Source organism: Methylobacterium sp. CB376 (genome assembly GCF_029714205.1).
In the GTDB taxonomy this organism is placed as follows: domain Bacteria; phylum Pseudomonadota; class Alphaproteobacteria; order Rhizobiales; family Beijerinckiaceae; genus Methylobacterium.
In genome coordinates, this window is record NZ_CP121648.1 from 4,943,742 (window position 1) to 4,998,388 (window position 54,647).

Annotated in this window: 56 protein-coding genes (1 of these 56 only partly in view); 24 read left to right on the top strand and 32 right to left on the bottom strand. The window is 73.9% G+C overall.

What is annotated here, in order from left to right; genetic code table 11:
• Window positions 1-359 carry the 3' end of an ABC transporter ATP-binding protein gene (locus tag QA634_RS22625; RefSeq protein WP_012334239.1) on the top strand. 445 nt of this gene lie to the left of the window's left edge, so 359 of the gene's 804 nt are visible here — the last part of the coding sequence; the start codon falls outside the window, past its left edge; the stop codon is at window positions 357-359.
• A 162-nt stretch (window positions 360-521) separates the two neighbouring features.
• Here the strand turns inward: QA634_RS22625 and uvrB are convergent, their stop codons facing one another.
• Together uvrB and QA634_RS22635 are read right to left on the bottom strand one after the other, a co-directional pair.
• Window positions 522-3,275 (bottom strand): excinuclease ABC subunit UvrB, encoded by a 2,754-nt coding sequence (gene uvrB / locus QA634_RS22630; RefSeq protein ID WP_012334240.1) that lies wholly within the window; start codon window positions 3,273-3,275, stop codon window positions 522-524.
• A gap of 235 nt (window positions 3,276-3,510) precedes the next feature.
• Entirely contained in the window at window positions 3,511-4,425 is a 915-nt protein-coding gene (locus QA634_RS22635) for a LysR family transcriptional regulator (protein WP_012334241.1), read from the bottom strand.
• Between the two features lie 151 nt (window positions 4,426-4,576).
• On the opposite strand from QA634_RS22635, the gene QA634_RS22640 reads away from it, so the two are divergent.
• The gene (locus QA634_RS22640) at window positions 4,577-4,975 is read left to right on the top strand and encodes a DoxX family protein (RefSeq protein WP_012334242.1); all 399 of its coding nucleotides are present in this window, start codon (window positions 4,577-4,579) and stop codon (window positions 4,973-4,975) included.
• 10 nt (window positions 4,976-4,985) lie between these two features.
• Window positions 4,986-5,522 (top strand): VOC family protein, encoded by a 537-nt coding sequence (locus QA634_RS22645; protein WP_012334243.1) that lies wholly within the window; start codon window positions 4,986-4,988, stop codon window positions 5,520-5,522.
• Here the strand turns inward: QA634_RS22645 and QA634_RS22650 are convergent.
• The gene (locus QA634_RS22650; protein ID WP_012334244.1) at window positions 5,476-5,748 is read right to left on the bottom strand and encodes a DUF3297 family protein; all 273 of its coding nucleotides are present in this window, start codon (window positions 5,746-5,748) and stop codon (window positions 5,476-5,478) included. The two genes, QA634_RS22645 and QA634_RS22650, sit on opposite strands and share 47 nt — an antisense overlap.
• 250 nt (window positions 5,749-5,998) lie before the next feature.
• On the opposite strand from QA634_RS22650, the gene QA634_RS22655 reads away from it, so the two are divergent.
• The 3 genes from QA634_RS22655 to QA634_RS22665 all read left to right on the top strand — a co-directional run bounded on the left by QA634_RS22655 (window position 5,999) and on the right by QA634_RS22665 (window position 7,192).
• Window positions 5,999-6,127: a hypothetical protein gene (locus QA634_RS22655; protein ID WP_012334245.1), complete on the top strand. Its 129-nt coding sequence runs from the start codon at window positions 5,999-6,001 to the stop codon at window positions 6,125-6,127.
• Window positions 6,124-6,423, top strand: a complete 300-nt coding sequence (locus tag QA634_RS22660; protein ID WP_012334246.1) for a hypothetical protein — start codon at window positions 6,124-6,126, stop codon at window positions 6,421-6,423. Before QA634_RS22655 ends, QA634_RS22660 begins: the two co-directional genes overlap by 4 nt.
• Window positions 6,424-6,484: 61 nt before the next feature.
• Window positions 6,485-7,192, top strand: a complete 708-nt coding sequence (locus tag QA634_RS22665; RefSeq protein ID WP_012334247.1) for a hypothetical protein — start codon at window positions 6,485-6,487, stop codon at window positions 7,190-7,192.
• 122 nt (window positions 7,193-7,314) lie between these two features.
• On the opposite strand, the gene QA634_RS22670 is transcribed toward QA634_RS22665, so the two are convergent.
• Both QA634_RS22670 and QA634_RS22675 read right to left on the bottom strand, forming a co-directional pair.
• A complete protein-coding gene (locus QA634_RS22670; RefSeq protein ID WP_012334248.1) occupies window positions 7,315-7,635 on the bottom strand; it encodes a hypothetical protein in 321 nt (106 codons plus the stop codon).
• A gap of 185 nt (window positions 7,636-7,820) precedes the next feature.
• The gene (locus tag QA634_RS22675) at window positions 7,821-8,696 is read right to left on the bottom strand and encodes a lytic transglycosylase domain-containing protein (protein ID WP_012334249.1); all 876 of its coding nucleotides are present in this window, start codon (window positions 8,694-8,696) and stop codon (window positions 7,821-7,823) included.
• A 140-nt stretch (window positions 8,697-8,836) separates the two neighbouring features.
• On the opposite strand from QA634_RS22675, the gene QA634_RS22680 reads away from it, so the two are divergent.
• From QA634_RS22680 to argC, 5 genes are all read left to right on the top strand, one after another.
• Window positions 8,837-10,456 (top strand): ABC transporter ATP-binding protein, encoded by a 1,620-nt coding sequence (locus tag QA634_RS22680; RefSeq protein WP_012334250.1) that lies wholly within the window; start codon window positions 8,837-8,839, stop codon window positions 10,454-10,456.
• Window positions 10,453-11,670, top strand: coding sequence for a phosphopentomutase (locus QA634_RS22685; protein ID WP_012334251.1), 1,218 nt, complete (start codon window positions 10,453-10,455; stop codon window positions 11,668-11,670). The genes QA634_RS22680 and QA634_RS22685 overlap by 4 nt, the downstream gene beginning before the upstream one ends.
• A gap of 39 nt (window positions 11,671-11,709) precedes the next feature.
• Window positions 11,710-13,077, top strand: coding sequence for a cytochrome P450 (locus QA634_RS22690; RefSeq protein ID WP_012334252.1), 1,368 nt, complete (start codon window positions 11,710-11,712; stop codon window positions 13,075-13,077).
• 90 nt (window positions 13,078-13,167) lie between these two features.
• Complete coding sequence (locus QA634_RS22695; RefSeq protein WP_012334253.1) at window positions 13,168-13,818, top strand: TetR/AcrR family transcriptional regulator; 651 nt, start codon at window positions 13,168-13,170, stop codon at window positions 13,816-13,818.
• Between the two features lie 589 nt (window positions 13,819-14,407).
• Entirely contained in the window at window positions 14,408-15,385 is a 978-nt protein-coding gene (argC, locus tag QA634_RS22700) for an N-acetyl-gamma-glutamyl-phosphate reductase (RefSeq protein WP_012334254.1), read from the top strand.
• A 62-nt stretch (window positions 15,386-15,447) separates the two neighbouring features.
• Here argC and QA634_RS22705 read toward each other — a convergent pair whose 3' ends face one another.
• The 9 genes from QA634_RS22705 to tsaD form a co-directional block, all read right to left on the bottom strand.
• Window positions 15,448-16,737 (bottom strand): acyltransferase family protein, encoded by a 1,290-nt coding sequence (locus tag QA634_RS22705; protein WP_283026800.1) that lies wholly within the window; start codon window positions 16,735-16,737, stop codon window positions 15,448-15,450.
• Window positions 16,734-17,918, bottom strand: a complete 1,185-nt coding sequence (gene rnd / locus QA634_RS22710) for a ribonuclease D (RefSeq protein WP_012334256.1) — start codon at window positions 17,916-17,918, stop codon at window positions 16,734-16,736. Before rnd ends, QA634_RS22705 begins: the two co-directional genes overlap by 4 nt.
• Before the next feature lie 103 nt (window positions 17,919-18,021).
• Window positions 18,022-18,363 carry a PilZ domain-containing protein gene (locus QA634_RS22715; protein WP_018259769.1) on the bottom strand — a complete coding sequence of 114 codons (342 nt, stop codon included), beginning with the start codon at window positions 18,361-18,363 and terminating at the stop codon, window positions 18,022-18,024.
• Between the two features lie 172 nt (window positions 18,364-18,535).
• On the bottom strand, window positions 18,536-19,270 hold the full coding sequence (gene trmD, locus QA634_RS22720) for a tRNA (guanosine(37)-N1)-methyltransferase TrmD (RefSeq protein WP_012334258.1): 735 nt from the start codon (window positions 19,268-19,270) through the stop codon (window positions 18,536-18,538).
• A gap of 101 nt (window positions 19,271-19,371) precedes the next feature.
• Entirely contained in the window at window positions 19,372-19,671 is a 300-nt protein-coding gene (locus QA634_RS22725; RefSeq protein ID WP_012334259.1) for a PilZ domain-containing protein, read from the bottom strand.
• 210 nt (window positions 19,672-19,881) lie between these two features.
• Window positions 19,882-20,304: a cupin domain-containing protein gene (locus tag QA634_RS22730; RefSeq protein ID WP_012334260.1), complete on the bottom strand. Its 423-nt coding sequence runs from the start codon at window positions 20,302-20,304 to the stop codon at window positions 19,882-19,884.
• Between the two features lie 153 nt (window positions 20,305-20,457).
• Window positions 20,458-21,459, bottom strand: coding sequence for an NAD(P)H-dependent glycerol-3-phosphate dehydrogenase (locus tag QA634_RS22735; RefSeq protein ID WP_012334261.1), 1,002 nt, complete (start codon window positions 21,457-21,459; stop codon window positions 20,458-20,460).
• Window positions 21,456-22,346, bottom strand: coding sequence for a GNAT family N-acetyltransferase (locus QA634_RS22740; RefSeq protein ID WP_012334262.1), 891 nt, complete (start codon window positions 22,344-22,346; stop codon window positions 21,456-21,458). Before QA634_RS22740 ends, QA634_RS22735 begins: the two co-directional genes overlap by 4 nt.
• Window positions 22,343-23,389 (bottom strand): tRNA (adenosine(37)-N6)-threonylcarbamoyltransferase complex transferase subunit TsaD, encoded by a 1,047-nt coding sequence (gene tsaD / locus QA634_RS22745; RefSeq protein ID WP_012334263.1) that lies wholly within the window; start codon window positions 23,387-23,389, stop codon window positions 22,343-22,345. The genes QA634_RS22740 and tsaD overlap by 4 nt, the downstream gene beginning before the upstream one ends.
• A gap of 153 nt (window positions 23,390-23,542) precedes the next feature.
• On the opposite strand from tsaD, the gene QA634_RS22750 reads away from it, so the two are divergent.
• From QA634_RS22750 to QA634_RS22760, 3 genes are all read left to right on the top strand, one after another.
• The gene (locus QA634_RS22750) at window positions 23,543-24,331 is read left to right on the top strand and encodes a uroporphyrinogen-III synthase (protein WP_012334264.1); all 789 of its coding nucleotides are present in this window, start codon (window positions 23,543-23,545) and stop codon (window positions 24,329-24,331) included.
• A gap of 118 nt (window positions 24,332-24,449) precedes the next feature.
• Complete coding sequence (locus tag QA634_RS22755; protein ID WP_012334265.1) at window positions 24,450-26,549, top strand: COG4223 family protein; 2,100 nt, start codon at window positions 24,450-24,452, stop codon at window positions 26,547-26,549.
• Between the two features lie 170 nt (window positions 26,550-26,719).
• Window positions 26,720-28,306 (top strand): heme biosynthesis protein HemY, encoded by a 1,587-nt coding sequence (locus tag QA634_RS22760; protein WP_012334266.1) that lies wholly within the window; start codon window positions 26,720-26,722, stop codon window positions 28,304-28,306.
• A 250-nt stretch (window positions 28,307-28,556) separates the two neighbouring features.
• Here QA634_RS22760 and QA634_RS22765 read toward each other — a convergent pair whose 3' ends face one another.
• The 6 genes from QA634_RS22765 to dgcN all read right to left on the bottom strand — a co-directional run bounded on the left by QA634_RS22765 (window position 28,557) and on the right by dgcN (window position 33,366).
• Window positions 28,557-28,841 (bottom strand): hypothetical protein, encoded by a 285-nt coding sequence (locus tag QA634_RS22765; protein WP_012334267.1) that lies wholly within the window; start codon window positions 28,839-28,841, stop codon window positions 28,557-28,559.
• A 10-nt stretch (window positions 28,842-28,851) separates the two neighbouring features.
• On the bottom strand, window positions 28,852-29,169 hold the full coding sequence (locus tag QA634_RS22770; RefSeq protein ID WP_012334268.1) for an EthD family reductase: 318 nt from the start codon (window positions 29,167-29,169) through the stop codon (window positions 28,852-28,854).
• Between the two features lie 109 nt (window positions 29,170-29,278).
• Window positions 29,279-30,601, bottom strand: a complete 1,323-nt coding sequence (locus QA634_RS22775; RefSeq protein WP_012334269.1) for an NAD(P)/FAD-dependent oxidoreductase — start codon at window positions 30,599-30,601, stop codon at window positions 29,279-29,281.
• Window positions 30,602-30,735: 134 nt separating this feature from the next.
• The gene (locus QA634_RS22780) at window positions 30,736-31,362 is read right to left on the bottom strand and encodes a DUF938 domain-containing protein (RefSeq protein WP_012334270.1); all 627 of its coding nucleotides are present in this window, start codon (window positions 31,360-31,362) and stop codon (window positions 30,736-30,738) included.
• Between the two features lie 4 nt (window positions 31,363-31,366).
• Window positions 31,367-32,347: an N-acetyl-D-Glu racemase DgcA gene (gene dgcA / locus QA634_RS22785; RefSeq protein ID WP_283026801.1), complete on the bottom strand. Its 981-nt coding sequence runs from the start codon at window positions 32,345-32,347 to the stop codon at window positions 31,367-31,369.
• Entirely contained in the window at window positions 32,344-33,366 is a 1,023-nt protein-coding gene (gene dgcN, locus QA634_RS22790; protein WP_012334272.1) for an N-acetyltransferase DgcN, read from the bottom strand. The genes dgcA and dgcN overlap by 4 nt, the downstream gene beginning before the upstream one ends.
• A 203-nt stretch (window positions 33,367-33,569) precedes the next feature.
• Here dgcN and QA634_RS22795 point away from each other — a divergent pair, with 203 nt between their 5' ends.
• From QA634_RS22795 to QA634_RS22820, 6 genes are all read left to right on the top strand, one after another.
• Window positions 33,570-34,475 (top strand): transporter substrate-binding domain-containing protein, encoded by a 906-nt coding sequence (locus QA634_RS22795; protein ID WP_012334273.1) that lies wholly within the window; start codon window positions 33,570-33,572, stop codon window positions 34,473-34,475.
• A gap of 190 nt (window positions 34,476-34,665) precedes the next feature.
• Window positions 34,666-35,388 (top strand): amino acid ABC transporter permease, encoded by a 723-nt coding sequence (locus tag QA634_RS22800; RefSeq protein ID WP_012334274.1) that lies wholly within the window; start codon window positions 34,666-34,668, stop codon window positions 35,386-35,388.
• Between the two features lie 35 nt (window positions 35,389-35,423).
• Window positions 35,424-36,116, top strand: a complete 693-nt coding sequence (locus tag QA634_RS22805) for an amino acid ABC transporter permease (RefSeq protein ID WP_012334275.1) — start codon at window positions 35,424-35,426, stop codon at window positions 36,114-36,116.
• A gap of 71 nt (window positions 36,117-36,187) precedes the next feature.
• Window positions 36,188-36,916 (top strand): amino acid ABC transporter ATP-binding protein, encoded by a 729-nt coding sequence (locus tag QA634_RS22810; RefSeq protein WP_026190465.1) that lies wholly within the window; start codon window positions 36,188-36,190, stop codon window positions 36,914-36,916.
• Window positions 36,917-37,393: 477 nt separating this feature from the next.
• Window positions 37,394-38,647, top strand: a complete 1,254-nt coding sequence (locus QA634_RS22815; RefSeq protein ID WP_012334277.1) for a porin — start codon at window positions 37,394-37,396, stop codon at window positions 38,645-38,647.
• A 407-nt stretch (window positions 38,648-39,054) separates the two neighbouring features.
• Window positions 39,055-39,942, top strand: a complete 888-nt coding sequence (locus QA634_RS22820; RefSeq protein WP_012334278.1) for a LysR substrate-binding domain-containing protein — start codon at window positions 39,055-39,057, stop codon at window positions 39,940-39,942.
• A gap of 120 nt (window positions 39,943-40,062) precedes the next feature.
• Here the strand turns inward: QA634_RS22820 and QA634_RS22825 are convergent, their stop codons facing one another.
• The 5 genes from QA634_RS22825 to ggt form a co-directional block, all read right to left on the bottom strand.
• The gene (locus QA634_RS22825) at window positions 40,063-41,184 is read right to left on the bottom strand and encodes a YeiH family protein (protein WP_012334279.1); all 1,122 of its coding nucleotides are present in this window, start codon (window positions 41,182-41,184) and stop codon (window positions 40,063-40,065) included.
• Between the two features lie 213 nt (window positions 41,185-41,397).
• Window positions 41,398-42,108, bottom strand: a complete 711-nt coding sequence (locus tag QA634_RS22830; RefSeq protein WP_012334280.1) for a Bax inhibitor-1/YccA family protein — start codon at window positions 42,106-42,108, stop codon at window positions 41,398-41,400.
• Window positions 42,109-42,169: 61 nt separating this feature from the next.
• Entirely contained in the window at window positions 42,170-42,946 is a 777-nt protein-coding gene (locus tag QA634_RS22835) for an anti-sigma factor family protein (protein ID WP_018259755.1), read from the bottom strand.
• On the bottom strand, window positions 42,943-43,524 hold the full coding sequence (locus tag QA634_RS22840) for a sigma-70 family RNA polymerase sigma factor (RefSeq protein WP_012334282.1): 582 nt from the start codon (window positions 43,522-43,524) through the stop codon (window positions 42,943-42,945). The genes QA634_RS22835 and QA634_RS22840 overlap by 4 nt, the downstream gene beginning before the upstream one ends.
• A 65-nt stretch (window positions 43,525-43,589) precedes the next feature.
• Window positions 43,590-45,350, bottom strand: coding sequence for a gamma-glutamyltransferase (gene ggt, locus QA634_RS22845; RefSeq protein WP_012334283.1), 1,761 nt, complete (start codon window positions 45,348-45,350; stop codon window positions 43,590-43,592).
• Window positions 45,351-45,476: 126 nt separating this feature from the next.
• Here ggt and QA634_RS22850 point away from each other — a divergent pair, with 126 nt between their 5' ends.
• A complete protein-coding gene (locus tag QA634_RS22850; protein ID WP_012334284.1) occupies window positions 45,477-46,112 on the top strand; it encodes a LysE family translocator in 636 nt (211 codons plus the stop codon).
• Here QA634_RS22850 and QA634_RS22855 read toward each other — a convergent pair whose 3' ends face one another.
• The 3 genes from QA634_RS22855 to QA634_RS22865 all read right to left on the bottom strand — a co-directional run bounded on the left by QA634_RS22855 (window position 46,113) and on the right by QA634_RS22865 (window position 48,614).
• The gene (locus tag QA634_RS22855; RefSeq protein ID WP_012334285.1) at window positions 46,113-46,610 is read right to left on the bottom strand and encodes a hypothetical protein; all 498 of its coding nucleotides are present in this window, start codon (window positions 46,608-46,610) and stop codon (window positions 46,113-46,115) included.
• An 11-nt stretch (window positions 46,611-46,621) separates the two neighbouring features.
• Window positions 46,622-47,917, bottom strand: a complete 1,296-nt coding sequence (gene rlmN / locus QA634_RS22860) for a 23S rRNA (adenine(2503)-C(2))-methyltransferase RlmN (RefSeq protein ID WP_012334286.1) — start codon at window positions 47,915-47,917, stop codon at window positions 46,622-46,624.
• 76 nt (window positions 47,918-47,993) lie between these two features.
• The gene (locus tag QA634_RS22865) at window positions 47,994-48,614 is read right to left on the bottom strand and encodes a hypothetical protein (protein WP_012334287.1); all 621 of its coding nucleotides are present in this window, start codon (window positions 48,612-48,614) and stop codon (window positions 47,994-47,996) included.
• Between the two features lie 184 nt (window positions 48,615-48,798).
• Here QA634_RS22865 and QA634_RS22870 point away from each other — a divergent pair, with 184 nt between their 5' ends.
• Window positions 48,799-49,833 carry a phosphotransferase gene (locus tag QA634_RS22870; protein ID WP_012334288.1) on the top strand — a complete coding sequence of 345 codons (1,035 nt, stop codon included), beginning with the start codon at window positions 48,799-48,801 and terminating at the stop codon, window positions 49,831-49,833.
• 67 nt (window positions 49,834-49,900) lie between these two features.
• Here QA634_RS22870 and QA634_RS22875 read toward each other — a convergent pair whose 3' ends face one another.
• A complete protein-coding gene (locus QA634_RS22875) occupies window positions 49,901-50,098 on the bottom strand; it encodes a hypothetical protein (RefSeq protein WP_012334289.1) in 198 nt (65 codons plus the stop codon).
• Window positions 50,099-50,215: 117 nt separating this feature from the next.
• Window positions 50,216-50,803: a MarR family winged helix-turn-helix transcriptional regulator gene (locus QA634_RS22880; RefSeq protein ID WP_012334290.1), complete on the bottom strand. Its 588-nt coding sequence runs from the start codon at window positions 50,801-50,803 to the stop codon at window positions 50,216-50,218.
• 271 nt (window positions 50,804-51,074) lie between these two features.
• Between QA634_RS22880 and QA634_RS22885 the strand changes: the two genes are divergently transcribed.
• Window positions 51,075-51,878, top strand: coding sequence for a creatininase family protein (locus tag QA634_RS22885; RefSeq protein WP_012334291.1), 804 nt, complete (start codon window positions 51,075-51,077; stop codon window positions 51,876-51,878).
• 64 nt (window positions 51,879-51,942) lie between these two features.
• Window positions 51,943-52,905 carry a CobW family GTP-binding protein gene (locus tag QA634_RS22890; RefSeq protein ID WP_012334292.1) on the top strand — a complete coding sequence of 321 codons (963 nt, stop codon included), beginning with the start codon at window positions 51,943-51,945 and terminating at the stop codon, window positions 52,903-52,905.
• A 43-nt stretch (window positions 52,906-52,948) separates the two neighbouring features.
• On the opposite strand, the gene QA634_RS35580 is transcribed toward QA634_RS22890, so the two are convergent.
• Together QA634_RS35580 and QA634_RS22900 are read right to left on the bottom strand one after the other, a co-directional pair.
• Window positions 52,949-53,371: a helix-hairpin-helix domain-containing protein gene (locus tag QA634_RS35580; RefSeq protein ID WP_341850699.1), complete on the bottom strand. Its 423-nt coding sequence runs from the start codon at window positions 53,369-53,371 to the stop codon at window positions 52,949-52,951.
• Between the two features lie 300 nt (window positions 53,372-53,671).
• Window positions 53,672-54,445, bottom strand: a complete 774-nt coding sequence (locus QA634_RS22900) for a Crp/Fnr family transcriptional regulator (RefSeq protein ID WP_012334294.1) — start codon at window positions 54,443-54,445, stop codon at window positions 53,672-53,674.
• Between the last annotated feature and the right edge of the window lie 202 nt (window positions 54,446-54,647).

Sequence of the window (54,647 nt, forward strand, 5' to 3'; positions counted from 1 at the left end):
TCGCGCGGATCCTCGCCCTCGACCCGCCCGTGATGCTGATGGACGAGCCCTTCGGCGCCCTCGACGCGCTGACCCGCCGCACCCTGCAGGACGAGTTGCTGCGGATCTGGGCCGAGTACCGCAAGACGATCGTGTTCGTGACCCACTCGATCGAGGAGGCGATCTACCTCGCCGATCGGATCCTGGTGCTGACCTACCGGCCGGGGCGCCTGAAGCGCGACATCGCGGTGCCGCTGGCGCGCCCGCGCGACACCGCCTCGGCGGAGTTCAACGCCCTCAAGCGCGACCTCGCCGGGCTGGTCATGGAGGAGCAGCAGCGCTTCACCCAGGCCGAGCTGAGCGGGGCGGCGGTGGACTGAGCGCCTCATCCGCTGTCCGGAGGATCACGTCCGGACAGCGGACGATCAGGGATCCGGTTGATCCAAGCAGATCCCGGATCGCGAGCCCGCGCGGCGCCTGAGCGACGCCGACCTCCGCATGGCCGAAATGGGAGAGGGCGAAGCAATCCGTCGGATGTCGGATCAGCCCCGCCCCTTGCGGCCCTTGTATTTCGGCCGCTGCCCCGGGAAGCCCTGCGTCGAGCGCGCCGCCGGCCGCTCGGTGAAGATCGGGATCTCCCGGTCGGTCCCCGGCCCCATCTCGTCGAGGGTCGGCCTGCGGATGCGGGTGCCCTCGTCCGACACGCCCTTGCCCAGCGGCCCGGACCCGAGCGGCTCCTCCGCCCCGCCAGTGCCCGGCGGCAGGTCGGCGTTGCGGCCGTAGCGGCGCCGCCCGCCCTTCTCGCCGTAGCGCCCGGCCTGGTCCTCCACCGCCCCCTGGCGGGCCAGCGGGTCCTCCGCGATGGCGAGTTCCGTCGCCTGGAGCCGCTTGAGCTCGTCGCGCAGCCGCGCCGCCTCCTCGAAGTCGAGGTCGGCGGCGGCCGCGCGCATGCGCTTCTCCAGATCCGCCATCACGGCCTTGAGGTTGTGGCCGACCGTGACGCCGCCCTTGGCCAGTCCCGTGTCCACCTGGACGTGGTCGCGCTCGAAGACGCTCTCCAGGATGTCGGCGATGTTGCGCTTCACGCTCTGGGGCGTGATGCCGTGCTCGGCATTGTAGGCGAGCTGCTTGGCCCGGCGCCGCTCGGTCTCGGCGATGGCCCGGTCCATCGAGCCGGTGCGCTGGTCCGCGTAGAGGATCACCCGCCCCTCTGCGTTGCGGGCCGCGCGGCCGATCGTCTGGATCAGCGAGGTCTCGGAGCGCAGGAACCCCTCCTTGTCCGCGTCCAGGATCGCGACCAGCGCGCATTCCGGGATGTCGAGCCCCTCGCGCAGCAGGTTGATGCCGATCAGCACGTCGAAGGCGCCGAGCCGCAGGTCGCGGATGATCTCGATCCGCTCCAGCGTGTCGATGTCCGAGTGCATGTAGCGCACCCGCACCCCGTTCTCGTGCAGGTACTCGGTCAGGTCCTCGGCCATGCGCTTGGTGAGCGTGGTGACCAGGGTCCGGTAGCCCGCGGCGGCGACCTCCTTCACCTCCCCGAGCAGGTCGTCCACCTGGGAGCGGGCCGGGCGGATGATCACCTCCGGGTCGACGAGGCCGGTCGGGCGGATGACCTGCTCGACGAAGACGCCGCCGGTCTGCTCCATCTCCCACTTGGCCGGCGTCGCCGAGACGTGGATCGATTGCGGCCGCATCGCGTCCCATTCCTCGAAGCGCAGCGGCCGGTTGTCGAGGCAGGAGGGCAGGCGGAAGCCGTACTCGGCGAGGGTCGCCTTGCGGCGGAAGTCGCCCCGGTACATGCCGCCGATCTGCGAGATCGTGACGTGGCTCTCGTCCGTGAAGACGAGGGCGTTGTCGGGCAGGTACTCGAACAGGGTCGGGGGCGGCTCGCCCGGCTTGCGGCCCGTCAGGTAGCGCGAGTAGTTCTCGATGCCGTTGCAGGCGCCCGTCGCCTCGATCATCTCCAGGTCGAAGGTGCAGCGCTGCTCCAGCCGCTGCGCCTCGATCAGCCGGCCCATCCGGGTCAGCTCCTCGACCCGCCGCTTCAGCTCGTCCTTGATGCCCTTGACCGCCTGCTGGAGGGTCGGGCGCGGCGTCACGTAGTGGCTGTTGGCGTAGATCTTGACGAATTTCAGCGGGTTGATGGTCTTGCCGGTGAGCGGGTCGAATTCCGTGATCGCCTCGACCTCGTCGCCGAACAGGCCGATGCGCCAGCCGCGATCCTCCAGGTGGGCCGGCCAGAGCTCGATCACGTCGCCGCGCACCCGAAAGGTGCCGCGGGCGAAGTCGGACTGGATCCGCTTGTACTGCAGGGCCACGAGGTCGGCGATGAGCTGGCGCTGCTCGATGCGCTCGCCCAGCGTCACCGTGAACGACATCGCCGTGTAGGTCTCCACCGAGCCGATGCCGTAGATGCAGGAGACCGAGGCGACGATGATGACGTCGTCGCGCTCCAGCAGCGCCCGCGTGGCCGAGTGGCGCATCCGGTCGATCTGCTCGTTGATCGACGATTCTTTCTCGATGAAGGTGTCGGAGCGCGGCACGTAGGCTTCGGGCTGATAATAATCGTAGTACGAGACGAAGTACTCGACCGCGTTGTCGGGGAAGAAGGCCTTGAACTCGCCGTAGAGCTGGGCGGCGAGCGTCTTGTTCGGGGCCAGGATGAGGGCGGGGCGCTGGGTCTCCTCGATGACCTTGGCCATCGTGAAGGTCTTGCCGGAGCCGGTGACGCCGAGCAGCACCTGGTCGCGCTCGCTGCGCCGCACGCCCTCGACGAGGTCGGCGATGGCCTTGGGCTGGTCGCCGGCCGGGCTGAAATCGGATTTCAGCCGGAAGGCAACGCCGCCCTCGGATTTCTGCGGCCGCTCCGGCCGGTGCGGCACCCAGGGCTTGCCGTCCTTGAACAGCGGGTTGCCCTCGGTGAGGAGCTTGGTGAGCGCGTCGACCGTGGCCGAGACCCCGGCCGCGGCGAGCGAGGCGCCCGGCTCCTCGGCGAGGTCCGGCCCGTCGTCGGGGGTGCGCAGGCCGAGGGACTTGGCGAGGGCCGGATCGACATCCGTCACGGCGCCGTGCGCGAAGGCGGCCTGCGGCGCCTCGCCGAATCCGGGCTCGGCCTTCCGGGGCCGCCCGCGCCGGCGCGGCCCGGGCTCCGGCGCCGCCTGCGGCTCCGGCGCGGGCAGCCGCTCGCGGTTGAGGGCCGGGTTCAGCAATTCGGCGAGGAAGGGGTCCAGCGGCTTCAGTTCGGGCTTCGACGCCTTGGCCGAGGACGGGCGCGGTTTCTTCGGGGCGGGCATGGGCGGAATATGGAGCCGATCGGCCCGGGGAGAAAGGCGGCTCGCCGCGGCATCGCGCGCCGGGCGGAGACGGCGCGGGGAGGCGGGCCGCCTCGGCATCATTCGCCGAAGTGGTCACCGGTTCGGCGGAAACAATGATGCAAGACCAAGCATCATTCGCCGAAGTGGCCACCCGTCCGGCGGCGAGAATGATGCAAGATCGAGAGCCGGGCAGAGTGGCGCGGGGCCACTCTGCTCAGGGCGCCACGGGTTCCGGCAGCCCCCTGTCCCAGACGGGCTCGCCCGTGAACCGGTCCGCCAGGAACGCCACGCAGGCCCGCACCTTCGCGGGCTGGCGCCGGCCCGGCGGCATCAGGGCATGGATCGGCAGGACGGAGGGCGGGGCCCCGAGGTCGAGGGCGACGAGGCGCCCCGCGCGCAGGGCGTCCCCCACGATGAAGCTCGGCTGGTAGATCAGGCCCTGGCCCGCCACGGCGGCGGCCACCAGCGCGTCGCCGTTCGAGGCACGCAGGTTGCCCGTCACCGCGTAGGCGCGGCCGCCGAAGCGCCAGCCGCCGCTGCTCGCCAGCGTGTAGCCGAGGCAATTGTGCCGGCCGAGATCCTCCGGCCGGCGCGGCCGGCCCCGCGCCGCGAGGTAATCCGGCGCGGCGCAGAGGAGCAGCCGGCACGGCGCCAGGAAGCGGGAGACCAGGGCCGAATCGCGCAGGTGCCCGATCCGCACCGCCATGTCCCAGCCCTCCTCGATCAGGTCCACGGCGCGGTCGCTGAGGCCGAGATCGACCTGCAGGGCCGGGTGCGCCGCCGTGAACGCCGCCAGGGCGGGCGCGATCTCCCGTACCCCGAAGGAGAGCGGCACGTTGAGGCGCAGCGTGCCGGTCGGCTCCAGCGCCTCGGCCCGCGCCGCGGCCTCGGCCTCGGTGATCTCCGCCAGGATGCGCTCGCAGGCCTCCAGGTAGCCGCGCCCGGCCTCGGTCAGGGTCAGGCGCCGGGTGCTGCGGTGGAGGAGGCGGGTGCCGAGCCGCTCCTCCAGGGCCGTCACGTGCTTGGTGACCCCGGTCTGCGACAGGCCGAGCGACCGGCCGGCCGCCGCGAAGCTGCCGAGGCCCGCGACCCGCACGAAGACCTGCATGCCGGTGACGCGATCGAGCACGGTCCCGCCTCACTCTGCCAGGATGAGCTGAATGGCCGGAATAGCGGATTATCCCCGGATCGGAAGAGGGGTAGTGATCCTGGCACCGCGTACGGGCTGCCTCCCGTCGGACCTCACCCCAACCGGACTTCCCCCAACCGGACCTGCCCGCATGACCGCGACCCGAACCAGCCCCTACGCCGCACTGCTCCTGCGCGTCTCCCTCGGCGGCCTCTTCCTCGCCCATGCCGGCGTGAAGCTCCTGGTCTTCACACCGGCCGGCACGGCGGCCTTCTTCGGCAAGCTCGGCCTTCCGGCGGCCCTCGCCTACGCGGTGATCGCCGCCGAGGTGCTCGGCGGCCTCGCGCTCATCCTCGGCCTCTACGCCCGCTGGGTCGCCCTGGCCCTGCTGCCGATCCTCCTCGGCGCCATCGTCACGGTGCATGCCGCCAACGGCTTCCTCGCCCAGAACCCGGGCGGCGGCTGGGAATTCGTCGCCTTCTGGGCCGTCGCCCTGGTGGTCCAGGCGCTGCTGGGCAACGGCCGCTACGCGGTCACCCGCGAGGCGTGAGGCCGACCCGATGGGCGAGACCCTCACTCCCGCGCCGATCGATCCCGGCACCCGCATCGGGCACGTGCACCTCAAGGTCGCCGACCTCGACCGGGCGCTGGCCTTCTACTGCGGCGTGCTCGGCTTCGGGCTCATGCAGCGCTACGGCCACCAGGCCGCCTTCGTGTCGGCGGGCGGCTACCACCACCATATCGGGCTCAACACCTGGGAGAGCCGGGGCGGCCCCCGGCCGGCTCCGGGCACGACCGGCCTCTACCACGCCGCGATCCTGTACCCGAGCCGGGTCGCGCTGGCGGACGCGCTCGCCCGGCTCGAGGCGGCGGGCATCCCGCTCACCGGGGCCAGCGACCACGGCGTGAGCCAGGCGCTCTACCTCGACGATCCGGACCGGAACGGGCTCGAACTCTACTGGGACCGGCCCGAGGCCGAGTGGCCCCGGGACTCCGCCGGGATGCTGCGGATGACCACGGCGCGGCTCGACCTTGCGTCCCTGCGCGCGCTCAGCCCTCGGCCGGGGGCGAGCCCTCCTGGCGCCGCGGCCCCCTGAAATAGGGCTCGACCGGCCCCTTCAGCTTGATCGTCATCGGGTTGCCGAACCGGTCGCGGGCATTGCCGGCGGCGAGGCGCACCCAGCCCTCGCTCACGCAATATTCCTCGACGTTGGTCTTCTCCACGCCCTTGAAGCGCACGCCCACCCCACGCTCGAGGGCGTCGGCGTCGTGGAAGGGGCTGCGCGGATCGGTGCAGAGGCGGTCCGGAGGGGTGTCGGTCATCGGTGAGGGCCTTCTCGGCTGTCGGCGGGCGCTCCCTACCGGCTCCGGCCCGCCCTGCCAACCTCCCGCCGCCGCCCGCGCCGGCCGGTTCCTTCAGTATAGAAAAACTCAAATATTGAAACAATCCAATCTTCGTATCGGCACTTGCTTCGGCCTGTAAATCATCGCATTCCTCCGCTGCCGGCCCTGACGTCCGCGTGGCGCGGACGCGCCGGTCTTCTTGATTGTCGGCGCCGCGAGGGAGCCCGCGATGGTGCGTGCCTTGAGCCTGATCCAGGGATGTCTCGGGTTGCTGCGGGAGGGCTGGCCGGTGCCGCGCCTGCGCCTCGACCACGTCGTCGACCGCCTCGGCGACGGGCCGGGGAGGGCGGGGCGGTGAGCGGGCGGGACCTCCCGGCGCGGGAGCTGGTGGCGCGGGCCCTCGCCCGGGCCTTCTGGCAGACCCTGGAGCGCAACCCGATGCCGCCGATGGCGGCCCTGGAGGCGGCGGCCGGCGCGGTCGGCGACCTCTACCGGCAGGTGGCCGCGCTGCACGGCGACCGGCCCGTCTGCGGCTGCGGCTGGCGGCCGGACGCGGAGGAGGACTTGGTCCGGCTCGAAGCCGCCCTGGCCGGCGCCCCCGCCGAGGGGGCGCTGCCGGACCTGGCGGCGCTGCCGGCGGCCGGGACAGCCTGAGATCGGGCTCGCCCCGGGCCGCGAACCGTGTCAGCTTCGGGACGTCCGCACCGGAGGTCTCATGCGCGGCGCGTTCGACCACATCCTTCGCTGGCGGCTGCTGCCGGGCTCGCACGCCTTCCCGGGGCCGGACGGCGGTACCTGCATCAACGAGGCCGCCATGGTGGCGGCCGGGCTGCCCTACCGGGCCATCCGCTCCTCGGCCGATTGCCCGCCCTGCTTCTCCCGCCCGCTCGCTTCCTACGCGCTCGGCCTCAACGATGCGATGCCGGATGCCGAGCGACCGCGGCTGATGGCCTTCGTGCTGCGCCTCGCCGGCTCGGCCGACACCGTCGCGGTCGAGGCGGCCCGCACGCATCACCTGACCGTGCAGACGGTGCGCCGCCTGCTGCCGCCGGTGCTGGAGCAGGTCGGGCTCGACCGTCACGCCGCGGCCTGCCGGGCGGCGGCGGACCTCGCCGGCGCCGTGCCCGCCGCGCGGGCGGGGGCCTGGGCGGCGGGCGCGGTCGCGGATGCGGCGGCGCGCGGCGGGATCTGGGTCCGCGGCGCGCGGGCGGCGGCGGCCTGCCGGGCCGCCACCTTCGCGGCCGAGATCGACGCCCGCTCGGCCGCGGACGCCGCGGAGGCCGCCGCCCTGTTCTCCCCCGATTCCTGGGCGGAGGCGGTGGCGATCCTGGACGAGGCGCTCGGGATCGGCCGGCAGGCGCCGGCGCTGCCGGTCGAGGTCGCGCGCGACCGGATGGCGGCGGCGCGGGCCGGGGCGGTCTGAGCCGGCTCCGCGGGAGCCGGCCGGTTCCGCGCCGAATTCCCGCGGCAGGTCGGGCCCCCGACGGGCGAAGCGCTGGCTCGCCATCGCGGGCCCGTTCAAGTGGCCGGCGCGGGCCCGCGGGATCAGGTCAGGGCGCGCAGCCTCGGCGTGGCAGGCGGGCCGGTCGCGGTGCGCTCCCGGCCCGGGCCCTCGCCGTGCCGCCCGGGCTCCGGAGCGTCGGGCCGGAGCGCGAGGTCGGCGGGGACGCGCCGGCCCGCGAGACCTGCGGCCCGCCCGCGCGCCGCGACGATGTCGAGCTGCATCCCCACCACCTGCGCGGTGAAGTGCCGCGTGAGTTCGAAGCAGTCCCGGCGCAGGCGCTCGGCCTCCGCGTGGAGCCGCCTGCTGTGGCCGATCGCCCTGGCGGCGCGATCCAGCAGGTCCTCAAGGAGATCCTTGGCCAAGGCGGCCTCCCGCGACACAGGCGGGAGCGCGCGGTCTCTCAGCCACCGGCGCCCAGGCTGTCGGCCGATGATCGCTCTCAACGCAACGGAGCGGGCTTCGTTCACCGCGGCGCGTGCGCCCCGCGGCAGGGGGACGCTCTCCGGCGGCCTCCCGGCGGTGGAGCACGCCGGGATCCGGGCGAGGGTCAGGTCTTGAGCACCAGGCAGGCGCCGCCGATCCCGCGGATCCGGTTGCACAGCCCCTCCGCCGCCTGGCGGGTCTCCGCCGGCACCCGGATCCGGTAGAAGGCGCGCGTGCCGCGGCTGCGGAAGCGCGTCCCGATCACCATCGGGCGGACCTCGCCCAGGACCGAGGCGTAGAGGGCGCGGGCACGGCCGAAGGCCGCGAGGGCGGCGGCCTTGGAGAAGTTGCCGGCGAGCTGGATGCCCCAGGGCGCGAGCGACGGCGTGCTGTCGGCGAAGTAGGTCTCGGTGCGGCCGCGGATCCGCAGGGCGGCCGTCACCTGGAGGCAGCGCGTGCCGGGCGGCTCGGTGAGGTCTCCCTTGGCGTCCGCTTTGGCCTCCGCCGCCCAATCCTCGGCGGTGCGGCCGGTGATGGCCGAGACGTAGGAGCGGGTCTCGCCCGGCAGGCCCCCGCTGCCGGCGAGCCAGGACGAGACCCGGCCGGGCCCGCCATTGTAGGCCGCCGCCGCCAGGCCGAGATTGCCGAAGCGGCGGCGCAGGTCCGAGAGCAGGCGCGCCGCGTGCGGGATCGCCTGCTCGGGGTCGAAGGGGTCGGCGAGGCCGCGCTCGGCGGCGGTGCCGGGCATGAACTGCGCCACGCCCTGCGCGCCGGCCGGGCTGACCACGCCCGGCCGGAAGCTGCTCTCCCGCCAGATCAGCCGCGTCAGGAAGGCGACCGGCAGGGATTGCGCCTGGGCGGCGCCCTCGATCAGGCGGCACAGCGCCTGCTCGACGGATTCGGTGGCGGCCCCGGCCGGCTGCGCCGCGGCCGGGCGCGGGGCGAGGGCCGGGAGGAGCAGCCAGGGGAGGATCAGGCAGAGGAGGAGGGCGCGGGTCACGGCGCCGTTGTAGCGCGGCGCGGCGGATCCGCGAGTCGGGAATCGCCGGGACGACTGGCCTCGGGCAGCAGAGTGTCGCAGGTTACGGGGCCCGCCCCGTGCCCCACAAGGGCCTCCCCACCCTCCGCACCCGAGAGGCGATGTCAGCTCCGCTCCTCTCCGTCCAGGACCTGTCCGTCGCCTTCCGCCAGGGCGGGCGGGAGACCCGCCCGGTCGACCGGGTCTCGTTCGAGATCCAGCCCGGCGAGACACTCGCGCTGGTGGGCGAATCCGGCTCCGGCAAGTCGGTGACGGCGCTCAGCGTGCTGCGGCTCCTCGACGGCGCGACGCCCGAGGGGCGCATCCTGTTCAAGGGCCGCGACCTCCTCGCCCTGCGCGAGGCCGAGATGCGGGCGGTCCGCGGCGCCGACATCACCATGGTGTTCCAGGAGCCGATGACCTCCCTCAACCCGCTCCACCGCATCCTCGACCAGATCGGCGAGGTGCTGCGGCTGCACCGCAAGGTGCCGGAGGCGGGCGTGCGGGCGCGGGTGCTCGAACTCCTCGACCTCGTCGGGATCCGCGACGCGGAATCCCGCCTCACCGCCTACCCGCACGAATTGTCCGGCGGCCAGCGCCAGCGGGTGATGATCGCCATGGCGCTCGCCTGCGAGCCCGACCTGCTGATCGCGGACGAGCCGACGACGGCGCTCGACGTCACCGTCCAGGCCCAGATCCTGGCGCTGCTGGCCGACCTCAAGGCCCGGCTCGGCATGGCGATGCTGTTCATCACCCACGATCTCGGGGTGGTGCGCCGGGTCGCGGACCGGGTCTGCGTGATGTTCCAGGGCCGGATCGTCGAGCGGGGCGAGGTGGCGCGGGTCTTCGCCGATCCGCAGCACGACTACACCCGCCGCCTGCTCGCCGCCGAGCCGAGGGGGCGGGGCAACCCGGTGGCGGCGTCCGCCGAGACGCTGGTCGAGGCAGGCCCGATCCGGGTCTGGTTCCCGATCCGCCAGGGGCTGCTGCGCCGCACGGTCGGCCACGTGAAGGCGGTGGACGGGGTCTCGGTCCGGGTGCGGGCGGGCGAGACGGTCGGGGTCGTGGGCGAATCGGGCTCGGGCAAGACCACGCTCGGCCTCGCGCTCCTGCGGCTCATCGGCTCCGACGGGCCGATCGTCTATCTGGGCCGCCGCCTCGACGGGCTCGCGCAGGGGGCGATGCGGCCCCTGCGCCGCGAGATGCAGGTGGTGTTCCAGGATCCCTACGGCTCGCTCTCGCCGCGCATGTCGGTGGCCGAGATCGTCGAGGAGGGGCTGCTGGTGCAGAAGGCGGGCCGCGGCGCCGCCGAGCGGCGGCGCATCGTGGCCCGGGCCCTGGAGGATGTCGGGCTCGACCCGGCCGCCATGGACCGCTACCCGCACGAATTCTCCGGCGGCCAGCGCCAGCGCATCGCCATCGCCCGGGCCATGGCGCTCGATCCGCGCTTCGTTGTCCTCGACGAGCCGACCTCCGCCCTCGACATGTCGGTGCAGGCGCAGATCGTGACGCTGCTGCGGGAGCTTCAGCGCCGGCGCGGTCTCGGCTACCTGTTCATCAGCCACGACCTCAAGGTCGTGCGGGCGCTCGCGAACCGGGTGGTGGTGATGCAGAACGGGCAGGTGGTGGAGGAGGGCGAGGCCGAGGCGATCTTCACCGCCCCGCGGACCGCCTATACCCGCGCCCTGTTCGCCGCCGCCTTCGACCTCGCGGCCGCTCCCGCCGGCGCGGTGCGCGAGTGACCCGCGCCCTCGTCATCGTGCTCGATTCCGTCGGGATCGGCGGCGCTCCGGACGGCGCCGCCTACGGGGACGGGGGCGCCGACACGCTCGGCCACATCGCCGAGGCCTGCGCCGAGGGACGGGGCGACCGGCCCGGCCTGCGCGCGGGACCGCTCCGGCTGCCCCACCTCGCGGGGCTCGGCCTCGGGCTCGCGGCGCGGGAGGCGAGCGGCCGGATGCCGCCCGGCCTCGCGCCCGACGGGCCGGTGGCGGGCGCCTGGGGGCACGCCGTGGAGACTGCCCGCGGCAAGGATACGGTGTCGGGCCACTGGGAGATCGCGGGGGCGCCCGTCGATTTCGACTGGGGCCGCTTCCCGGCGACGCGGCCGAGCTTCCCGCCCGACCTCACCCGCGCCCTCATCGAGGAGGGGAACCTGCCCGGCATCCTGGGCGATTGCCACGCCTCCGGCACCGCCGTCATCGAGGCATACGGGGCCGAGCACCTGCGGAGCGGCAAGCCGATCTGCTACACCTCCGTGGACAGCGTCTTCCAGATCGCCGCGCACGAGGAGGCGTTCGGACTCGAGCGCCTCTACGCCCTGTGCGGCATCGCCCGCCGCCTCTGCGACCCCTACCGGATCGGCCGCGTGATCGCGCGCCCCTTCGCCGGCAGCGCGGGGACGGGCTTCGTGCGGACGGCGAACCGGCGCGACTTCGCCACGCCGCCCCCCGGCGACACGCTCCTCGACCGGCTCGCCGCCGCGGGCCGGCCCCTGGTGAGCGTCGGCAAGATCGGCGACATCTTCGCCCACCGGCACACCGGGACCGAGGTCAAGCCGGCCGGCAACGACGCCTGCCTCGACGCCGCCCTGGCGGCCTTCGCGGATCTCGGCCCGGGCGGCCTCGTCTTCGCGAACCTCGTCGATTTCGACACCGAGTACGGGCACCGGCGCGACGTGCCGGGCTACGCGGCGGCGCTGGAGCGCTTCGACGCCCGCCTGCCGGAGATCCGCGCCGCCCTGCGGCCGGGCGACCTCTGCCTCGTCACCGCCGACCACGGCAACGACCCGACCTGGACCGGGACCGATCACACCCGCGAGCAGGTGCCGGTCCTGGCCTTCGGGCCGGGGCAGCGCCCGGGCCCGATCGGGCGGCGCGAGGGGCTGGCGGATATCGGCGCGACGGTCGCGGCGCATCTCGGCCTGGCGCTCCCCGCCGGCCGCTCCTGGCTGTGACGTTTGGCTGTGACGGCCCCGCGGACGAGGATGGACGGGATGACGTCGGGCGCGGTTCTGGAACGGGCGGACCTCTACGCGCCGCCGATGCCGCCGCTCGCCGAGCGGGTCGACTGGCTGCGGCTGCTCTCCGCCTTCCGCCGCAACACCCTGGACGCCTTCCCGGGCGCCTGCCTCACCGAGCCGACCGTGACCCTGCGCCTGCCCGGGGGCGGGCGGGTGGTGCTGCTCTGCGTGCCGGAGGCGGTGCGCCACGTCCTGGTCGCGCAGGGATCGGACTTCGCCCGGCTCCCGGCCGGGATCCGGGTGCTCGGCCCGGTGGCGGGGCGCGGCCTCGTCACGGCCGAGGGCGAGGCGTGGCGCCGCCAGCGCCGGGTCCTGGCCCCGGCCTTCACGCCGCGCACGGTGCCGCTGATGGCGCGGCACATCGCCCGCGCCACCGCCGCCTGCCTGCGCCGGCTCGACGCCGCCCGGGGCGGCCCGGTCGATCTCCACGCCGAGATGCAGCGGCTCAGCCTCGACATCGCGGCCTCCTCGATGTTCTCCCTGGAGGCCGGCCCCTACGAGGCGCGGATCCGCGCCATGGTCTCGGCCTATCTCGGCGGGCTCGGCCGGCCCCGGGTGAGCGACTTCCTGGTGCCGCCCGGCTGGCCGACCCCGGCCGCGCCGCGGCGCTGGCTTTTTCGGCGCCGCTGGCGCGCGCTGATCGCCGAGCTGATCGCGGTCCGCCGGGCCCAGGTGGCGGGACAGGGGCCACGCGACCTGTTCGACCTCCTGGCCGAGGCCCACGGCGAGGAGCCGGACGGGCTGCTCGCCGACGAGGTCGGCACCATGATCGTGGCCGGGCACGAGACCACGGCCTCGACCCTGTTCTGGGCCGCGACCCTGCTCGCCCGCGCCCCTGCCGTGCAGGAGGCGCTGGCCGCGGAGGCGCGCGGCCTCGACCTCGGCGAGGCGGGGGCCGCCGCCGCCCTGCCGAGGCTCGCCCTGGCCCGGGCGGTGGTGCAGGAGGCGCTGCGCCTCTACCCGCCCGCCTACATGATCGCCCGGCGCGCGGTCCGGGACGGGGCGGTCTGCGGCGCCGCGATCCCGGCCGGCACCACCGTGATGATCCCGACCTGGGTCATGCACCGCAACCCGCGCTGGTGGCCGCGGGCCGACGCCTTCGACCCCGAGCGGTTCCTCCGGCCGGGCGAGGAGCCGGACCGCTTCGTCTACCTGCCCTTCGGGGCGGGGCCGCAGGTCTGCATCGGGGCGCAGCTCGCCCTGGCCGAGGCGACGCTCGCGCTCGCCGGCCTCGCCCGCCGCTTCGCGCTCTCCCTCGACGGCGCGCGCCCGATCCTGCCGGTGGCGACCGTGACGGTGCGGCCCGACCACGCGCCGCCCTTCCGGCTCGCGCGCCGCTGAGCCTGCCGCGCAGCCGAAACTTTACCGGTGCGGCGGGAGATGAGCTAAGGATCCGGCTGCGTCCCGGCGGCGGCGTGGAGTTCAGTTTCGGTGCGACCCTGGAGCAGTGGCCCGTCCGACCGGCGCGGCTACCATCACGGCAACCTCAAGGAGGCGCTGATCGAGGCGGCGCGCCGCTTCATCGCCGAGCGGGGCATCGGCGGCTTCACGCTGGTCGACGCCGCCCGCCTGGTCGGGGTCTCGCCGGCCGCCCTCTACCGGCACTTCCGCGGGCGCGAGGCCCTGCTGGAGGAGGTGGCCGAGCGGGGCTTCCGCGAACTCGCCGCGCGGCTCGGCCGGGCCCTGCGCGGCCCCGGCACGCCGCTCGAGCGCTTCACCCGGATGGGAGAGGCCTACCTCGCCTTCGCCGAGGAGGAGCCCGGCTACTACGCGGCCATCTTCGAGGCGCGGCCGCTCGCCGCGCAGGAGAGCGGCCCGCCGCGGCCGCTGCGCGAGACGGACGCCTTCGGGCTCCTGGTCGAGGCCCTGCGCACCACCTTCCCTGACGGGTTCTCCGGCGTCGATCCCCGCTTCATCGCGCTCGAAGTCTGGGCGCTGTCCCACGGCATCGCGATGCTGGCCGCGGCCGGGCGGCTGCCCTCCGGGCCGGGCCTGCCGAGCAAGTACGATCTCCTGCGCGCGGGCGTGCTCGCCCTCGTGCACGGGGCCGCCGGCGGGCGGGCGGGCGCCGGGCCGCGCTAGGAGAGACACACCAGCGTCGGCAATTGGTTGTGGAAGTTTCCCGACGTCGTTCGAGACCCGATCGGTCCGGCTTCGCAGGCGCCGCGATGGCGGGAGGCGGACGCCCTCGGGATGCGCGCGGGCGCCGCTTCGCCTCGCGTTGCCGCGTGCCAGCCACCGAGGGCTTCCCGATGCCCCTGTGCGGGGCATCTGGGTGAACCGGCTGGCGCAGCGCGGCAGCCCGGACTGGCCGCCCTGCGCGGACATCTCGGACTCGGAGGAAGCCGCAGCCTTGCTCCTGCCGGCGTGCGACTGATTAGGCGCGGCGCGGAAGCCGCGACGGGTGGGACGCGGACATTCCGCTTGACGATGACGGTGGCCAACGACAGGGTCGCAGGACATGCCCAGGAACCAGACCCTCTGTGACCGACGCCGACGCCGCTGCCCCCAAGCGGTGGCTCTTCGGGCTGCGCGTCGATCAGCGTCCTTCCGCGTGGTGACTGCCTCACCGTAGGTCCCACCCGCCGGAGCGGCCGGTCCCCGTTCCCGAACCCCCGCAGCCCTCGGCTCCGGGGGTTTTCTTTTGCCCGAACCCCAGAAGGACTCCACCATGAGCATTCGCGTCGGCATCGTCGGGATCAGCGGTTTTGGCGGCGGCGAGGCGATGCGCCTGGTCGCGAGCCACCCCTCTTTCGAGCTCATCTACGCCGCAGGCGAGGGCAGTGCCGGCAGCCGTCTGGTGGACCGCTTCCCCGGTGTGCCGGCCAAGCTGGCCGACCTGGTGATCGAGAAGTGGGACCCCGTGACCCTGCCGAAGCTCGACCTGCTGTTCGCGTCACTGCCCACGGGCGCCTCGGCCGAGGCGCTGGCGCGCGTCCCCGAGGACGTGAGGATCGTCGACATCGGCGGCGACCACCGCTACGTCGAGGGTTGGGCGTACGGCCTGGCCGATGTCTGGCCAGCCGAGATCGAGGGTCGGATCCGCGTTGCCAATCCCGGCTGCTTCCCCGCGGCGACGCTGAGCGCGCTGGCGCCGCTGCTGGCCGAGAGGCTGATCGAGCCTGACAACATCGTGATCGACGCCAAGACCGGCATCTCCGGCGCGGGCCGGGGCGGCGCCGACAGCAAGTTCGGCTACGCGGAAACCAACGAGACCGTGGTGCCCTACGGGCTGCTCAAGCACGTCCACATGCCCGAGATCGCCAAGACGATCGAGCGGCTGAGCGGCGGCAGCGCGGCAGGGCTGGTGTTCACGCCACACTTGGTGCCGATGACCCGCGGCGTCCTCGCCACCATGTATTGCCGCGGCCGCGCCAGCACGGGCGAGTGCTTGGACGCGGCCCGGCGCTTCTACGCCGGGCGGGCGTTCGTCCGCGTCACCGACAAGCCGCCGCAGACCAAATGGGCCACCGGCTCGAACCTCGCGTTCGTCAGCTATGCGGCCGACCCGGAGCGCAACTTGGTGATCGCGATGGGCGTGGTCGACAATCTCGGCAAGGGAGCGGCCGGCCAGGCGGTGCAGAATGCAAACCTGATCTGCGGCCTGCCGGAAACCGCGGGGCTGGACGGCCTACCTGTTTGGCCATGACGAAGGCGGGCCTGCGGGCAGCTTGTCGATCCGCTACGGGGCGCAAGCCGAGCTCATGATGATCAAGCTGGTTGCGTATTGCCCCTGACGCACGGCCGGCACCTGCGACAGATCCCTGCGCCAAGCACAAACGAACTCGGAGTTTCCATCAGATCCGCGCACGATACGGGCCACGAGCGCGACGGCGCAGAGGGAGACAGCCGTGTCGGTGCCTGGATCCGAGCGGGTCTTCGACCGAGCGACCGCCGCTCACCGCGGCGGGAGCGAGTCCCCGCCGCACCCCGCCCGGCACCGGCGAGCCGGCCCGCACTCGCGGCGATCCGGGCGAAGAGGCGGGCGAGCACGTCCCGGCGCGCCAGGGCGGGGCGCTCGACGAGGTGCCAGCTGAGCCACGCCAGCAGCCCCGCCCCCGTCAGGGCGGCGACCGTCACCAGCCAGGGCGCGACGCCGCGATCCTGCGCCACGATCAGGTTCTGGAGCGGCCAGGCATAGAGGTAGACCCCGTAGGAGAGGTCCGTCCGCTGCGTGAAGCGCCCGATCCGCAGCGGCGGCACCGCGAAGGCGAACCAGAGCAGCAGGAAGCCGCCCAGGACCACGAAGGCGGGCTCGGCGAGGCCCGGCCGGCCCAGCAATCCCGCGAGCAGCAGCGCGGCGAGGGCGGCCCGCCCCGCCGAGAAGCGGATGCGCTCGCCGAACAGGAAGAAGGCGCTGCCGCAGGCGAAGATCAGGGCGAAGCGCAGCCCGTGCTTCAGCTTGAACAGGAGCGGGCTGCCGGAGGCCAGGGCCGGGTGCCAGACGAGCAGGCAGAGCCCGGCGAGGAGCGCCATCCCGGCGAGGAAGCGGCGGTCCGGCCGGAGCAGCCCGCAGCAGCCGAGGCCGGCGACCAAAAGGTAGCAGGCGAACTCGTAGACGATCGTCCAGGCCGCGCCATTGAGGTAGGGGTAGGGCAGGCCCTCGAAGGCCCGCGGCACCGCCGGCGCGCCGAGGAGCAGCAGGCGCCCGAGCGCGTCCGGGATCCGCAGCGCCGCGAGGTCGCCGCCCGCCAGCGGCGCGACGATCCCGATGCAGGCGAGCGAGGCGACGAGGTAGCCCGGATAGATCCGCAGCACCCGCTTGGCGAGGTACGACGCGCCCGAGGCGGAGGCGAGCCAGCTGCGCGTGATCAGGTAGCCGCTCAGCACGAAGAAGCCGTCCACCGCGACCTCCCCGAAGGACAGGGTGCCGGTGAGCCGGGTCAGGATCTCGCGCGAGCGGTCGCCGTCGATCAGCTCGGGCGAGTGGGACACCACCACCAGCCCCGCGAGCAGGAGGCGCAGCAGCCCGAGATTGTTGGCCCGCCGGCCGTCCGTCACTCGACCGGTTCCCGCTCGGCCCGCGCCCCGCCGAGGGCGCGCACCACCACGCGGCCGCCCTCGGCCGAGAGCGCGAGCCGCCCGGCCTTGAGGGCGAGCGCCTTCTCGCCGAAGAGCTGGCGCCGCCAGCCGCTGAGGACCGGGACCGGGGCCGCGTCGTCGTCCGCGAGCGCTTCGAGCTCGTCGACCGTGGCGATGATCTTGGGCGCCACCCTCTCCTCCTCGCAGACCGCCTTGAGCAGCACCTTGAGGAGCTCGACCAGGGCCCCGTTGCCGCCGCCGCGCGGCCGCCCGCGCTCGGGCATCGGGACGGTGGCGAGGTCGCGGGCGAGGCCGCGCTCGACCGCCGCCAGGATCTCGGTGCCGGTGCGGGAGCGCTCGAACCCCGTCGGGATGGTGCGCAGCCGCCCGAGCGCCTCGATGCTGCGGGGGGCGGCGGTCGCGACGTCGAGCACGGCCTCGTCCTTGAGGATGCGCCCGCGCGGCACGTTGCGGCCCTGCGCCTCGCGCTCGCGCCAGGCCGCCACCTCCATCAGCACCGCGATCTCGCGGGGCTTGCGCATGCGCCCGGCCAGCCGGCGCCACGCCTGGGCGGGGTCGGCCTCGTAGGTCTCGGGCGAGGTGAGCACCGCCATCTCCTCGTCGAGCCACGCCCCGCGGTCGCTGGCGAGGAGCTGGCGCGCCAGCGCCTCGTAGACCTTGATCAGGTGCGTGACGTCCGAGAGGGCGTAGGTCAGCTGCGCCTCCGAGAGGGGGCGGCGCGACCAGTCGGTGAAGCGCGAGGACTTGTCGACCTTCGCCTTGGCGACGTCGTTGACGAGCTGCTCGTAGGAGACCGAATCGCCGTAGCCGCAGACCATGGCGGCGACCTGCGTGTCGAAGAAGGGCTGGGGCAGGAGCCCGCCCTGGAGCCAGATGATCTCCAGGTCCTGCCGGGCCGAGTGGAAGACCTTGAGCACCCCCTCGTCGCCCATCAGGGCGAAGAAGGGCGCGAGGTCGATGCCGGGCGCCAGCGGGTCGACGAGGGCCGTCGTCCCGTCCGGCGCCGCGATCTGGATCAGGCAGAGCTTCGGGTAGTAGGTCGTCTCGCGCATGAACTCCGTGTCGACGGTCACGAAGGGTTGCGTCGAGAGATGCGCGCAGGCGGACGTGAGATCGTCCGTCGAGGTGATCAGCTTCATGAAGTGCCGCTATAATGGAGGCCGCGCGGAAGGGCGAGACGCCCCGCCGCGGTCCGGTGGATGGGGGCGCCCGGGCGGTGCGGGCCGGGCTCGCGCGGCCTCCTCACGGCTCCTCGCGCGGGGGCGATGCCGTGCGGCGATCCGCCTCGCTCGGGCCGGCCGCCTGCGTCGCCCCGCGGGACAGGAACGGGGTGGGCGCGTCGTCCACGAAGGCGACGCCGACCCGGCCGTCCTTGCGCCAGACGATCCGGACGCGGCGCTCCAGCCCGATCTGCTCGACCCAGAGGTCGACCTGCTCCGGCAGCACGGCCGCGTTCGAGACGTCGAGGAGCGCGCCGCCCGCCGAGATGTTGCGCACCACGCAGGTCACGCCGGTTCCGCCGGGCAGGCGGATCCGCCCGCCCATGAAGGTCGGGATGCGGGGATTCGCGCGCCGCTGCCTCATCGCCGTCCGCTCCACTCCCCGTTCGAGGGTGGTCCTCGTCGCCAGCGAAGACCAGCTCTCAGGAAAAGGTTCCGACATGAAACGAGAAGGCGCGCGAATGCGCAAGTTCTCCGTTAAGCATCCCGGCTGATGTCCCCCGCTGACGTAGTGGGACGAGGCGCGGTTGGACCGGTCAGCCCTTCGGGCGTCCCTCGGTCAGCAGGTCGGGGCGGCGGGCCCGGGTGAGCCGGAGTGCCTCCTCGGCGCGCCAGCGGGCGATCGCCGCGTGATTGCCGCCGGTCAGCACCTCGGGAATCGTGCGGCCCTCCCAGGCGCGCGGGCGCGTGTAGTGGGGATATTCGAGCAGCCCGCCCTCGAAACTCTCCTCCGTACCGGAGGCGGCCTTGCCCATGACCCCGGGCAGCAGCCGCACGCAGGCGTCGATCAGCACGAGGGCCGCGAGTTCGCCTCCCGAGAGCACGTAATCGCCGATCGAGACCTCCTCCAGCCCGCGGGCCGCGATCACGCGCTCGTCGACGCCCTCGAAGCGCCCGCACACGGCGACCAGGCCGGGCCCCTCGCTCAGCACCCGCACCCGGGCCTGGGTGAGGGGCACTCCGCGCGGGCTCATCAGGAGGCGGGGGCGGGCGTCGCCCGGAGGGGCGGCGGCATCGATCGCGGCGGCGAGGACGTCGCAGCGCAGGACCATGCCGGCCCCGCCCCCGGCCGGCGTGTCGTCGACCGCCCGATGCCGGCCGAGGCCGTGGTCGCGGATGTTGCGCGCCTCGATCGCCCAGGCGCCCCGGGCGAGCGCGTCGCCCGAGAGCGACAGGCCGAGAGGGCCCGGGAACATCTCCGGGAAGAGCGTCAGGACCGTCGCGCGCCAGGGGATCGGGGTCGAGATGGGGGCCGACATCAGGGTCGTCATGGGGCCTGATCGCCCGCGCGGCGCGGTCGGTCAACCGAGCGCCGCGGTCGGTCAACCGAGCGCCGCGGTCGGTCGACCGAGCGCCGCGGCGGCCGACACGCTCAGCCGGGCCGCCGCCTCCCCGGGAACGGGATCACGACCCCGCCCGGCTCGGGCGCCAGGGCGAGGCCGACCCGCTCCTCGTGCCGCCACACGACCCGGGCGCGCCGGCGCAGGTCGAGCCGGTCGACCGCCAGCTCCACCTCGTCCGGGAGCGGCACCGCGCTCGACACGTGGACCAGCGCACCCTGCAATGACAGGTTGCGCACCACGCAGGTCAGGCTCCAGTCGCCGCGGTTGTAGCCGATGCGGCCGCGCAGGTAGGTCGGCGTGCGGGGGGATCTGCGGCGCTCGTCGATCAAGACACTCCTCCATCGTGGCGAATGACCGATCGCCTGCAAGTGTCCGGCCGCGCCGGGAGTGCCGCGGCGGAACCGGGAGGGGCGGGCATGTACAACCGATGCGTGCGGATCGTCGCGCGCTCGGCCGGCGCCGCGAGGGAGCGGGCACAGGTCTGTTCCGTTGCGGCACAGGGGACGGCCGGCGATCACCGGCCGTCCCGCCGCGGCCGGTCACACCGGCGTGGCGATCGGCTTGCCCTTCTCCAGCACGTAGGTGACGCTGAGCCGCACGGCCTTGTCGCTGGCCTTGCCGCCGGCATGGGGCGTGTGCGGCGGCACCTGGAAGGAATCCCCGGCCCGCACGAGCCGGGTCGGCTGGCCCTCGACCGGCAGCTCCAGCTCGCCCTCGATCACGTAGGTGGATTCGACGCCCGGATGCGTGTGGCGGCCCACCACCGTGCCCGCGTCGATCTCCACATCCATCAGCAGCGTGACGTAGCCCGGCGCCGGGCCCTCCGTCTGCGCCAGGAGCTTGCGCCGGATGCCCGCACCGACGCCGGGCTGCGTCTGCGCGGCCACCTCCGTGGCCAGGAACCCGGCGCTCGCGCAGAGCGCGCAGGATGCGAGCCGGCCGAAGCCGCGACGTGTCATCATCAGACGTCCTCCCAGGTCGCCCGGTCTCGCGCGCCGGGGCAGACCCGAAGGTCCCGTGATGATCAGTCAACGTCAAGTCTTGGCCGGACTATTGGCCCGACTTCGCCTCCCGCTCGACCGTGATCGTGGGCCGAGATTCCGGTCTGGATCGAGTCAGACCGGCTCCTCCTCGGCCCGGAGCGGGCGGCTGAGCAGTCCGGTGATGGCCTCGTCGAGGCTGAGGGTGCCGGCGACGACGCCCGCCACCGCCTCGGCGACCGGCATCTCGACGCCGCGGCGGCGGGCGAGTCCGACGAGGGCCGGGGCCGTGAGGGCGCCCTCCGCGAGCTTGCCGCCCGCGGCCTGGTCCGGCGAGGCGCCGCGTCCCAGCCGCTCCCCGAAGGCGAAGTTGCGCGATTGCGGCGAGGCCGCCGTCAGGACGAGGTCCCCGAGCCCGGAGAGGCCCATCAGCGTCTCCGGCCGGGCCCCGAAGGCGCGGGCGAAGCGGCGCAGTTCGGCGAAGCTGCGGGCCACCAGGGCCGCCCGGGCGCTCTCGCCGAGGCCGCGCCCGATCACCGCCCCGCAGGCGATGGCCAGCACGTTCTTGGCCGCGCCGCCGATCTCGACCCCGCGCATGTCGGTGCCGTGATAGACCCGGAAGCTCGGCCCCGACAGGGCGGCGGCGAGCTGCGCCCCGCGCGCCGCCTCCGGCGTCGCCAGCGTCACGGCGGTGGGCAATCCGCGCGCCACGTCCGCCGCGAAGCTCGGGCCCGAGAGCACGGCGAGCGTCGCGCCCGGCAGGATCGCGGCGGCGACCTCGGTCAGGAAGGCGTCCGTGCCCCGCTCGATGCCCTTGGCGCAGAGGATGAGCGGCGCCGCGGGGGCGAGCCAGGGCGCGAGATCGCTCAGCACCCCGCGCAGGGTCTGGGCCGGGGTGACGACGAGCACGGAGCCGGCCGCGCGCAGGGACGCGGCCTCGGCGGTCGGACGCACGCCCGGGTGCAGCGGCACGCCCGGCAGGTAGCGGGCGTTCTCGCGCCGCTCCGCCATGGCGCGGGCCGCCTGCGCGTCGCGCAGCCACAGCACGACCTCGCGCGGGGCGGCGCTCGCGGCCGCGTTGGCGAGCGCGGTGCCCCAGGCGCCCCCGCCCACCACCGCCACCGGGCCGGCGCTCACGCGGCGCCTCCGGCCGCGAAGGCGGCGGCGCTCAGGCGGTAGAGCACGTGCGGGCGCAGCGGGTCGCCGTCCGCCAGGGCCGGGTGGGCGAAATCCTCGACCCGCTCCATGCCGAGCCGCTCCATGACCCGCTGCGAGGGCCGGTTGAGGAGCGCCGTGTAGGCGACGATCTCGGTGAGCCCGCAGCGCCCGAACGCGTCCGCCAGGGCGAGCCGGGCGGCCGCGGTCGCGAGTCCCTGCCCCCAGGCGTCGCGGGCCAGCCGCCAGCCGATCTCGACGAGACTTCCCGGCACCGCCGCGAACGGCAGGGGCCGCACCGGCCGCCAGCAGCCGACGAACCCCACGAAAGTGCCGCGCGCCTCCAGCGCCCAGGGCCCGAACCCGTCCTGCTCGAAGCGCCGGTCGAGGGCGCGGGCCTCGGCCTCGCTCTCGCGCCGGCTCTTCGGGGCGGGGAAGAAGCGCATCACCTCCGGATCGGCGTTGAGCGCCGCGAAGGGGGCGTCGTCCGCCCGCCGCCAGCGCCTCAGGCAGAAGCCCTCCGCCGCCAGCGCGCCGGGCGGGGCGGCGCTCCGCCTCCGGCCCCGCCACGCGAGGGAGCGGCGGTTGAGGTCGGCGAGGTCGGCTTCCCCGGCCAGCACCGCCTCGCCGAGCGCGACCGCCGCCGCGAGCCGGGTCGGGGGCATGTTCGCCCAGGCCGGGGGCGCGACGCTCTCGCGCCAGGGCCCGCCGCAGGCATTGTCCAGGAGGATGCGGGCGAAGCAGTGGTTGAGGCGCACCGGCCAATCCGCGCGCGCGGCGGCGGCCTCGGGCAGCCGCTCGTCCACCAGCGCCCGCCAGCGCCGCTGCAGGCCGGCGGCGCCCGGCTCGGGCCGCGACACGGCGCTCACCCGGCCGTCGCGAGGGGTTCGGCGAAGGGCCAGCGCGGGCGGGCCGGCGCCGTGATGTCGTCGACGAGGCCGAGCCGCAGGCGCTCCAGGCCCGCCCAGGCGATCATCGCGCCGTTGTCGCCGCAGAGCGGCAGGGGCGGGGCGACCAGGGGCAGCCCGGCCTCGCCCGCGAGCTGGCTGAGCGCCCGCCGCAGGGCCGCGTTGGCGGCGACGCCGCCCGCCGCCACCAGGGCGGTCGGGTGGCCCGCAACGTCCCCGAAGGCGCGCAGGGCCACCCGGACGCGGTCGACGACCACGTCCACCACCGCCGCCTGGAAGCTGGCGCAGAGATCGGCGACATCCTGGCCGGACAGGGGGGCGATGCGCTCCGCCTCGATCCGCAGGGCGGTCTTGAGGCCCGAGAGGGAGAAGTTCGGCTCGCGCCGGCCGAGCATCGGGCGGGGCAGGGCGAAGCGCTCCGGATCGCCGCCCTCGGCGGCCCGCTCGACCTCGGGCCCGCCCGGATAGGCGAGGCCGAGGAGCTTGGCCGCCTTGTCGAAGGCCTCGCCGATCGCGTCGTCGATCGTGGTGCCGAGGCGGACATACTCGCCCACGCCCTTGACGGCCACGAGCTGGGTGTGACCGCCCGAGGCGAGCAGCAGGAGGTACGGAAAGGCGATCCCGTCCGTCATCCGGGCGGTCAGGGCATGCGCCTCCAGGTGGTTGACCGCCAGGAGCGGCTTGCGCGTGACGAGCGAGAGGGTCTTGGCGGTGACGAGGCCGACGAGCACGCCGCCGATCAGCCCCGGGCCGGCCGCGACCGCGATGCCGTCGAGGTCGTCGAAGCCCAGGCCCGCCTCCTGGAGCGCCCGGGCGATCAGCCGGTCGACCACCTCCACGTGGGCGCGGGCGGCGATCTCGGGCACCACGCCGCCATAGGCCGCGTGCTCGGCGATCTGGCTCAGCACCTCGTTGGCGCGGATCACCGCGCGCCCGTCCTCCGCCGCGGTGACGATCGCGGCGGCGGTCTCGTCGCAGGTGGTCTCGATGCCGAGGACGTTCATGGGGGTCGCGCTCGCGAGGGGCCGAGAAACGGGGAACGGGGATGGCGCGCGGCGCCTTCGCCGGTATGCTGGCACTGCCCCGGCCGGTATCCTGGCGGTACCCGGGCCGGTATGCTGGCCGTCAGATAACCCGGAGTGCCCGGGACCGCAAAGATGGGAGGCGACGTGAGCGGCAGCGCGCCGAGGCTGGATCGGGCGCCCCTGCGCGTCTGGGTCGCGCGGCCGCTCCCGGCCGGTGCGCGCACGGCCGCGCGGGTGGCCGCGCTCGGCCACGCGCCGCTCCTCGCTCCGGTCCTCGACCTCGCGCCGAGCCACGTCCCGCCGCCGGACGGGCGCTTCGACGCCCTGATCCTCACCAGCGCCAACGCGGCGCCGGCCCTCGGCCCGGCCGGGCTGACCGGCCTTCCGGCCTTCTGCGTCGGCGCCCGCACGGCCGAGGCCGCCCGGGCGGCGGGCCTGCGCGAGATCCGCGAGGCCGGGGGCGACGCGGCCTCCCTGGTGGGCCTGATCACCGGATCCCTGCCGCCCGGCGCCGCCCTGCTCCACGCGGCCGGCCGGGAGCGCAAGCCCGAGCCCGCCGCGAGCCTCGCGGCGGCCGGCTTCCCGGTCACGACCTGGATCGCCTACGCGGCCCGGCCGCTGCCGCAGCTGCCCGATCCGGTCGCCGCGGCCCTCGCCGAGGCGCGCCTCGACGCGGCCCTGCACTATTCCCGCCGCAGCGCCGCCGCGGCTCTGGGCCTCGCCCGCGCGGCGGGGTGCGAGGCCGGCTTCGCCCGGCTGGCGCATCTGTGCCTCTCGGAGGATTGCGCCGCGCCCCTGGTCGCCGCCGGGATCCTGTCCCATCTGGTCGCGGCAATGCCGACGGAGGACGCACTCCTCTCCGGCCTAACCCCTTTTCCGTCCGCGCAAGCAGGCTCGCGCCTGGGCCGTGACCGATGCTAAGGACGGCGCAACAGAGCGGCCGCGTTCCGCGCGGGCCCGGTCCGGTCCCGTCTCGGCGGGCCGGACCCAGCCGACGGGCGTCCCTGCGCGCCCCGCTCAGAGGTGAGGATCTTCGGCCGTGACCCCATCCGACAAGGACCCCCAGGATTCCCGCAACCGGCCGGGCGGACGCGGCCCCAACCCGGCGGACGGCCCGATCATCGACCTGAAGGCCACCCGCGTGAGCGAGACGCCCGCCAAGGGAGCGACCGGCCCGGCGGGGGCCAAGCCCGCCGATCCGCCGAAGCCCGCCGATCCGCCGAGGCCCGGCGAGCCGCCGAAACCCGCTGCCGGCGCGGCGCCGAAGCCCGGCCCGACGCCGAGCGCCGCGGCCCCCGGCAAGCCGGCAGCGCCGCCCGAACCGCCCAGACCCGCCGAGCCGCCGAAGCCCGGCCCGGCCGCGACCTCCGTTCCGGCCTCGAACCCGGGCGGTCCGAGGCCGCCGGGCGCCGCCGGCGCGACCGGCCCGGGCGCGTCGCCCGCGTCGCCCACGCCCGCATCGCCGACGGGCGCGTCGCCCACAGGGGCGGCTCTCGCCGGCGCCAAGCCCGCCGTGCCGCCGGGCAGCACCGGACCCGCGGCGGCCGCCGCGAAGCCGGGGCCGACCGGCCCCGCGGGCGCTGCCGGCTCCACCGTGCCCAAGACTGGACCGGGCCCATCGACTGGACCGGGCTCATCGACTGGACCGGGCACGTCGCCCCTCGGCGTCAAGCCCGAGGCCGCCGCTGCGGCCAAGCCCGATCCCGTCAAGGCGGAGCCGCCGCGCGGCGCGACCGGCCCGATCGGCGCCACGGGCGCGGCCGCCTCCGGCCCGGCCGGGCCGCGCGCGGGCGCGACCCCGGCGGTGAGCCCGGCGCCGGCGCGCTCGGGCGGCGCCGGGTTCGGCTCCGTGCTGGCCGCCTCGCTCCTCGGCGGCGTGATCGGCGCGGGCCTCCTCTACGGCGTCCAGACCTACGGCCCGGCCTACGGCCTGCTGCCGAAATCCGCCGAGACCGCGCCCAATCTCGATCAGCGCCTCGCCGACCTCGCACCCCGCGACAGCGTTCAGGCCCTCGACCGGCGGCTCGCCGCGGCGGAGGCGGCCCTGCGCCCGCTGCCGGACGCGGTGCGCGGCGCCGAGGCGGCCGCCAAATCCGCCGCGGACCGGGCCGCGGAGGCCCTGAAGGAGGCCCAGTCGGGCCGTCCGGCGGCGGCCGAGACCTCCCCGTCGTCCGCCGCGGGGGCGCCGGCTCCCGCCGCGGCGCCGGACGCGTCCGGCGAGCCGCTGCAGGCGCGCCTCGACGCCCTCGACAAGCGTCTCGGCGACCTCCAGGGGCGGGTCGGCGATCCCGAGCTGCGCCAGAAGGTCGACGGCCTCGCCCAGGCGGTCCAGACCCTGCAGGGCCAGGCCGATACGGGCGAGCTGCGCACCCGGCTCGACGGGCTCGATTCGGGGCTGAAGGGCCTGCAGGCGGAGCTCGGCCAGCGGGTCGCGGCCGATCAGGAGGCCGACAAGGCCCTGGGCGGGCGGCTCGACGCGCTCCAGCAGGCCTTCGAGTCCCGCGGCAAGGCGCAGGAGCAGCGCCTCGCGGACCTCGCCCGCGACCTCGCCGGGCGGGCGGATGCGGGGGCGCTGCAGGCGGGCCTGCGCGCGGTCGCGGCCGACCGGATCGCGGCGGCGCTCGCCAACGGCACGCCCTACGCGGATGCCCTGGCGGCGCTCAAGCAGCTCGGCCCGGAGGACGGCCCGCCGCTCGGCCCGCTCGAGCCCTTCGCGGCCAAGGGCGCCCCCACGGCCGCCGCCCTGGCCCAGGAATTCCGGCCGATCGGCGGCCGCATCGTGGCGGCGGTGAAGGCCGCCCGGCAGCGCGAGGTGGCGGAGCGCGGCAGCTTCACCGACCGGCTCGCCAGCATGGCGGGCTCGATCGTCACGGTGCGCAAGTCGGACGGGGCCGCGCAGGGCGGCGCGCCGGCCCAGCCGGCCGGCGATGCCACGGAGGGCGCGGTCGCGAAGGTGCAGGACGCCCTCGACCGCGGCGCCATTCCGGAGGCGGCCGCGGCCTTCGACGCGATGCCCGAGGCCGCGCGCAAGGAGGCCGCCTCCTTCGGCGCGACGCTGAAGGCGCGGGCGGCGGCGGGCGAGGCCTCCCGCGCCCGGCTCGCGGCCGCGTTCGGTGCCCTGTCGGGTGCCGCGCGCTGAGCGCGGCGCCCGCCCGGGGCTCCCCGCTCCGTCCAACGACCGGCTTGCCGTCTCGGCGCGCATCGGTGCGGATCCCACAGCCGGAGCCCGCCGCGCGCGCCCACCACCCAGATCCAGGGGCGCCCGCCCCCGCCGCGTGACCGTCGCGGACCTGAGGAGTTGAAGAACCGATGTGGCGCGCACTCGCCTTCCTGGCCCTTCTGGCCCTCGCCGCCTACGGGGCGGTCTGGCTCGCCGACCATCCCGGCGTCGTGTCCGTGTCGTGGGGCGGCGTCGACGTGGCGACGAGCCTGAACGCGGCCCTCGTCGGCGTGCTGGTCCTGGCGGTGGTGCTCGGCTTCCTGTGGAGCCTCGCCCGCGGGGTCCTGCGCCTGCCGCGGCGGATGCGCGCGAGCAGCCACGAGCGGCGCCGCACCCGCGGCTTCGAGGCGCTGTCGCGCGGCATGGTGGCGGTGGGCTCCGGCGATCCGGCCGCGGCGCGGCGGCACGCGGGCGAGGCGGAGCGGCTCCTCGGCAGCGAGCCCCTGGCCCTGCTCCTCACCGCTCAGGCGGCGCAGATCTCGGGCGACCGGGCCGGGGCCGAGCGGGCCTTCCGGCGCATGACCGAGGCCTCCGAGACGCGGGTGCTCGGGCTGCGCGGCCTCTTCGTCGAGGCGCGCCGGCAGGGCGACGAGGCCACCGCGCGAGCCTACGCGGCCGAGGCGTCGCGCCTCGCCCCGGGCGTGTCCTGGGCCAACGAGGCGGTGATGGAGGCGCAATGCGCCGACCGGGACTGGGCGGGCGCCCTGGAGACGGTGTCGCGCCGCGCCGCCCTCGGCCTCGCCGACAAGGCGGCGTCGCGCCGCCAGCGGGCGGTGCTGCTGACGGCGAGCGCCCAGGAGCTGGAGGCGGGCGATCCGGAGCGGGCCCTGGCGCAGGCGCGCGAGGCGGTGCGTCTCGCGCCCGACCTCGTGCCGGCCGCGGTGGTGGCCGGGCGCCTGCTGTCGCGCCGGGCCGAGCTCAAGAAGGCGGCCCGGGTGATCGAGGCCGCCTGGAAGGCCGGCCCGCACCCGGACCTCGCCCGGGTCTATCTCGACCTGCGGCCCGGCGATTCGAGCCGCGACCGCCTCGCCCGCGCCGAGACCCTGGCCCGGCTCTCCTCCTGGCACCCCGAGGCGCGCTTCGCCATCGCGCGGGCGGCCCTGGAGGCGCGGGAATTCGGGCGCGCCCGCGACGTGCTGCAGCCCCTGCTCGCCGAGTCGCCGACGCAGCGCGCCTACCTGCTGATGGCGGAGATCGAGGAGACCGAGCACGGCCGCGGCAGCGGCCGGGCCCGCGAGTGGCTGTCCCGGGCGGCGCACGCGCCGCGCGACCCGGCCTGGTGCGCGGACGGGATCGTCTCGGACCGCTGGGCGCCGATCTCGCCGGTCAGCGGGCGGCTCGACGCCTTCGTGTGGCAGACCCCGCCGGAGCTTCTCGCCGGCCGGAGCCAGGACCTTCCGCTCCCGGACGAGGAGCCGGCCCCCGCTGCCGGCCCGCTGCCGGCGCCCGCCCCCGAGGCGACGGCGCCGAGGCCGGTGCGTGAGGAGGCGCCCCGTCCGGCCCCGGCCGCGGCGGCCCCGCCCGTGGCGGCACAGGCCGCGCCGACACCGGCCGGGAACGGGCTCGACACCTCGGCCCCGCCCTTCGCGGCCACCGCGACCCCGGTGGTGTTCCCGCCGCCCAAGCCCAAGGAGGACGACGCCCCGTTCCTCGAGCGGCCGCGGCGGGTCGTGTGATCCGGGATCCGGTTGATCCAGGCGGATCGCGGATCACGCGCCCGCGCGGCGCCTGAGCGAAGCCCAAATCCGCCATCCCGAAGGGATCAAGCGGATTTGGTACCTGGCGTGCCGGGGAGGGGCGGGGATCGGAGCGCCGTCCGGACCGGTGCCGGCCGACCCTCCCCTGTGTCCCCGCATCGCGTTCGGCGCAGGCTCCCTCGTCCGGGAGAAGGGGGGCGCGGCGCTGCCCCGCCCCCTCGACCCCGGCTCAATGCGTCCAGCGGGTCGCGAACCGGGCGAGGTCCGCCGCGTCCGCGAAGGAGACCACCTCCAGGTCGCGCGTCTCCTCCGGCCAGCCCGGGAACAGCGCGTAGGTCACGCTGCGCCGCCACAGCCGGGCGCTCGGCGCCTCGGTGGACGCCCAGACCTGCACCTCCTCGGCCAGCGCGTCGGGCGTGTCCGGCGCGATCAGCCCCGAATAGGGGCGCAGCACCACGAAGTACTCCCCGAGGTCCGGGTGCTGCTCCTTCACGATCTTGACGATGTCGATCATGCGGCGCCGCTCACCAGGCCTGCGGCTCGTTGATCTGCACCTGCGCCTGGGCCTGCGTGAAGTTCGGGATGTCGGCGAAGATCTCCTTGCCGTGGGCCGCCACCGCCTTCTGGAAATCCTCCAGGGAGCGGAAGCTGAGGAGCGCCATGATCTGGAAGGGCGGCGGGCTGCCGTCCGGCGTGGCGGCGCCCTTCACCACCTCGGCCTTCTCCAGACCCATCCCGGACCAGCGCTCGCGCACCAGCGGCATGTGGCGCGACAGGTAGTAGTCGAGGTCGAAGGAGGCGGGCGAAGCCCCGCCCGGATACATCACGCTCACCAGGATCATCGCTGCGCTCTCCTCCCGGCCTCGGGCGAGCCCCCGGGTCGCGCGCGCCCCGTCGGGGCGACCGGGCCCGTGCCACCGAAGCACCGATGCCCGGCCGGCGCAACCGGCCTCAATGCAGCTTGACCCGCGGCACCGTGTGCCGGGTCAGCGCGCGGGCCGCCGTGTCGAGGGAGACCTTCCAGGTCCCGTGCAGCGCCTTCTGATGCATCTTGTAGAGCGACTGGTACATCAGCCGCGCGAACAGGCCGGCGATGAAGACGTTGCGGCCGCGGATGAAGCCCATCAGGTTGCCGACCGTGGTGTACTCGCCGAGCGAGACGAGGGAGCCGAAATCGCGGTAGCGGAACGGGGCGAGGGGCCGTCCCGCCAGCCGGTTCGGCATCTGGCGCAGCAGGTGGCTCGCCTGCTGGTGGGCGGCCTGGGCGCGGGGCGGGATCGGCCGCTGGGTGGCCGGATCGATCAGGTAGGCGCAGTCGCCGAGGGCGAAGACGTTCTCGTCCCGGGTGGTCTGCAGGCTCGGCAGCACGACGAGCTGGTTGTTGCGGGTGGTCTCGAGCCCGCCGAGGTCGCGCAGCACCTCGGGCGCCCGCACGCCGGCGGCCCAGACCACGAGTTCCGACGCGATGAAGCTGCCGTCGGCGAGCTGCACGCCGTCCGCCCGCACCTCGGTGACCCGGGCGCCGGTGCGCACCTCGACGCCGATCCCGGCGAGCAGGGCCATCACGTCCCGCGACAGCCGCTCGGGCACGGCCGGGAGGATCCGGTCGGCCGCCTCGATCAGGGTGAGCTTCAGGTCCTTGTCCGGGTCGATGCGGTCGAGGCCGGTCGCGGCCACCTGGCGGGTGGTGCGGTGGAGTTCCGCCACGAGTTCGGTGCCGGTCGCGCCGGCCCCGATCACCGCCACGTGGAGCTGGCCCGCGCGCACCGGCGCGTCCTGGGCGTGGGCGCGGATCATCGCGTTGATGAGGCGGCGGTGGAAGCGCTGCGCCTGATCCGGCGTGTCGAGGGCGATGGCGTGCTCCTTCACCCCGGGCGTGCCGAAATCGTTGCTCGCGCTGCCGACCGCGATCACCAGCGTGTCGTAGGGGATGTCCCGCTCGGGCGTGACCTCGCGGCCCTCGGCGTCGTGGCTCGCCGCGAGCCGCACGACCCGGCGCTCGCGGTCGAGCCCGACCATCTCGCCGATCCGGTAGCGGAAATGGTGGGCATGGGCGTGGTGCAGGTAATCGACGGCGTGGTGGCCCACATCCATGCTGCCGGCCGCGACCTCGTGCAGGAGCGGCTTCCAGATATGGGTGCGCGAGCGGTCGACCAGCGTCACCTCCGCCTGCTTGCGCCGGCCGTACCTGTCGCCGAGCTTGGTCGCGAGCTGCAGCCCCGCCGCGCCGCCGCCCACGATGACGATCCTGTGCCGTTCCGCCTCGCCGCTCACCCTGGCCCTCCCCTCGGCGCCGCGCCCCGGGGAGGATCCCACGCCGGGGCGCCTTTCGCCATACCGGGGCCACCACCCCGCGCGGCGTCCGAAGGTGGGGAAGGGCGGCCGGGACGGGAAGGCGTACGAATGTCCTACGCGGCCGCGCCGGCCCGGAAGACGAGGCAGAGATTGTTCGCCGGCATGGCGACGCGCTCGGCGAGGGCGAGGCCCTGCCCCCGGGCGGCCCGCGCCACGGCGCCGAGGTCGCGCAGGCCCCAGGCGGGATTGCGCGCCCGCAGATCCGCGTCGAAGGCGAGGTTGCTCGGGGCGGTGGGCGTGTCCTCGACCATGAAGGGCCCGTAGAGCACGAGCGGCGCGCCCGGCGGCAGCAGGCGGCCGGCCCCCCGCATCAGCCCCTCGGTCGCGGGCCAGGGCGCGATGTGGATCATGTTGATGGCCAGGACCGCGTCGGCCCGCGCCAGCGGCCAGGTCTCCGCCGCGGCGTCGAGGGCGAGGGGCGGGCGCAGGTTGGGCAGCGCGGCCGCCCGGGCGTGGGCCGCGATGCTGCGCAGGGCCGCCGGCTCCCGGTCCGAGGGTTGGAAGGCGAGCCCCGGCAGCGCCCGCGCGAAGTGCGCGGCGTGCTCGCCCGAGCCGCTCGCGACTTCGAGGACGAGGCCCGTCTCCGGCAGGAGCCGCCGCAGCACCGCCAGGATCGGCTCCCGGTTGCGGGCGACGGCGGGGGCGATCAGGGCGTCCCCGGCGGAATCCCAGCCCAGCATCGCCTCACCCCCACAGGGCCGGATCGGGCGGGTGGACGAGGCTGCCCTCGAAGCGCAGCCCCGGCTCGCGGTCCCGGGCGAGGAGCAGGGGGCCGTCGAGGTCGACGAAGGTCGCGAAGCCCGCGAGCAGCATGGCGGGCGCCATGGCGAGCGAGGTGCCGACCATGCAGCCGACCATGATCGCGAGGCCCTGCTCCCGCGCGGCCCGGGCGAGGGCGAGGGCCGGCGTGAGCCCGCCCGCCTTGTCGAGCTTGATGTTGATCGCGTCGTAGCGGCCGGCGAGCCCGTCGAGCCCGGCGCCCGGGTGCAGGCTCTCGTCGGCGCAGAGCGGGATCGTGCGCGCGAGCCCGGCGAGCGCCTCGTCCTCGCCGGCGGGGAGCGGCTGCTCGATCAGCTCCACCCCCGCCGCCGCGCAGGCCGCCATGTTCTCGGCGAGGTTGCGCGGCCGCCATGCCTCGTTGGCATCGACGACGAGGCGGGAGGCGGGCGCCCCGCGGCGCACGGCGGCGATGCGGGCCGGGTCGCCCTCGCCGCCGAGCTTGACCTTGAGGAGGGGCCGCGCCGCGGCGGCGCGGGCCGCCGCCTCCATCTCCTCGGGTGCGCCGAGGCTGAGCGTGTAGGCGGTGGTGACCGGGCGCGGCGGCGCGCGCCCCGCGAGGGCGTGGGCCGGCCGCCCCGCCGCCTTGGCCTCGTAGTCCCAGAGGGCGCAGTCGAGGGCGTTGCGGGCCGCGCCCGCCGGCATCCGGGCGAGCAGGTCGGCCCGGGTCGCGCCCGCCGCCACCGCCTCGCCCTGCGCGGCGATCAGGTCGCGCACGCCCTCGACGCTCTCGCCGTAGCGGGGATAGGGCACCCCCTCGCCGCGGCCCGTACGGGTGCCGTCCGTTACGCTGGCCACCACCACCACGGCCTCGGTGCGGCTGCCGCGCGAGATGGTGAAGCGCCCGGCGATGGGCCAGGTCTCGACCGCGACCGCGAGGCGCCTCATGCGGGCAGACCCGCCGGGTAGAGCGCCGCGATCCGCGCCACGATCTCCTCGACGCCGAAGCGCACCGGGTCGCTCGCCGGGAGGTCGTGGGCGCGGGCGAGCGCGTCGAGCAGGGTGCGGGCCTCGGCCTCGCCGAGATCCTGCGTGTTGACCGCGATCCCGACCGGGCGGATCTCCGGATTGGTCAGGCGCCCGCAGCGCGAGGTGAGGTCGATCACCTCCTCGATCGAGGGCAGGGGATGCTGCACCCCGCGCATGCGCGTGCGGGTCGGCTCGTGGCAGATCACGAAGGCGTCGGGCTGCGCGCCGTGGAGGAGGCCGAGGCTCACCCCCGCGAAGGAGGGGTGGAACAGCGAGCCCTGGCCCTCGATCAGGTCCCAGTGCTCCGGCGCCGCCGCGGGCGAGATCCACTCGACCGCGCCCGAGATGAAATCGGCCACCACCGCGTCGATGGCGACCCCGCGGCCCGAGATGAAGACGCCGGTCTGGCCGGTGGCGCGGAAATCCGCGTCGAAGCCGCGGGCGCGCATGCCCCGCTCCAGCGCGAGGGCGGTGTATTTCTTGCCGACCGAGCAATCGGTGCCGACGGTGAGCAGCCGGCGGCCCGGGCGCTTCACCCCCTTGCCGGTGTCGAAGCGCTGGTCGGAATGGCGCACGTCGTGGAGCTGGCGCCCGCCCCGCGCCGCCGCCTCGGCGATGGCCGGGACCGAGCCGAGCCGGGTGTGCAGGCCGCTCGCCACGTCGAGCCCCGCATCCAGGGCCGCGACGATCGACGCGATCCAGTGCTCGGGCAGCACCCCGCCGGCGTTGACGACGCCGACGATCAGGGTGCGCGCGCCCCGCGCGACCGCCTCCTCGATGCCGAGATCCGGGATGCCGAGATCGGCCGCGCAGCCCGGCAGCCGCAGCTGCCCGGTGCACCATTCGGGGCGCCAATCCACGATGCCGTAGGCGGTCTTGGCGGCGAGGCGGTCGGGGACGTCGCCGAGGAACATCAGGTAGGGGGTCGCGATCTGCATGCGGTCTGGTCCGGCGCGGGGTCGGTCAGGGCGGACAAGGGGCGTGCCGCGGGGCGGCGCGCCCGTTCTCGCCCGCGGCTGCGCATTCCGCAACCGGCCCCCGGCCCGGCGCGCGGCCGTCATCCCGTCCTTCGCGCGGGCGCGGCCCTTGACGCCGCGGCCCGCGATGACGGACGTAGGGCTCGCCCAAAAGGAGAATCTGGATGGCCCCCAAACGCCTGCTGATCCTGCTCGTGGCCGGCTTCGCCGCGCTGCCGGCCTCCGCCGAGGAGCTCTCCGGAACCCTGAAGAAGATCAAGGAGACCGGCGCGATCACCTTGGGCTACCGCGACTCCTCGGTGCCGTTCTCCTATCTCGACGGCAACCAGAAGCCGGTCGGCTACGCCATGGACATCTGCTACAAGGTGGTGGACGCGGTCAAGGCCAAGCTCGGCCTGCCGAATCTGGAGGTCAAGCTCAATCCGGTGACCTCGGCGACCCGCATTCCCCTGATCGCTAACGGCACGGTCGACCTGGAATGCGGCTCGACCACCAACAACGTCGATCGCCAGAAGCAGGTCTCCTTCACCAACACGCATTTCCTGACCGCCAGCCGCTTCGTCGCCAAGAAGAGCAGCAACGTCAGCAAGTTCGATGACCTGAAGGGCAAGACCGTCGTGTCGACCTCCGGCACGACCAACATCCGGCAGATCAACGAGTACAACGCCGCCAACAAGCTCGGGATCACGATCCTGCCGGCCAAGGACCACGCCGAGGCGTTCCTGATGGTCGAGACGGGGCGCGCGGTGGCCTTCGTGATGGACGACGTGCTCCTGGCCTCGCTGGCGGCGAGTTCGAAGGAGCCGGACGCCTACCTGATCTCCACCGACGCGATCTCCAAGCCCGAGCCCTACGGCATCATGCTGCGCAAGGACGACGCGCCGTTCAAGAAGGTGGTGGATGACGCGACGGCGGCCTTCTATCAGAGCCCGGAGGGCCCGGCGACCTACGACAAGTGGTTCACCAAGCCGATCCCGCCGCGCAACATCAACCTGAACCTGCCGATGGATGCGGCCCTGAAGAAGGCCTTCGCCAAGCCGAGCGACAGCCCCGACCCGGCGATGTACTGACCGGCCGCCCTTCGCAGCGGCCCGTGATCGCCCCTTCCCGCAGGGGGTGTCGCGAGCCCGGGGCGCGGCCGCCGCCGCGCCCCGGCATTCCGGTGGATGGTGCGAGAATCGGTCACGCATGGCCGCGCCATGACGTATCATTGCGCCCGCGCACGGCGCCCGTGACGACAGCCGCGTCGGTGGACTGGGCATGAACTACAATTGGAACTGGAGCATCTTCTTCGAGCCCTCGCCCGAGGGCACGGGGACCTACGCCGACATGCTCCTGTCGGGCCTCCTGTGGACCATCGTGACGGCCCTCTGCGCCTGGGTCATCGCCTTCGCGGTCGGGTCCGTGATCGGCGTCATGCGCACGCTGCCGAACCGGTTCGCCCAGGCCTTCGGGAACGGCTACGTCGAGCTCTTCCGCAACATCCCGCTGCTGGTGCAGATGTTCCTCTGGTTCTTCGTGCTGCCGGAGATGCTGCCGCAGAGCTGGGGCACGTGGCTGAAGCAGCTGCCCGACGCGCCCTTCTACACGGCGGTGGTGTGCCTGGGCTTCTTCACGGCCTCGCGCGTCGCCGAGCAGGTGAGGGCGGGCATCCAGGCCCTGCCGCGGGGCCAGCGCATGGCCGGCACGGCGCTGGGGCTCACCACCTCCCAGACCTACCGGTACGTGCTGCTGCCCAACGCCTACCGCATCATCCTGCCCCCGCTCACCTCCGAGTTCCTCAACAACCTCAAGAACACGTCGGTCGCGCTGACCATAGGGCTCCTCGAACTCACCGCCCGCGCCCGCTCGATGCAGGAATTCTCGTTCCAGGTCTTCGAGGCCTTCACGGCCGCCACCATCCTGTACATCATCATCAATCTCCTGGTGGTGACGGCGGCCGGGTACCTGGAGCGCAAGGTCGCGATACCCGGCGCCCGCTGAGGCCGCCGCTCCCTCTCCGCCGCGGGTGAGAGTCCATGCTGTCGAACTTCGATTTCAGCGTCATCGTCAGCGCGCTGCCCTACCTCTTCCTCACCGGGATGACCTTCACGCTGACGCTGACCGCGCTGGCGGCGGTGAGCGGCACCATCCTCGGCACGCTCATCGCCATGATGCGGCTCTCGGGCCTGCCGGTGCTGCCGCTGGTGGCCAAGGGCTACGTCAACTTCATGCGCTCGCTGCCGCTGGTGCTGGTGATCTTCTGGTTCTACTTCCTGGTGCCGTATCTCGGGCAGTGGCTGATCGGGGCCGAGCGGCCGATCCAGGTCGGCGCCTTCACCTCCTCGCTCGTCACCTTCACGCTGTTCGAGGCGGCCTACTTCTCCGAGATCATGCGGGCGGGCATCCAGTCGATCCCCAAGGGTCAGGCCGCCGCCGCCTCGGCGCTCGGTCTGACCTACTGGCAGAGCATGGGGTCGGTCATCCTGCCCCAGGCCTTCCGCAACATGCTGCCGGTCCTGCTGACCCAGACCATCGTGCTGTTCCAGGACACCTCGCTCGTCTACGTGCTGTCGATCACCGACTTCCTCGGCGCCGCCTCGAAGGTGGCGCAGCGCGACGGGCGCCTCGTCGAGATGTACCTCTTCGCCGCTTTGGTCTACTTCGCGATCTGCTTCCTCGCCTCGATCCTGGTGCGCCGCCTGCAGCGCCGCATCGCCATCATCCGCTGACTTCCAGAGAGGCTCCCATGTCCTCCGCGCCCCTCGTCGAGACGCCGCCCGCCGCCGCCGGTTCCGGCCCGATGATCGTGATCGATCAGGTCAGCAAGTGGTACGGCGACTTCCAGGTGCTGACGAATTGCACCACCTCGATCCGGAAGGGCGAGGTGGTGGTGGTCTGCGGCCCCTCGGGCTCCGGCAAGTCCACCCTGATCAAGTGCGTGAACGCCCTCGAACCGTTCCAGAAGGGGCAGATCACGGTCGACGGGACGCGGATCGCCGACAAGAAGACCAACCTGCCGAAGCTGCGCTCGCGCGTCGGCATGGTGTTCCAGCATTTCGAGCTGTTCCCGCACCTCTCGATCACCGACAACCTGACGCTCGCCCAGCGCAAGGTGCTGGGCCGCAGCCGCGCCGAGGCGGAGGCGAAGGGCCTCGCGCTGCTGGAGCGGGTCGGGCTGAAGGCGCACGCGCACAAGTTCCCGGGCCAGCTCTCGGGCGGGCAGCAGCAGCGCGTGGCGATCGCCCGGGCGCTCGCCATGAACCCGATCGTGATGCTGTTCGACGAGCCCACCTCCGCCCTCGACCCCGAGATGGTCGGCGAGGTGCTGGACGTGATGGTGGAGCTCGCCCGCGAGGGCATGACCATGATGGTCGTCACCCACGAGATGGGCTTCGCCCGCAAGGTGGCGAACCGGGTGATCTTCATGGACCGCGGCGAGATCGTCGAGGACGCGCAGAAGGAGGAGTTCTTCGGATCGCCCCGCAGCGAGCGCGCCCAGACCTTCCTGTCCAAGATCCTGTCCCACTGAAGATCCCTTCGACGGGCCCGGCGGCGGCAACGGGCGCCGCCGCGCCGCGGGCTTCGCCCGCCCCTCCGTCCCGCTCCTAGGGGAGCGATCCGGATCGCCCGCGGACGCGGTCCCGCTCAGGCGTGTTGTCCCTGAGGAAGGCGGCCGCAGGGACCGCTCCGAGCGGGTATCCGCGACATGTCCGGGAAGCATCGGTCCCGCGAATCCCTCGGCGCTGGACGCGTCGCGCGATCAGGCGGGCGCGTTGCTTGGCGGCCGCCCGCGAACCACCTCCCCTGGCGCGCGACGCCGCGCGGGCCCTCACGACGTCTTACCTTACTTTAGGTCGTTATCGCGGTGTTGCGTACAGGACACGGTTGGGCCCGGCCACGCGGAAACTGCCTAAATGGTATGCAGGTGCCCAGAAATTGCCTTTGCGCCAACCGGCCCGCGCTGCCAGCTTAGCCGTAGTCAGACCGACATTTGGACTTGAGAATCGTGGCGATCCGCTTCACCTCCCTCAGCATGGCCGCCTTAGCCGTCTTGTCCGGCTACGCTCAGGCGGCGGACCTGCCCCCCAAGGTCGCGCCGGCCCCGGCGGCGCCCGCGGCCTGCAAGGCCACGCTCTCGTTCCCGGTCTATAACGGACCGATCAAGCAGAACCCGGACCCGACCTGCTTCACGATCGGCGGCTTCGGCGACATCTATGTCGGCGGCGCGCTCACGGGCTACGCCTACACGCAGACGAACCAGTTCGCGCCGGGCCTGGCCCTGCCGCTCGGCATCTTCCCGGACCGGGACCGGGCCGCGCGGGTGGACTTCTCCAACCTGATGGGCTTCGTCCAGAAGGCGGATGGCCCGTTCCAGTTCTACATCGCGGCCGGCGCCTACGCGGTGCCCACCCTCGGGGCGCAGAATTACAGCGCCATCAACCAGACCGACCTGCTGTTCGGGCCGCTGCCGGTCGCCTTCGGCAAGTGGCAGATCAACGACGCGTGGTCGATCCAGGGCGGCCGCATGCCGACGCTGATCGGCAGCGAGGCGCCCTTCACCTTCCAGAACCTGAACATCTCGCGCGGCCTGCTGTTCTTCCAGGAGAACATCATCAACCACGGTGTCCAGGTGAACTGGTCGGAGGGCCCGTGGTCGGTGTCGGTGGCGGGCACGGACGGGTTCTACTCGGGTGAGATCAGCTGGTTCACCGGCTCGGTGGCCTACAAGCTGAACGACGCCAACACGATCGGCGTGAACGGCGGCTTCAACGTCGACCGGACCAATGCCGGGATCAAGAGCTTCCGCTACCAGTTCGCGACGCCCTTGTTCCAGCAGAACAGCGGCATCTTCAACATCAACTACACCTATTCGGACGGGCCGTGGATCATCACGCCCTACTTCCAGTTCACGAATGTCGAGCGTGATCCGCGCATCGGGATCGTGGAGAGCGCCTCGACCTATGGCGGCGCGATCCTGGCGAGCTACGCCTTCAACGACAATTTCGCCCTGGCCGGCCGCGTCGAGTACGAGACGCAGACGGGCAACCGCTTCACGGGGCTTACCAGCCTGCTCTACGGGCCGGGCAGCTCCGCCCTCTCGGTCACGGTCACCCCGACCTTCACCTTCGGCCGCTACTTCCTGCGCGGCGAGTATGCGCACGTTCAGCTCTACGACATCACGGCGGGCCTCGGCTTCGGCAAGGCCGGCAACAAGACCTCGCAGGACCGCTACCTGATCGAGACCGGCTTCACCTTCTGATCCGGGATCCGGTCGATCCGAGCGGGTCCCGATCATACGCTGTCCGGACGATCACGTTCGGACAGCGTATCACGAGCCCGCGCGGCGCTTGAGCGACGCCCAGATCCGCCATCCCGAAGGGATCTCGCGGATGGGGATGAGCCCGGGAGTCGCCGGCCCGCCCGGCATCGCACCCGTCACCCCGTCCGGGATCGCGCCCGGGCGGGGTTTCGCGTTCGGCGGCGGCGGATCTGCGCGGGACCACGCCCTTTCCGGCGCGCGGCCGCGCCGAGGGCGGAGAGGGTGCGGGAGGCGCGATCCCCGTCCTCCCGCCCGCGGCGCGCCGGCGCCGCGCGGTTCCGCGGGCTCGGGGGCGGGAGGCGCTGCGGACCCGAGACGCCGGGCGCTCCGGCTGCTAAGCCCCAGGCGTGACCCTAGAGCAGCTTCGCATCTTCGTCGCGGTGGCCGAGCGCCAGCACGTGACCCGCGCCGCCGAGGCGCTGAACCTCTCGCAATCGGCGGTCAGCGCGGCGGTGGCCGCGCTGGAGGAGCGGCACGCCACCAAGCTCTTCCACCGCGTCGGGCGCGGCGTCGCGTTGACCGAGGCCGGCCGCCTCTTCCTGGGCGAGGCGCGGGCCGTGCTGGCGCGCGCGGCCACGGCCGAGGCCGTGCTCGCGGACCTCTCGGGCCTGCGGCGCGGCACCCTGCGCGTGCAGGCCAGCCAGACCATCGCGAGCCACTGGCTCCCCCGCCACCTCGTCGCCTTCCGCCGGCTCTTCCCCGAGATCGTCGTCACCCTCGCGATCGGCAACACGGCCGAGGTCGCGGCCGCGGTGCAGGCCGGGACCGCCGAACTCGGCTTCGTGGAAGGGAGGATCGACGATCCGATGCTCGCGAGCGAGGACGTCGCCGACGACAGGCTCGTCCTGATCACCGCGCCGGACCATCGCCTCGCCGCCCGCGCGACGGTGCGCCCGCAGGATCTGGCCGAGGCCGCGTGGGTGATGCGCGAGGCGGGTTCCGGCACGCGCTCGGTCCTGGAAGCCGCCCTGACCGGCGCCGGGATCGCGCCCTCCGGGCTGCGGGTCGTGCTGGAACTGCCCTCGAACGAGGCCGTGCGGGCGGCGGTCGAGGCGGGGGCGGGGGCGAGCGTGCTCTCCCACAGCGTCGTCGCGCCGGCCCTGCGGGCGGGCAGCCTGGCGGCGCCGCCCTTCCCCCTGCCGAGCCGGGCCTTCCGTGTCCTGCGGCACCGGGAGCGCTATCGCAGCCGCGCCGCCGACGCGCTCCTCGCCCTGATCGCCGGGCCGCCGGGCTAGAGCATTTTCCGATGAAGTGGATGCCGGTTCGTCGCAGAAAACGCGGCAAGATCAAAGATCGAGAGCGGCACCCGATTGCAACGTGATCGAGTGCCGCTCTCGGCGTCGGGGCGGGGCCGCTCAGGCGATGCCGAGCAGGCGGATCAGGCCGAGGCCGACGAGGCCCAGCCCCAGGAGCGAGAGCGTGACGGCCAGGGTGACGCGCGGACCGGCCTTGGCCACGACCCGCACGTCCACGCCGAGGCCGAGCGCGGCCATGGAGACGACCGTCAGGATCGTCGCGCCGTCGGCGATCGGCCCCAGCGCCGCCCGCGGCACGAGGCCCAGCGAGCGCAGGGCCGCCATGGCAAGGAAGGCGAGGATGAACCAGGGCACGAGGTGGTGGAGCGCCACCCGCGCCCGCGCCGGTCGATCGCCCGCCGCACCGCGCGGCGCGGCCTCGTCGGTCTCCTCGGGCAGGCGGCGCGCGGCGAGGGACAGTCCGAGCACCACCGGGCCGAGCATGAGCACGCGCACGAGCTTGACGAGCGTCCCGACCTGCGCGCTGAGCGCGGCCACCGGCGCGGTGGCGGCGAGCACCTGCGGCACCGCGTAGACCGTGAGCCCCGCCAGCACTCCGTACTGCGTGGCGGACAGGTGCAGGAGCGGCACCAGGAGGGGCAGGCCGAGCACCACCAGCACGCCGAGCACGGCGGTGAAGGCGATCGAGGCCGCCACCTCCTCCCCGTCCGCCCCGATCACCGGGGCGACGGCGGCGATGGCGGAGTTGCCGCAGATCGCGTTGCCGCAGGCCACCAGCACCGCCATACGCCGGGGCAGGCCGAGCGCGCGGCCGAGGCCGTAGCCGAGCGCGATGGCGGCGGCCACGACGGCCGCGATGCCGACGAGCAGGCCGGGACCGGCCGCCAGGATCGCGTCGGCGCTGAGCGAGGCGCCGAGCAGCACCACCGCGATCTCGAGCAGCGTCTTGGCCGAGAAGGCGATGCCGGGCCGCCAGCGCGCGGGCGGCGCCCAGGCCGTGCGCAGGGCGGTGCCGATCAGGATGGCCAGCACCAGGGCTTCGAGCCACGCGCGTCCGAACAGGCGCGCCTCGACCCGCTCCAGCCCGACGGAGGCGGCGGCGACGGCGAGGCACAGGGCGAGGCCGGGCATCACCCGGCGCAGCGCGCCGAGGCCACGGCCGGTGCGGGTCAGGGCTGCGCCGCGGGTCGCGGCGTCGGTGGCGATCTCGATGCTGGGCATGGGCGGATCTCGCGTGGCCCGCGCATGATCCCCACCGCCGATAAATCGGTCCAACGCATTGATCAGGTCGTTTCAATCGATCGGATCGATCGTTGTCCGGCCCGGGCGCGGGCCGCCCCCGTCCGGGAGGCCCGCCCGAAACGGCGAAGCCCCCCGTCCGAGGGACGGGGGGCTCCCCAGCACCGTCGAGGAGAGGAAGGGAAGGGGGGACCCCTACTCCCGCTCGCCGGTGAAGTTCAGAAGCAGCTGGAACAGGTTGATGAAGTTCAGGTAGAGCGACAGCGCCCCGAACACCGCGAGCTTGCCGCTGGTCTCCTGGTCCCAGTGCTCCGCGTACTGCTCCTTGATCGACTGGGTGTCGTAGGCCGTCAGGCCGACGAAGATCACGACGCCGATCAGCGAGATGGCGAAGTGCAGCGCGCTCGACGCCAGGAAGATGTTGACGAGGCTCGCGATGACGACGCCGATCAGGCCCATCATCAGGAAGGAGCCCATCCGCGAGAGGTCGCGCTTCGTGGTGTAGCCGTACAGGCTCGTCGCGCCGAACATCGCCGCCGTGATGAAGAAGGTGCGCGCGATGCTCGTCCCGGTGAAGACCAGGAAGACCGAGGCCAGCGACAGCCCCATCACCGCGCAGAAGCTCCAGAACAGGGTCTGGGCGGTGGCGGCCGAGATCTGCTCGATGCGGAACGACAGGAACAGGATGAAGGCGAGCGGCGCCAGCATCACCACGTATTTCAGCGGCGTGCCGAACAGGGGCTGGGCGATGGACGGCGTCGCCGACACCGCGAAGGCGACGAGGCCGGTCAGGGCGAGGCCGAGCCCCATCCGGTTGTAGACCCGCAGCATGTGCTGCCGCAGGCCCTCGTCGAAGAGGGCGGCGGAGGGCGCCGCCGTGCTCTGCCAAGCGTAAGGCGTGTTCATCGGTCGGTGATCCTCGTGGAGACGCCGCCGGTCGGCGGGGGAGACCGGCGGAAGGGGGGTGTCAGGGCCGCGGCGCGCCGAGCGTCTCGGCGGCGCGGCCGAGCGCCGGCTCGTCGCCGCCGCTCAGCGCGTAGGCGGTGTGGCCGGCCTTCCAATAGACCGTCACCGCGTCGCTGCCGCGCGTCACCTCGGGGGCGAGCGCCGCCTCGTCCGCGGTCTGGGTCGCGAAGAGCGCCACGGGACCGAGCGAAGCCGCGTCGATCGCCACCTCCACGCCCGCGCCGGAGCGGGTCGGGACGATCTGCAGGTCGCGCACCCGCCAGTCGCGCGGCAGGTCCGGCAGGCGGATCCCGGTGGCGGCCTCGACGCCGGCCCGGTCGTAGGCCGGGCTCGGCCGCAGGGAGGCGACGCGGGCGCGCAGCTGCGAGGCCTGCCGGGCCTGGATCGCGTCCTCCACGAAGGGCGGCGAGTGGGTCGAGGCGATGGTGCCCGGCACCCCGAACCCGCCCGTCTCGGCATGCATCAGCCACCCGGCGCCGACCAGGAAGGCGACGACCGCGGCGCGCTGGAAGCGCTGGCCGATCCGCCGCCAGGTCAGCGCCCGGTCGAGGCGGCGGGCCGCCACGGCGATGCGCTCGGGCATCGGACCGGGATGCAGGCGGGGATGGGACGGCGCGAAGGCGGCGCAGAGCGCGTCGCGGGTGCGCAGGTCCGCCATCACCCGGGCGGCGATCTCCGGATGGGCCGCGAGGTGGCCCTCGACCTCGATCCGCCGCGGGAGATCGAGCTGGCCGTCGATATAGGCGTTCAGGTCGCTCTCGGTGATCGGGTCCATCATCGGTCGTACTCCACGGACGGGCGGCCGCCCTGAACCACGCGCAGGCGCGGGCTGACCTCCGGCGGCGGGGGCGCGGCGGGGGGCGCCAGCCGGTTCTCCCCGCTCTCGAAACTGCGCAGGGCCGCGCGGCCGCGCCCGAGCCGCGACATCAGCGTACCGATCGGGATGCCGAGCACGTCGGCGGCCTCCTGGTAGGCCATGCCCTCGATCGTCACCAGGTGGAGCGCCGCCCGCTGCTCCTCGGGCAGCCGCGCGAAGGCCTCGCGGATCTGGGCGAGGCGCACGTGGCTGTCCTGACCGGCGGGCACCGCCGCGTCGGCGATGTGCTCGAGGGTCTCGGCGTAGCGCGCCTCCACTTGGCGGCGGCGCTGCCCGTCGATGAAGGCGTTGTGCAGCACCGTCATCAGCCAGGTGCGCAGGTTGGTCCCGCTCTTGAGCGAGCTCTGATGTTCCAGGGCGCGCACGAGGGCGTCGTGCACGAGATCGTCCGCCTGGGCCGGGTCGCGGGTGAGCGCGCGGGCGTAGCGCCGCAGCGGCACGATCAGGTCGACGACGTCGAGGCGCTTGCGTGAGGTCATGGTCCGGATCTGAGGGGGCCTACATGAGATGAACGCGCCGGGGCCGGCCCGTAATCCCGGTCTCCTCAGTGACCCTCCGCGAGCGTGCCGCGCTGGCGCGGATCCGCCGCCCCGGCCCAGCCGCCGGGCACTGCCATCACCGAACTCGCCGAGCCGGAGGTCGAGCCGACCACGACCCGGTGGCCCTTCGCCCGCAAAAGCGCCAGCGTGTCGGGAGACAGCCCGGTCTCGACCAGAAGCGCGTCCGGCCGCCACTGGTGATGCACGCGCGGCGCCGCGACCGCCTCGGCGAGGTTGAGCCCGAAATCCACCACGCCGGTGACCACCTGCAGCACCGTGGAGATGATGCGGCTGCCGCCGGGGCTGCCGGTCACCAGGAGGAGCCGGCCGTCGCGCAGGACGAAGGCCGGCGTCATGCTGGAGAGCGGCCGCGCGCCGGGCGCGACCGCGTTGGCCTCTCCGCCGACGAGGCCGTAGGCGTTCTGCGCCCCGGGCTTGGCGGAGAAATCGTCCATCTCGTTGTTGAGGAGCACCCCCGTCCCTGCCGCGACGAGGCCGAGCCCGTAGGAGAAGTTGAGCGTAAAGGTGTTCGCGACCGCGTTGCCCTCGGAATCGACTACGGAGAAGTGGGTGGTCTGGTCGGGCTCCTCGGGCAGGGGATTGCCGGCCCGCACCTCCCCGGCCGGCCGGGCCCGGTCCGGGTCGATCAGCGCCCGCAGCCGCGCCGCGTAGGATTTGGCGGTCAGGCCGGCCACCGGCACGCGGACGCGGTCGGGATCGCCCAGATAGGCGGCGCGGTCCGCGTAGGCCTGCTTCATCGCCTCGGCGAGGAGGTGGATCGCCTCGGCGCTGCCCGCCCCCTTCGCGGCGAGGTCGTAGCCTTCGAGGATGTTGAGGATCTCCACGAGGTGCACGCCGCCGGAGCTCGGGGGCGGCATCGCCACCACCTCGTGGCCCCGATAGGCGCCGCGCACCGGGGCGCGCAGGGCCACCCGGTAGGAGGCGAGATCCTCCGGCGTCATCGCGCCGCCCGCCCCCCGCACGGCGGCCACGATCCTCTCCGCGACCTCGCCGCGGTAGAAGGCGTCCGGGCCTCCCTCGGCGATCCGGCGCAGGGTCGCGGCGAGGTCCGGCTGGACCAGCCGCTCGCCCCAGCCGTAGGGCCGATCCCCGCGGAAGAACACCGCCCGGCTCGACTCGTATCGCCCGAGGATGCCGGCCGCCCGCGGCAGCGAGGCGGCGAGATCGTCCTCGACCGTGATTCCCTCGCGGGCGAGCGCCTCGGCCGGGGCGATCAGCTCGGCGAGGGTGAAGCGCCCGGAGCCGTAGCGGGCCAGCGCCTCGGCGAGGCCGCGCACCGTGCCCGGCACGCCCACCGCCTTGCCGGAGGCGGTCGACAGGGCGGGGTCCGGCTCGCCGTCCGGACCCAGGAAGAGGTCCCGTGTCGCGGCGGCCGGCGCCGTCTCCCGGTAATCGATCGCGACGGTCTCGCTTCTCTTGGCGAGGTGCACCAGCATGAAGCCGCCGCCGCCGAGATTCCCCGCCCGGGGCAGGGTCACGGCCAGGGCGAAGCCCACCGCCACGGCCGCGTCGACCGCGTTGCCGCCCGCCCGCAGGATCGCGACGCCGACCCGCGTCGCCCGCGCCTCCTGCGAGGCCACCATGCCGTGCGGGGCGAAGGCCGGGAGCAGCCGCGCCTCGTCCGACTGGATGGCGCCCGCCCCCGGCATGCCGGGCGGCGCGCCCTGCGCCGATGCGGGCGCCGCGAGCGCCAGGCAGGCAAAGACCGCGAGGGCGGGGATCGCGAGGGTGCGGCGGTTCGGCATGCTGGTCTCCCGTCCGGAAGGTAGCCCGGCGCGCGGCCGCCTCAAGCGCCCTCGCCCGCGCCGCCGCCCTTGCCTGCGCGTCGCTCCCGGTTCAATCGGGCGAGGCCTGCCGCCCGGAGCGAGCCGATGACCTTCCTGCCCGACGCGCCGACCTTCGCCGCCTACCTGCTCGCCTGCCTCGTCCTCTTCGTGACGCCGGGGCCGGACATGAGCCTGATGCTCGCCCGCACGATCGGGGCCGGGCGGCGGGCCGGCCTCGCCACGGTGCTGGGCACCAGCACCGGCACGCTCGGGCACACCCTGGCGGCGGCTCTCGGCCTCTCGGCCCTGCTCGCGGCCTCGGCGACGGCCTTCCTGGTGCTCAAGCTCGTGGGCGCCCTCTACCTAGCCTGGTTCGCCCTCGATGCCCTGCGCCGCGGCTCGGCCCTGACGGTGCGGGCCGAGCGGGTCGGGGGCGGCTTCCGGCGCGCCTTCTGGACCGGGGTCGGGGTGAACCTCACGAACCCGAAGGTCGTCCTGTTCTTCATCACCTTCCTGCCGCAATTCGTGCGCGCCGACGCGGTCAACCTGGCCGGCCAGCTCGCCTTCCTGGGCGCCGCCTTCGTGGCCGTCACGCTGCCGCTCGGGATCCTCCTCGTCCTCGGGGCGGAACGGATCACCGGCGCGCTCCAGGCCCGGCCGCGGATGCTGCGCGCCATCGACTGGCTCTTCGCCGGGCTGTTCGGGGCCTTCGCGGCGCGGATCCTGGCGACGGCGCGCTGATCAGCGCCGCGGCGCGGCCGCGCCGCCTGCCCGGCGGCCGGCGAGGAGCCAGTAGACGAGCCCGGCGCCCGCCCCGGCCAGGAACAGCAGGGCGGTGACGCGCCCCTCGGCGAGGCCCGCCGGACCGCCCGCGCCGCCGCGCACGCCCCGCATCAGCCAGGGCAGGAGGGCGGTGAGGAAGCCGGTCGCGCCCGCGTACCAAGTCAGCGCGCGCCAGCCCAGCACCTCGCCCATCACGGCGTTGAGGATGGGCGGCACCGCCACCAGGAGCAGGACGGCCCGGCCCGCATCCAGCACCGCCTCGACCATGCCGGGATCCGGCGGGTAGCCGGCGGCGAGTTCGGCCAGCACCGATTCGATCGCGGCGAGGCCGAGCTGCCCCACGACGTCGCGCAGAACCGGATCGACCAGCGCGCCGAGGCCGAGGAGCAAAGCCCCGACCGGCAGCGCCAGCAGCAGCGCGAAGCCCACGGCGACGAGGCGGCCGATCAGCTGCATCGGTCGGCCGCTCAGTCGTCGTCCACGGCCCCGTAGACGCCCTCCGCCCCGATGCCGTCCTCCAGCATCAGCCGGGCGCGGGCGCGCAGCTTCTCGGTCTCGCTCTTGAGCTGGCCGCAGGCCGCCAGGATGTCCCGGCCCCGCGGCGTGCGCACCGGGGAGGCGTAGCCGGCGTTGAAGACGATCTCGGAGAAGCGCTCGATCCGCTCCCAGTCCGAGCACTCGTACCTGGAGCCGGGCCAGGGATTGAACGGGATCAGGTTGATCTTGGCCGGGATGCCCTTGAGCAGCCGCACCAATTCGCGCGCCTCGGAATCCGAATCGTTCACGCCCTTCAGCATCACGTACTCGAAGGTGATGCGGCGGGCATTCGACACGCCCGGATAGTTCCGGCAGGCCTCGAGCAGGGTCCGGATCGGGTACTTGCGGTTGAGCGGGACCAGCTCGTCGCGCAGGTCGTCGCGCACCGCGTGGAGCGAGATCGCCAGCATCGCGTTCGCGTCGATGCCGAGCCGCTCGAATTGCGGAACCACGCCCGAGGTCGAGACCGTGATGCGGCGGCGCGACAGGCCGAGGCCCTCGTTGTCGCTCATCACCCCGACCGCGTCGACCACGTTGTCGACGTTGTAGAGCGGCTCGCCCATGCCCATGAACACGATGTTCGACACGAAGCGCGAGCCGTCCACCGGCACGAAGGTGCCCTTGGGCGGCACCTGGCCGGGCCAGTCGCCGAGCCGGTCGCGGGCGACGACGAGCTGGGCGGTGATCTCCTGGGCCGAGAGATTGCGCACGAGGCGCTGCGTGCCGGTGTGACAGAAAGAGCAGGTGAGCGTGCAGCCGACCTGGCTCGACACGCAGAGCGTGCCGCGGTCGTTGGCCGGGATGTAGACGCACTCGATCTCGGCGCCGCGATTGTGGTCGTGGCGGCCGGTCGGCGGCATGCGCAGCAGCCACTTGCGGGTGCCGTCGCGGGAGACCTGCTCGCTCACCACCTCGGGCCGGTCGAGGGTGTAGGCCTCCTCCAGCTGCGCCTTCAGCCCCTTGCCGACATTGGTCATGGCCTCGAAGGAGGCCGCCCCGCGCACGTTGATCCAGTGCCAGAGCTGGCCGGTGCGCATGCGCTGCTCGCGCTCGGGCACGCCGATGGCGGCGAGGCGCTCGCGCAGGGCGCCGCGGGTGAGGCCGACCAGGGAGGGCCGGCCGGTCGCGACCATCGCCTCGGGGCGCACCTCGGGCGTCTTCTCGATGAAGGGATCGGAACCGGCGCGGCGCTCGGGCCGCGCGGTGTCGAGGGACGCCGTCGCCATCAGGAACCTTCGGGAGTATGGTGACCCCCGATATAGGCGGTTGCGGGCCGAAACGCGAATACGCGCCGGGCAGGCCCTACTTGCACTCCTCGCGGGTGCGCTTGATGGCGTCGCCGAAGCCTTCGAGGTTGTACTCGTCGGTCGAGGCGTTGCCGCGCTGCGACACCGCCTTCACGACGACCTTCTTGCCGCGCCCCATCTCGGTGACGACGCGGCCCTCCTCGGCCGGGTTCTGCAGCCAGGCATTGGTGCCCTTCACCACGAGCGCGTAGCGGGCCGAGCCGATCGCCAGCGACGGGTCGTTGGCGGCCGAGGGGGCTGGGACGGCGGCGTTCGCCGCCGCGGTGTCGGCCCCGGCTCCGGTCTGGTTGCTGCCGGGCTTCGGGGCGAAGCCCATCATGATGGCGACCTCATTGGCCACCCGCTCGCCCCTGCGCACGGTCACGAACAGGAAGGCGTCGTCGCGCTTGAGGCTCTTGGGCAGCCGCGCCTGCGGCTTGCTGATCGCGTAGCAGATGCGGCCCTTGCCCTCGCCCGCGGCGAAGACGTTCCAGGCCCCGAAGCTGCCGACCGGGCTCGCCTGCAGGCTCGCGGGCGCGGCGGATTCGGGCTTCTCGGCCTTGGGCCTCGGCTTCGCCAGCGCGGGCGCCGCGGACAGGAGGGAGAGGGCGAGGACGGGGAGGAGGGCACGACTCATGCGGCTATCCTAGAGCATGGCCGGGCGGGGCGAAACCGGCGCTGGAAAACCGACGCGGAATCAACGGGATCATGCACAGCCTGGGCGGCCGGCCCGGCCGGGCGGGCGAAATGCTGCGCTGCAGGAATGACCGCGCCCGGCGCTTGCGGCATGGTCGCGGCCCGTTCCCCGCGATGGACCCCGCATGACAGACCTGCCCGAGACCATCCCGGTGCGCGAGGCGCACCGCTTCCCGACCGAGGCGCTGGAGGCCTTCCTCGCCGCGCAGGGGCTCGGCCGGCTCACCGACCTGCGCCAGATGCGCGGCGGGCAGTCGAACCCGACCTTCCTGGTAATCGCCGAGGCGGGCGAGTACGTCCTGCGCAAGCAGCCGCCCGGCAAGCTCCTGCCCTCCGCCCACGCCGTCGACCGCGAGTTCCGGGTGCTGAACGCGCTCTCCGCCACCGACGTGCCGGTCCCCCGCGCGGTCGCCTTCTGCGCGAACCCGGCGGTGATCGGCACGCCCTTCTACCTGATGGAGCGGCTGCGGGGCCGGGTGTTCTGGGACCCGGCCCTGCCGGACCTGCCGCGCGAGGCGCGCGCGCCGATCTACTTCGCGATGAACGAGGCCCTGGCGCGCCTGCACCGGGTCGATCCGGGGGCGGTCGGGCTGTCGAATTTCGGCAAGGCCGGAAACTACTTCCGGCGGCAGATCGAGCGCTGGTCGGGGCAATGGGCGGCCTCGAAGACGCGCGAGAACCCGGCGATCGACCGGCTGGCGGAATGGCTGCCCGCCCACGTGCCGGCGGACGACGAGACCCGCATCTGCCACGGTGATTTCCGCCTCGACAACATGATCTTCCACCCGGACGAGCCGCGGGTGATCGGCATCATCGACTGGGAACTCGCCACCCTCGGCCACCCGCTGGCCGACCTCGCCTACAATTGCATCGCTTACAACACGGCGCCGACCGCCTATCGCGGCCTGCTCGGCCGGGACCTGGACGCGCTCGGCCTGCCGAGCCAGGCGGAGTACGTGCGCCGCTACTGCGAGCGCACCGGCCGCCGGGACGGCATCACGCCCTTCCACCTCGCCTTCGCGCTCTTCCGCCTCGCGGTGATCCTCGAAGGGGTCCTGGCCCGGGCCAAGGCCGGCAACGCGTCGAGCGCGGATGCGAGCGAGAAGGGGGCGCTCGGCATGGCGCTGGCCGAGCGGGGCTGGGAACTGGCGCGGGGCTGACACCCCGCGTGGCGGGGCTGACACCCCGCGTGGCGGGGCTGGGGCCCCGCCGGCGGCGGAACCGCCCTCACGCCGCCGCGCTGGCGCCGCTTCTCAGCCGCCGCCGCAGGCGGTTGACCCCGTAGATCGTCGCGAGCCGCAGCCGGGCCGAGCGCACCGGCGCGTCCCCGCGCTCCGCCTGCACCTGCGCGATCACCCGCAGGGCCTCGGCGACGGAACGTTCGAGGTCGGTCTCGCCCGGGCTGGGCTGGTGGCGATCCTGCATCGGACTCAACTCCCCGTTTTGTTGTTGGGGGCGATCCGACCAGGAGAATCCGGCGACGGGAGGGCCGAAGCGTGGCTCGCCGGCAACGGTCCAGGGAGGAAATTACGGCGAGGCGGCTCAATCGGCGTCGTGCGCCCCGTCCTCCGCCTCCAGCCCGCCGGCATCCAGGTCCTCCTCGGGCTCCGGCTCGTGGGCGTCGAGCCCCGAGGCCTCGGCGAGGTTGCGCGCGGCCCGGCGCAGGAGCTTGCGCAGGCGGCGCTTCTCCTTGTTGTCGAAGCCGTCGAGCATCTCGGCCTCGACCTCCTCCCAGATCCGGTCGATCGCGGCCGCCTTGGCGAGCCCGGCCTCGGTCAGGCGCACCCGCACGATGCGCCCGTCCGCCGCCTCCGCGCGGCGCTCGACGAAGCCGAGGGCGGCGAGGCGGGTCACCGTCTTGGAGGCGGTCGGGGGCCGCACCCGCAGCGTCGCGGCGAGGTCGCCCATCGTCATCGCGCCGGCGGCCGCGAGCACCTGCACGACCTGCTCCTGGCCGGCGAAGAGGTCGAGGGCCGCGAGCCGGTCGCCGATCCGGCCGCGCTGCATCCGGGCGGCGTGGACGAGCGCCCAGCCGACGCTCTTCGCCCCGGGCGGGCGAAGGGCCTTGGACGCCTTGCGCCGCGGAGCCTCGTCGGCCTGGACCGGCGCCGCCTGCTCGGCCGTGGACATCGCGGGAGCTCCTTCTGCCGGGGAGGGCGGCTCGGCAGGGCGCCGCGCCCGCACCCTAGCACGGCCATCTGCCGCCCGGCCGTGACGCTCGCATGACAGCCGCGGCCGATGCACAGCCGGCTGCGCGGCCGCGGTTGCGGGGGCCCGCACTCCTTCGCATCATTGCGGTGCCTCATCCGCCGCGGGAGCTCCGGCCCCGCGGCGGACGATGCGGCAGCGAGGCCCCGCACGGCCCCGCCTCGTGCGCCCTCTTCGGGCCTGGAGACCCGCGATGCCGGCCCGATCCTGGCAGGACCTGACCACCGCCGAGATCCGCGACCGCGCCATGGACCGCGCCATCGCGGTCCTGCCCGTGGCGGCGGTGGAGCAGCACGGCCCGCACCTGCCGCTCGGCACCGACGCCGTCATCCAGGAGGGCTACCTCGCCCGGGTCGCGCCCCAGGTGCCGGAGGACCTCGACGTCCTGCTCCTGCCCGTCCAGGCCATCGGCAAGTCGGACGAGCACCTGAGCTTTCCCGGCACCCTCACCCTGGCCGGCCCGACCGCGCTCGCCGCCTGGGTCGAGATCGGGGAGGCGGTGCACCGGGCGGGCTGCCGCAAGCTCGTCATCGTCACGTCGCACGGGGGCAACAGCGCGCTCATCGACCTCGTGGCGCTGGAACTGCGCCGTCGCTGCGGCCTCCTCGCGGTCACCACCGCCTGGAGCCGCTTCGGCTACCCGCCCGGGCTCTTCCCCGAGGAGGAGATCCGCCACGGCATCCACGGCGGCGCGGTCGAGACCGCCCTGATGCTCGCGTTGCGGCCGGACCTCGTGCGGCGCGATCGCGTGCGGGATTTCGTGCCGCGCAGCCGCGCGATGGAGCGGGACTACGCCCAGCTTCGGGCCGGCCGGCCCGCCGCCTTCGCCTGGCTCGCCGAGGACCTGAACCCCGAGGGCGCAATCGGCGACGCCCGCCTCGCCACCGCGGCGGCCGGGGAGGCGGCCCTGGCGCACGGGGCGCGGGCCTTCGTCGCGCTGCTCGGCGACGTCGATCGCTTCAGCTTGGCGGGAACGCCCTCCCGGCCGCCGGGGTGATACACTATATCAGGGCGTCCCTCCGCCGCCCCGCGCCGGCGGTCCAGCCCTTCAGGTTTGCCGCATGTCGGACAAGATCCCCGTCACCGTGCTCACCGGCTACCTCGGTGCCGGCAAGACCACGCTCCTCAACCGCATCCTCACCGAGCCGCACGGCAAGCGCTACGCCGTGATCGTCAACGAGTTCGGCGAGATCGGGATCGACAACGACCTCGTGGTCGGCGCCGACGAGGAAGTGTTCGAGATGAACAACGGCTGCATCTGCTGCACCGTGCGCGGCGACCTGATCCGCATCATGGACGGCCTGATGAAGCGGCGCGGCAAGTTCGACGCGATCATCGTGGAGACGACCGGCCTCGCCGATCCGGCCCCGGTCGCCCAGACCTTCTTCGTCGACCAGGATGTCGGCGAGGCGGCGCGCCTCGACGCGGTGGTCACCGTGGCGGATGCCAAGTGGCTGAGCGAGCGCCTGAAGGACGCGCCCGAGGCTCGCAACCAGATCGCCTTCGCGGACGTGATCCTGCTCAACAAGGCCGACCTCGTCGGCGAGGACGAGCTCGCCGCGGTGGAGCGCCGGATCCGGGCGATCAACCCCTCGGCCCGGATCCACCGCACCGTGAAGTGCGACGTGCCCCTCGACGCCGTGCTCGACCGGCGCGCCTTCGACCTCGACCGGATCATCGCGGTGGAGCCCGAATTCCTGGAGGAGGGCCACCATCACCACCACGCCGAGGACATTCAGTCGGTGTCGGCGTGGCTGCCGGGCCCGGTCGACCCGAACAAGTTCATGCCGTGGATCTCCGACCTCACCCAGGTGCAGGGACCCGACATCCTGCGCTGCAAGGGCATCGTCAGTTTCCCGGACGAGCCGCGCCGCTTCGTGTTCCAGGGCGTGCACATGATCCTGGACGGCGACCTTCAGGACGAGTGGCCGGCGGGGGATCCCCGCGAGTCGCGGGTCGTCTTCATCGGCCGCAACCTCGACCCCGACCAGATCCGCCGGGGCTTCGAGGCGACGCGGGCCTGAGGCGGGGCCTGGCCCGCCCGGCGCTCCCGGCCGGGCGGGACGGTCAGCGCACCGCGACCTGGTCCTTGATGCGCTCGAACACCGCGCGGCTGACGACGCGCTTGGCGAGGAGGTCGCCGGGCGACGCGTAGGGGCGCCCGGCGATGATCGCCTTGCCGATGCGCCCGCCGCCGCGCAGCCCGTTGAGTTCGGCCAGGGTCGCGGTGTTGAGGTCGATGCCGCCGGGCGCGGGGAGGGTTCGGCCGCCGCGGCCGGGGAGGATCCTCCGCCGAGGCGACCCTGGTGGGCTCCGCGAAGACGGGGGGAGGTGCCGCCGCCGCCGGCTCGGCCGGCGCCTCGATCGCCGGGGGCGGCGCGGGCGGTCCCCCGAACGGCGGCGCGAGCGGGCGGGACTCGGCGCCGAGCAGCGCGGCCGCCGGCGCGGCCGGGGCCGGCGCGGCCGGCGCCTGCGGGGCCGGCCCGGGATAGACCGACCTGACGGGCGCGGCCTCCTCGCCCCCCTGCGGGGCCGCGGCGGCCGTCATCTTGGCCGCGGCCGGGATCGGCGCGGCCGGGATCGCCGCAGCCAGGGCCGCCCGGTCGGGCGCCGCGCGGCCGAAGAAGGATTGCCAGAGCCCCGCGAGTCCCGCGGCCAGGACCACGATCACGAAGGCGCGTGTGATGGCTGAACCCGTCAGCATGGCGAGAGTATTCCGGGCATGACCGGATCAGAAACTGTCGATGACCGTGTCATTTTAGTGACGCGGCCCGCCTTCTTCCCCGATTTTCAGGAACGGGTGGCGTCCGGGAGGGTCGACGGCTCGTCCGGGCCGTCGAGGTGCCGGCCCTCGCGGGAGAGGTGGAGGTAGTTCCTGTTGAACAGGACTACCCGTTCGAGGGCGTCGAGCCTGTGGATCGTCAGCTCGCGCCCGCCGAGCGTGATGAAGCCGGTATTGCGCAGCTCCTGCAGCGTCCGGTTCACGTGGACGACCGAGAGTCCGATCGTGTCGGCAATCTCGCCCTGCGTGAGCGGAAGGTCGCAGCTCGCGCCGCGGGTGAGGCCAACCGCCCGCATGCGGACGTAGAGCTCGCAGAGCAGGTGACCGAGGCGCTCGAAGGCCGTGCGCTGACCGATGTTGACGGTCCATTCCCGCTGGATCGCCGCCGCGGTCAGCGCGTCCCAGCAGAAGGCCCTCATCAGCCGCGGATAAGCCGTGAGAAGTTGTCCCGCCGCATCGAACGTGATCTTCGCCAGAGTGACCGCGGTAATCGCCCCGATCGAATGGTCCATCTCCCGCAGCACCGGCGCGCCGAAATCGCAGATGTCGCCCGGCAGGAGATAGGACAGGATCTGCCGTCGGCCGTCCTCCAAGGTCTTGTAGCGGCATGCCCAACCGTCGAGCACGAGGTTGATGAATTGCGGCGCATCGCCCTCGTGGATGACGTCGTCCCGGGCCCGGACGCGCCGAGTTCGCTGGCGCGCGAGCGTATCGAGCACGCCACGCTCCTCTGGCAACAGGCGCGCGAAGTGCTCGAGCTTGCGGATCAGATACTGGGCCAACGCGACACCAACCCTCCGATGCAGCGCGAGTGTGTCTGCAAGTGACGCCTGACTGATCTAACATATGTTAAGCGGCGCGTCCTGCACCGGATGTAATCATCGGTTTTCCGCTCAATACACTTTTGCCGAGGAAAGCGCCGGCACGCCGCCGCCGCACTGTTGCGGACCGATCACAACCGGTCGGAACCGAAAGCTCGGCCGC

What these genes read in the sequence shown, in the direction of transcription:
- uvrB (WP_012334240.1), bottom strand. Translation starts at nt 3,275, where the DNA reads ATGCCCGCCCCGAAGAAACCGCGCCCGTCCTCGGCCAAGGCGTCGAAG.
- QA634_RS22640 (WP_012334242.1), top strand. Translation starts at nt 4,577, where the DNA reads ATGACCGCGACCCGAACCAGCCCCTACGCCGCACTGCTCCTGCGCGTC.
- QA634_RS22645 (WP_012334243.1), top strand. Translation starts at nt 4,986, where the DNA reads ATGGGCGAGACCCTCACTCCCGCGCCGATCGATCCCGGCACCCGCATC.
- QA634_RS22650 (WP_012334244.1), bottom strand. Translation starts at nt 5,748, where the DNA reads ATGACCGACACCCCTCCGGACCGCCTCTGCACCGATCCGCGCAGCCCC.
- QA634_RS22655 (WP_012334245.1), top strand. Translation starts at nt 5,999, where the DNA reads ATGGTGCGTGCCTTGAGCCTGATCCAGGGATGTCTCGGGTTGCTGCGG.
- QA634_RS22665 (WP_012334247.1), top strand. Translation starts at nt 6,485, where the DNA reads ATGCGCGGCGCGTTCGACCACATCCTTCGCTGGCGGCTGCTGCCGGGC.
- QA634_RS22680 (WP_012334250.1), top strand. Translation starts at nt 8,837, where the DNA reads ATGTCAGCTCCGCTCCTCTCCGTCCAGGACCTGTCCGTCGCCTTCCGC.
- QA634_RS22690 (WP_012334252.1), top strand. Translation starts at nt 11,710, where the DNA reads ATGACGTCGGGCGCGGTTCTGGAACGGGCGGACCTCTACGCGCCGCCG.
- argC (WP_012334254.1), top strand. Translation starts at nt 14,408, where the DNA reads ATGAGCATTCGCGTCGGCATCGTCGGGATCAGCGGTTTTGGCGGCGGC.
- rnd (WP_012334256.1), bottom strand. Translation starts at nt 17,918, where the DNA reads ATGAAGCTGATCACCTCGACGGACGATCTCACGTCCGCCTGCGCGCAT.
- QA634_RS22715 (WP_018259769.1), bottom strand. Translation starts at nt 18,363, where the DNA reads ATGAGGCAGCGGCGCGCGAATCCCCGCATCCCGACCTTCATGGGCGGG.
- trmD (WP_012334258.1), bottom strand. Translation starts at nt 19,270, where the DNA reads ATGACGACCCTGATGTCGGCCCCCATCTCGACCCCGATCCCCTGGCGC.
- QA634_RS22730 (WP_012334260.1), bottom strand. Translation starts at nt 20,304, where the DNA reads ATGATGACACGTCGCGGCTTCGGCCGGCTCGCATCCTGCGCGCTCTGC.
- tsaD (WP_012334263.1), bottom strand. Translation starts at nt 23,389, where the DNA reads ATGAACGTCCTCGGCATCGAGACCACCTGCGACGAGACCGCCGCCGCG.
- QA634_RS22750 (WP_012334264.1), top strand. Translation starts at nt 23,543, where the DNA reads ATGGGAGGCGACGTGAGCGGCAGCGCGCCGAGGCTGGATCGGGCGCCC.
- QA634_RS22760 (WP_012334266.1), top strand. Translation starts at nt 26,720, where the DNA reads ATGTGGCGCGCACTCGCCTTCCTGGCCCTTCTGGCCCTCGCCGCCTAC.
- QA634_RS22765 (WP_012334267.1), bottom strand. Translation starts at nt 28,841, where the DNA reads ATGATCGACATCGTCAAGATCGTGAAGGAGCAGCACCCGGACCTCGGG.
- QA634_RS22770 (WP_012334268.1), bottom strand. Translation starts at nt 29,169, where the DNA reads ATGATCCTGGTGAGCGTGATGTATCCGGGCGGGGCTTCGCCCGCCTCC.
- QA634_RS22780 (WP_012334270.1), bottom strand. Translation starts at nt 31,362, where the DNA reads ATGCTGGGCTGGGATTCCGCCGGGGACGCCCTGATCGCCCCCGCCGTC.
- dgcA (WP_283026801.1), bottom strand. Translation starts at nt 32,347, where the DNA reads ATGAGGCGCCTCGCGGTCGCGGTCGAGACCTGGCCCATCGCCGGGCGC.
- dgcN (WP_012334272.1), bottom strand. Translation starts at nt 33,366, where the DNA reads ATGCAGATCGCGACCCCCTACCTGATGTTCCTCGGCGACGTCCCCGAC.
- QA634_RS22795 (WP_012334273.1), top strand. Translation starts at nt 33,570, where the DNA reads ATGGCCCCCAAACGCCTGCTGATCCTGCTCGTGGCCGGCTTCGCCGCG.
- QA634_RS22800 (WP_012334274.1), top strand. Translation starts at nt 34,666, where the DNA reads ATGAACTACAATTGGAACTGGAGCATCTTCTTCGAGCCCTCGCCCGAG.
- QA634_RS22805 (WP_012334275.1), top strand. Translation starts at nt 35,424, where the DNA reads ATGCTGTCGAACTTCGATTTCAGCGTCATCGTCAGCGCGCTGCCCTAC.
- QA634_RS22810 (WP_026190465.1), top strand. Translation starts at nt 36,188, where the DNA reads ATGATCGTGATCGATCAGGTCAGCAAGTGGTACGGCGACTTCCAGGTG.
- QA634_RS22825 (WP_012334279.1), bottom strand. Translation starts at nt 41,184, where the DNA reads ATGCCCAGCATCGAGATCGCCACCGACGCCGCGACCCGCGGCGCAGCC.
- QA634_RS22830 (WP_012334280.1), bottom strand. Translation starts at nt 42,108, where the DNA reads ATGAACACGCCTTACGCTTGGCAGAGCACGGCGGCGCCCTCCGCCGCC.
- QA634_RS22835 (WP_018259755.1), bottom strand. Translation starts at nt 42,946, where the DNA reads ATGATGGACCCGATCACCGAGAGCGACCTGAACGCCTATATCGACGGC.
- QA634_RS22840 (WP_012334282.1), bottom strand. Translation starts at nt 43,524, where the DNA reads ATGACCTCACGCAAGCGCCTCGACGTCGTCGACCTGATCGTGCCGCTG.
- ggt (WP_012334283.1), bottom strand. Translation starts at nt 45,350, where the DNA reads ATGCCGAACCGCCGCACCCTCGCGATCCCCGCCCTCGCGGTCTTTGCC.
- QA634_RS22850 (WP_012334284.1), top strand. Translation starts at nt 45,477, where the DNA reads ATGACCTTCCTGCCCGACGCGCCGACCTTCGCCGCCTACCTGCTCGCC.
- QA634_RS22855 (WP_012334285.1), bottom strand. Translation starts at nt 46,610, where the DNA reads ATGCAGCTGATCGGCCGCCTCGTCGCCGTGGGCTTCGCGCTGCTGCTG.
- rlmN (WP_012334286.1), bottom strand. Translation starts at nt 47,917, where the DNA reads ATGGCGACGGCGTCCCTCGACACCGCGCGGCCCGAGCGCCGCGCCGGT.
- QA634_RS22865 (WP_012334287.1), bottom strand. Translation starts at nt 48,614, where the DNA reads ATGAGTCGTGCCCTCCTCCCCGTCCTCGCCCTCTCCCTCCTGTCCGCG.
- QA634_RS22870 (WP_012334288.1), top strand. Translation starts at nt 48,799, where the DNA reads ATGACAGACCTGCCCGAGACCATCCCGGTGCGCGAGGCGCACCGCTTC.
- QA634_RS22875 (WP_012334289.1), bottom strand. Translation starts at nt 50,098, where the DNA reads ATGCAGGATCGCCACCAGCCCAGCCCGGGCGAGACCGACCTCGAACGT.
- QA634_RS22880 (WP_012334290.1), bottom strand. Translation starts at nt 50,803, where the DNA reads ATGTCCACGGCCGAGCAGGCGGCGCCGGTCCAGGCCGACGAGGCTCCG.
- QA634_RS22885 (WP_012334291.1), top strand. Translation starts at nt 51,075, where the DNA reads ATGCCGGCCCGATCCTGGCAGGACCTGACCACCGCCGAGATCCGCGAC.
- QA634_RS22890 (WP_012334292.1), top strand. Translation starts at nt 51,943, where the DNA reads ATGTCGGACAAGATCCCCGTCACCGTGCTCACCGGCTACCTCGGTGCC.